General features: G+C 44.1%; 50 protein-coding genes, 3 tRNA genes and 2 pseudogenes (1 of these 55 running past the window's edge). 10 read left to right on the plus strand and 45 right to left on the minus strand.

Annotation, left to right across the window (positions count from 1 at the left end; all coding sequences use genetic code 11):
- Positions 1–100 precede the first annotated feature (100 nt).
- From AC3WTP_RS17875 to AC3WTP_RS17890, 4 genes are all read right to left on the minus strand, one after another.
- Complete coding sequence (locus AC3WTP_RS17875) at positions 101–1,084, minus strand: alpha/beta fold hydrolase (RefSeq protein WP_492395999.1); 984 nt, start codon at positions 1,082–1,084, stop codon at positions 101–103.
- Positions 1,081–1,647, minus strand: a complete 567-nt coding sequence (locus AC3WTP_RS17880) for a MarR family winged helix-turn-helix transcriptional regulator (protein WP_492396000.1) — start codon at positions 1,645–1,647, stop codon at positions 1,081–1,083. The genes AC3WTP_RS17875 and AC3WTP_RS17880 overlap by 4 nt, the downstream gene beginning before the upstream one ends.
- Before the next feature lie 198 nt (positions 1,648–1,845).
- The gene (locus AC3WTP_RS17885; protein ID WP_492396001.1) at positions 1,846–2,526 is read right to left on the minus strand and encodes a formylglycine-generating enzyme family protein; all 681 of its coding nucleotides are present in this window, start codon (positions 2,524–2,526) and stop codon (positions 1,846–1,848) included.
- Between the two features lie 75 nt (positions 2,527–2,601).
- A complete protein-coding gene (locus AC3WTP_RS17890; RefSeq protein WP_492396002.1) occupies positions 2,602–3,231 on the minus strand; it encodes a hypothetical protein in 630 nt (209 codons plus the stop codon).
- A gap of 228 nt (positions 3,232–3,459) precedes the next feature.
- On the opposite strand from AC3WTP_RS17890, the gene AC3WTP_RS17895 reads away from it, so the two are divergent.
- A complete protein-coding gene (locus tag AC3WTP_RS17895) occupies positions 3,460–3,855 on the plus strand; it encodes an STAS/SEC14 domain-containing protein (RefSeq protein WP_492396003.1) in 396 nt (131 codons plus the stop codon).
- 162 nt (positions 3,856–4,017) lie between these two features.
- On the opposite strand, the gene corA is transcribed toward AC3WTP_RS17895, so the two are convergent.
- On the minus strand, positions 4,018–4,968 hold the full coding sequence (corA, locus tag AC3WTP_RS17900; RefSeq protein WP_492396004.1) for a magnesium/cobalt transporter CorA: 951 nt from the start codon (positions 4,966–4,968) through the stop codon (positions 4,018–4,020).
- A 182-nt stretch (positions 4,969–5,150) separates the two neighbouring features.
- Between corA and AC3WTP_RS17905 the strand changes: the two genes are divergently transcribed.
- The 3 genes from AC3WTP_RS17905 to AC3WTP_RS17915 all read left to right on the plus strand — a co-directional run bounded on the left by AC3WTP_RS17905 (position 5,151) and on the right by AC3WTP_RS17915 (position 8,137).
- A complete protein-coding gene (locus AC3WTP_RS17905; protein WP_492396005.1) occupies positions 5,151–5,927 on the plus strand; it encodes a helix-turn-helix domain-containing protein in 777 nt (258 codons plus the stop codon).
- Positions 5,927–6,562 (plus strand): GNAT family N-acetyltransferase, encoded by a 636-nt coding sequence (locus AC3WTP_RS17910; protein ID WP_492396006.1) that lies wholly within the window; start codon positions 5,927–5,929, stop codon positions 6,560–6,562. Before AC3WTP_RS17905 ends, AC3WTP_RS17910 begins: the two co-directional genes overlap by 1 nt.
- A 111-nt stretch (positions 6,563–6,673) precedes the next feature.
- Positions 6,674–8,137 (plus strand): MFS transporter, encoded by a 1,464-nt coding sequence (locus AC3WTP_RS17915; protein ID WP_492396007.1) that lies wholly within the window; start codon positions 6,674–6,676, stop codon positions 8,135–8,137.
- Between the two features lie 277 nt (positions 8,138–8,414).
- On the opposite strand, the gene AC3WTP_RS17920 is transcribed toward AC3WTP_RS17915, so the two are convergent.
- Positions 8,415–9,539, minus strand: a complete 1,125-nt coding sequence (locus tag AC3WTP_RS17920; RefSeq protein WP_492396008.1) for a tyrosine-type recombinase/integrase — start codon at positions 9,537–9,539, stop codon at positions 8,415–8,417.
- Positions 9,540–10,041: 502 nt separating this feature from the next.
- On the minus strand, positions 10,042–11,652 hold the full coding sequence (locus tag AC3WTP_RS17925) for a copper amine oxidase N-terminal domain-containing protein (RefSeq protein ID WP_492396009.1): 1,611 nt from the start codon (positions 11,650–11,652) through the stop codon (positions 10,042–10,044).
- Positions 11,653–11,760: 108 nt separating this feature from the next.
- Between AC3WTP_RS17925 and AC3WTP_RS17930 the strand changes: the two genes are divergently transcribed.
- Positions 11,761–12,102 (plus strand): helix-turn-helix domain-containing protein, encoded by a 342-nt coding sequence (locus tag AC3WTP_RS17930; protein WP_492396010.1) that lies wholly within the window; start codon positions 11,761–11,763, stop codon positions 12,100–12,102.
- Positions 12,103–12,325: 223 nt separating this feature from the next.
- Here the strand turns inward: AC3WTP_RS17930 and AC3WTP_RS17935 are convergent.
- From AC3WTP_RS17935 to AC3WTP_RS17945, 3 genes and pseudogenes are all read right to left on the minus strand, one after another.
- A pseudogene (locus AC3WTP_RS17935) lies at positions 12,326–12,532 on the minus strand (JAB domain-containing protein); the annotation flags it as partial.
- Positions 12,533–12,590: 58 nt separating this feature from the next.
- Positions 12,591–14,915: an ABC transporter permease gene (locus AC3WTP_RS17940; protein WP_492396084.1), complete on the minus strand. Its 2,325-nt coding sequence runs from the start codon at positions 14,913–14,915 to the stop codon at positions 12,591–12,593.
- A gap of 2 nt (positions 14,916–14,917) precedes the next feature.
- Complete coding sequence (locus tag AC3WTP_RS17945) at positions 14,918–15,622, minus strand: ABC transporter ATP-binding protein (RefSeq protein WP_492396011.1); 705 nt, start codon at positions 15,620–15,622, stop codon at positions 14,918–14,920.
- 431 nt (positions 15,623–16,053) lie between these two features.
- On the opposite strand from AC3WTP_RS17945, the gene AC3WTP_RS17950 reads away from it, so the two are divergent.
- Complete coding sequence (locus AC3WTP_RS17950) at positions 16,054–16,320, plus strand: translation initiation factor 2 (RefSeq protein WP_492396012.1); 267 nt, start codon at positions 16,054–16,056, stop codon at positions 16,318–16,320.
- Between the two features lie 565 nt (positions 16,321–16,885).
- On the opposite strand, the gene AC3WTP_RS17955 is transcribed toward AC3WTP_RS17950, so the two are convergent.
- The 7 genes from AC3WTP_RS17955 to AC3WTP_RS17985 all read right to left on the minus strand — a co-directional run bounded on the left by AC3WTP_RS17955 (position 16,886) and on the right by AC3WTP_RS17985 (position 28,027).
- On the minus strand, positions 16,886–18,175 hold the full coding sequence (locus tag AC3WTP_RS17955; RefSeq protein ID WP_492396013.1) for a galactokinase: 1,290 nt from the start codon (positions 18,173–18,175) through the stop codon (positions 16,886–16,888).
- A gap of 110 nt (positions 18,176–18,285) precedes the next feature.
- Positions 18,286–21,324 carry a beta-galactosidase, LacZ type gene (lacZ, locus tag AC3WTP_RS17960; protein ID WP_492396014.1) on the minus strand — a complete coding sequence of 1,013 codons (3,039 nt, stop codon included), beginning with the start codon at positions 21,322–21,324 and terminating at the stop codon, positions 18,286–18,288.
- A 39-nt stretch (positions 21,325–21,363) separates the two neighbouring features.
- The gene (locus AC3WTP_RS17965; RefSeq protein ID WP_492396015.1) at positions 21,364–22,188 is read right to left on the minus strand and encodes a carbohydrate ABC transporter permease; all 825 of its coding nucleotides are present in this window, start codon (positions 22,186–22,188) and stop codon (positions 21,364–21,366) included.
- A complete protein-coding gene (locus AC3WTP_RS17970; RefSeq protein ID WP_492396016.1) occupies positions 22,175–23,077 on the minus strand; it encodes a carbohydrate ABC transporter permease in 903 nt (300 codons plus the stop codon). The genes AC3WTP_RS17965 and AC3WTP_RS17970 overlap by 14 nt, the downstream gene beginning before the upstream one ends.
- Before the next feature lie 78 nt (positions 23,078–23,155).
- Positions 23,156–24,463 (minus strand): ABC transporter substrate-binding protein, encoded by a 1,308-nt coding sequence (locus AC3WTP_RS17975; protein WP_492396017.1) that lies wholly within the window; start codon positions 24,461–24,463, stop codon positions 23,156–23,158.
- A gap of 198 nt (positions 24,464–24,661) precedes the next feature.
- On the minus strand, positions 24,662–26,449 hold the full coding sequence (locus tag AC3WTP_RS17980; RefSeq protein ID WP_492396018.1) for a sensor histidine kinase: 1,788 nt from the start codon (positions 26,447–26,449) through the stop codon (positions 24,662–24,664).
- A gap of 15 nt (positions 26,450–26,464) precedes the next feature.
- The gene (locus AC3WTP_RS17985) at positions 26,465–28,027 is read right to left on the minus strand and encodes a response regulator (protein WP_492396019.1); all 1,563 of its coding nucleotides are present in this window, start codon (positions 28,025–28,027) and stop codon (positions 26,465–26,467) included.
- Between the two features lie 333 nt (positions 28,028–28,360).
- On the opposite strand from AC3WTP_RS17985, the gene AC3WTP_RS17990 reads away from it, so the two are divergent.
- Positions 28,361–29,410: a right-handed parallel beta-helix repeat-containing protein gene (locus AC3WTP_RS17990; protein ID WP_492396020.1), complete on the plus strand. Its 1,050-nt coding sequence runs from the start codon at positions 28,361–28,363 to the stop codon at positions 29,408–29,410.
- A 5-nt stretch (positions 29,411–29,415) separates the two neighbouring features.
- Positions 29,416–29,604 carry a hypothetical protein gene (locus AC3WTP_RS17995; protein ID WP_492396021.1) on the plus strand — a complete coding sequence of 63 codons (189 nt, stop codon included), beginning with the start codon at positions 29,416–29,418 and terminating at the stop codon, positions 29,602–29,604.
- A gap of 133 nt (positions 29,605–29,737) precedes the next feature.
- Here the strand turns inward: AC3WTP_RS17995 and AC3WTP_RS18000 are convergent, their stop codons facing one another.
- The 12 genes from AC3WTP_RS18000 to AC3WTP_RS18055 form a co-directional block, all read right to left on the minus strand.
- A complete protein-coding gene (locus tag AC3WTP_RS18000; protein ID WP_492396022.1) occupies positions 29,738–30,676 on the minus strand; it encodes an SDR family NAD(P)-dependent oxidoreductase in 939 nt (312 codons plus the stop codon).
- A gap of 852 nt (positions 30,677–31,528) precedes the next feature.
- Positions 31,529–31,723: a hypothetical protein gene (locus AC3WTP_RS18005; RefSeq protein ID WP_492396023.1), complete on the minus strand. Its 195-nt coding sequence runs from the start codon at positions 31,721–31,723 to the stop codon at positions 31,529–31,531.
- A 66-nt stretch (positions 31,724–31,789) separates the two neighbouring features.
- Complete coding sequence (locus tag AC3WTP_RS18010; RefSeq protein WP_492396024.1) at positions 31,790–32,755, minus strand: ABC transporter ATP-binding protein; 966 nt, start codon at positions 32,753–32,755, stop codon at positions 31,790–31,792.
- Positions 32,748–33,731: an ABC transporter ATP-binding protein gene (locus AC3WTP_RS18015; protein ID WP_492396085.1), complete on the minus strand. Its 984-nt coding sequence runs from the start codon at positions 33,729–33,731 to the stop codon at positions 32,748–32,750. The genes AC3WTP_RS18010 and AC3WTP_RS18015 overlap by 8 nt, the downstream gene beginning before the upstream one ends.
- A gap of 10 nt (positions 33,732–33,741) precedes the next feature.
- Positions 33,742–34,662 (minus strand): oligopeptide ABC transporter permease, encoded by a 921-nt coding sequence (gene opp4C / locus AC3WTP_RS18020; RefSeq protein ID WP_492396086.1) that lies wholly within the window; start codon positions 34,660–34,662, stop codon positions 33,742–33,744.
- 16 nt (positions 34,663–34,678) lie between these two features.
- Positions 34,679–35,632 (minus strand): ABC transporter permease, encoded by a 954-nt coding sequence (locus tag AC3WTP_RS18025; protein ID WP_492396025.1) that lies wholly within the window; start codon positions 35,630–35,632, stop codon positions 34,679–34,681.
- A 59-nt stretch (positions 35,633–35,691) separates the two neighbouring features.
- Positions 35,692–37,422: an ABC transporter substrate-binding protein gene (locus AC3WTP_RS18030; protein WP_492396026.1), complete on the minus strand. Its 1,731-nt coding sequence runs from the start codon at positions 37,420–37,422 to the stop codon at positions 35,692–35,694.
- Between the two features lie 236 nt (positions 37,423–37,658).
- Positions 37,659–38,582, minus strand: coding sequence for an ArsR/SmtB family transcription factor (locus tag AC3WTP_RS18035; RefSeq protein ID WP_492396027.1), 924 nt, complete (start codon positions 38,580–38,582; stop codon positions 37,659–37,661).
- A gap of 350 nt (positions 38,583–38,932) precedes the next feature.
- Positions 38,933–39,241, minus strand: a complete 309-nt coding sequence (locus AC3WTP_RS18040; RefSeq protein ID WP_492396028.1) for an L-rhamnose mutarotase — start codon at positions 39,239–39,241, stop codon at positions 38,933–38,935.
- A 92-nt stretch (positions 39,242–39,333) separates the two neighbouring features.
- Positions 39,334–41,262 (minus strand): DUF8034 domain-containing protein, encoded by a 1,929-nt coding sequence (locus tag AC3WTP_RS18045; RefSeq protein ID WP_492396029.1) that lies wholly within the window; start codon positions 41,260–41,262, stop codon positions 39,334–39,336.
- A 197-nt stretch (positions 41,263–41,459) separates the two neighbouring features.
- On the minus strand, positions 41,460–41,648 hold the full coding sequence (locus tag AC3WTP_RS18050; RefSeq protein WP_492396030.1) for a hypothetical protein: 189 nt from the start codon (positions 41,646–41,648) through the stop codon (positions 41,460–41,462).
- Complete coding sequence (locus tag AC3WTP_RS18055) at positions 41,626–42,390, minus strand: SDR family NAD(P)-dependent oxidoreductase (RefSeq protein WP_492396031.1); 765 nt, start codon at positions 42,388–42,390, stop codon at positions 41,626–41,628. The genes AC3WTP_RS18050 and AC3WTP_RS18055 overlap by 23 nt, the downstream gene beginning before the upstream one ends.
- Positions 42,391–42,843: 453 nt before the next feature.
- Here AC3WTP_RS18055 and AC3WTP_RS18060 point away from each other — a divergent pair.
- Positions 42,844–43,178 (plus strand): annotated as a pseudogene (locus AC3WTP_RS18060) (transposase); the annotation flags it as partial.
- 328 nt (positions 43,179–43,506) lie between these two features.
- Here the strand turns inward: AC3WTP_RS18060 and AC3WTP_RS18065 are convergent.
- The 5 genes from AC3WTP_RS18065 to nrdR form a co-directional block, all read right to left on the minus strand.
- Positions 43,507–43,582, minus strand: a tRNA-Ala gene (locus AC3WTP_RS18065).
- Positions 43,583–43,623: 41 nt separating this feature from the next.
- On the minus strand, positions 43,624–44,562 hold the full coding sequence (locus AC3WTP_RS18070; protein ID WP_492396032.1) for an SDR family NAD(P)-dependent oxidoreductase: 939 nt from the start codon (positions 44,560–44,562) through the stop codon (positions 43,624–43,626).
- A gap of 113 nt (positions 44,563–44,675) precedes the next feature.
- A tRNA-Lys gene (locus AC3WTP_RS18075) sits at positions 44,676–44,751 on the minus strand.
- 22 nt (positions 44,752–44,773) lie between these two features.
- A tRNA-Ala gene (locus AC3WTP_RS18080) sits at positions 44,774–44,849 on the minus strand.
- 1,013 nt (positions 44,850–45,862) lie between these two features.
- Positions 45,863–46,342, minus strand: a complete 480-nt coding sequence (gene nrdR / locus AC3WTP_RS18085) for a transcriptional regulator NrdR (protein ID WP_458566840.1) — start codon at positions 46,340–46,342, stop codon at positions 45,863–45,865.
- Between the two features lie 159 nt (positions 46,343–46,501).
- Here nrdR and AC3WTP_RS18090 point away from each other — a divergent pair, with 159 nt between their 5' ends.
- A complete protein-coding gene (locus tag AC3WTP_RS18090; RefSeq protein WP_458566841.1) occupies positions 46,502–46,720 on the plus strand; it encodes an alpha/beta-type small acid-soluble spore protein in 219 nt (72 codons plus the stop codon).
- Between the two features lie 51 nt (positions 46,721–46,771).
- Here the strand turns inward: AC3WTP_RS18090 and AC3WTP_RS18095 are convergent, their stop codons facing one another.
- The 11 genes from AC3WTP_RS18095 to AC3WTP_RS18145 form a co-directional block, all read right to left on the minus strand.
- Positions 46,772–47,338 carry a lytic transglycosylase domain-containing protein gene (locus tag AC3WTP_RS18095; RefSeq protein ID WP_492396033.1) on the minus strand — a complete coding sequence of 189 codons (567 nt, stop codon included), beginning with the start codon at positions 47,336–47,338 and terminating at the stop codon, positions 46,772–46,774.
- An 8-nt stretch (positions 47,339–47,346) separates the two neighbouring features.
- Positions 47,347–47,955 carry a dephospho-CoA kinase gene (coaE, locus tag AC3WTP_RS18100; protein ID WP_492396034.1) on the minus strand — a complete coding sequence of 203 codons (609 nt, stop codon included), beginning with the start codon at positions 47,953–47,955 and terminating at the stop codon, positions 47,347–47,349.
- Between the two features lie 19 nt (positions 47,956–47,974).
- On the minus strand, positions 47,975–48,655 hold the full coding sequence (ytaF, locus tag AC3WTP_RS18105) for a sporulation membrane protein YtaF (protein ID WP_492396035.1): 681 nt from the start codon (positions 48,653–48,655) through the stop codon (positions 47,975–47,977).
- Positions 48,656–48,753: 98 nt separating this feature from the next.
- Entirely contained in the window at positions 48,754–49,584 is an 831-nt protein-coding gene (gene mutM, locus AC3WTP_RS18110; RefSeq protein ID WP_492396036.1) for a DNA-formamidopyrimidine glycosylase, read from the minus strand.
- An 83-nt stretch (positions 49,585–49,667) separates the two neighbouring features.
- The gene (gene polA, locus AC3WTP_RS18115) at positions 49,668–52,340 is read right to left on the minus strand and encodes a DNA polymerase I (RefSeq protein WP_492396037.1); all 2,673 of its coding nucleotides are present in this window, start codon (positions 52,338–52,340) and stop codon (positions 49,668–49,670) included.
- 127 nt (positions 52,341–52,467) lie between these two features.
- Positions 52,468–53,127 carry a phosphate signaling complex protein PhoU gene (phoU, locus tag AC3WTP_RS18120; RefSeq protein ID WP_492396038.1) on the minus strand — a complete coding sequence of 220 codons (660 nt, stop codon included), beginning with the start codon at positions 53,125–53,127 and terminating at the stop codon, positions 52,468–52,470.
- A 64-nt stretch (positions 53,128–53,191) separates the two neighbouring features.
- Entirely contained in the window at positions 53,192–53,965 is a 774-nt protein-coding gene (pstB, locus tag AC3WTP_RS18125) for a phosphate ABC transporter ATP-binding protein PstB (protein ID WP_492396039.1), read from the minus strand.
- Positions 53,966–53,977: 12 nt separating this feature from the next.
- Positions 53,978–54,853 carry a phosphate ABC transporter permease PstA gene (gene pstA / locus AC3WTP_RS18130; protein WP_492396040.1) on the minus strand — a complete coding sequence of 292 codons (876 nt, stop codon included), beginning with the start codon at positions 54,851–54,853 and terminating at the stop codon, positions 53,978–53,980.
- A 3-nt stretch (positions 54,854–54,856) separates the two neighbouring features.
- On the minus strand, positions 54,857–55,783 hold the full coding sequence (gene pstC / locus AC3WTP_RS18135) for a phosphate ABC transporter permease subunit PstC (RefSeq protein WP_492396041.1): 927 nt from the start codon (positions 55,781–55,783) through the stop codon (positions 54,857–54,859).
- Between the two features lie 144 nt (positions 55,784–55,927).
- On the minus strand, positions 55,928–56,929 hold the full coding sequence (locus tag AC3WTP_RS18140; RefSeq protein ID WP_492396042.1) for a PstS family phosphate ABC transporter substrate-binding protein: 1,002 nt from the start codon (positions 56,927–56,929) through the stop codon (positions 55,928–55,930).
- Between the two features lie 107 nt (positions 56,930–57,036).
- Positions 57,037–57,671: the 3' portion of a methyl-accepting chemotaxis protein gene (locus AC3WTP_RS18145; protein ID WP_492396043.1), read on the minus strand. 553 nt of this gene lie beyond the right edge of the window; 635 of the gene's 1,188 nt are visible here — the last part of the coding sequence; its start codon lies off the right edge, out of view; the stop codon is at positions 57,037–57,039.

Here is a 57,671-nt window from a genome sequence, read left to right on the forward strand (position 1 = left end):
CCCTGTTCAATACAGAGATCATCTTCTTCAATCTGCCTAGACTTTTTTAGAAGGTCCTTTACAAGGGGTACAGTTTAACAGGTAGTCGCCCTTTTTCATCTTAAGAGGTCAGAGATGGAATCAGTTCTTCTCTCTTGTTAATTTCCTGCAATGCATCAAAGAACAGATCGGGCTGTTCCATCATGGTCATATGTCCGGCATCGGGAATCGTGAATATCCCTTTACTTGGAGCTTTGATCTCTTCAAAGTATTGTTGCGCGATGACATAAGGGGCCTGCCAATCATTCCCGCCCAATATGTAATAGATGGGCACTTTATATTCTGCTGGTTCCGTACGGAGGTTAAAATCGCCTAAATATTCATGCAGCTTGGCATTGGCCTTGAAGATCTTCATAAATGCGATAATATCCGAAAACTTGAAGATAGGGCTCTTGAAAACGGTTATCCATATCGCAAGATCGATTTTCATAGCCAATTTGTATTTCCCTTGAAGCTGTCTGACCTTTTCGCACTTTTTCAAAAATTCTCGGTTAAATACGATTCTATTTCCGGGATATTCACCTATTGCCTCCAGCTTTTCCAAGGATTTTTTATCACCGGATTGTTCGATCATTTCCTTAACTTTGTTGTATCCGACTTGCTCATTTTCCAGCATATTGACAACCTGCGCAGCGCCTATATAATAAGCTACCTCATCAGGATGCTTTCTGATAAACACAGAACCTAAGACACTTCCCCACGAATGACCAAGGATAACGATCTTTTGCTTGTTGTATCTCTTCTTCAAGTATTGGATGACTTCAAATAAATCCTGCAGCAGCAAATCAATCGTAGGGAGCTTATCTGGATTCTTCGTCAATGTCTTCCCCGTTCCGCGCTGGTCCCAATGAACAACGGTGTAGATCTCCTCCCATTTTTCCTGGAATGCTCTTGTGAATAAAGATTCAGCTGAGCCGGGTCCTCCGTGCAAGAACAGCATCACGGGATTAGCACTGCTCGTTCCTAAGTGAAATAGATATTGACTGATACCATTGATGGGAACATATTCTTCAAGACAGATGAGTCGATTCAATTTATTCTTCATCTTTCGCCCGCCCCATATTTCGATTGGTTTCTTCGTCTTTCAAACTCTTTCATCACTCTTGTTTGCAGTTCATTTTGATTCTCAACCGGCTCTAGTCTGCCTTCAGCTTCAAACCCATCCTGATCTTCACCGTCAAAACGGTACATTTTCTTCAAAAGGTACCACATCTGTTCTAGTTCCTTTGCTGAGAATTCCGCGAATAGATCAGTCAATAAATAGATACCATTTTCGGTGGATTCCAACATGAGTTGTGTTCCCGATTCTGTGATGTTGACATTGACCGCGCGTTTGTCCTTCTGACTGGGAGTAATGAGAATGTACCCTTTCTTCTCCAATATCGTGATGATTTGCTTGACGCTTTGTTTGGTGGTGCCCAGTTTTCTTCCAATGTTGTTGAGCGTGGTTTCATCTTCCGGCAAATGTGCAATGGCCAGCATCGCCATGTACTGCCTGGATGTCAGACTCTTTAAGTAGGCATCACCCTTAATCTGAATCTTATTGGCAAGTGAGAACAAAGTGGCATAAGTCTGCTGCATCAAAAATAATTCATTGTGAATGTCCATAGATTTTCGGTGTCACCTCATCATTTAGACATTATATTGTCTAAATAAAGGATAACAATGGAAATAACTAAAGTCAATATACTGTCTATTTATTAAAAATTGAAAGCAGCCTTATGGTCGTCATTTCTATAAAAAGAAAAAAACACGCCCTGTCTTGGCGTGTTTAACGTTTGTGTATGGTGAAATCGATTCGCTACCCTACAGTGACCTAGCCAGACGAAAACCGAGATCATCAATTCGAAAGGTAGGGTGACTGCGGCGACGGCACGTCGCCCCGCAGCCTCTAGCCTCTTCCGCCCAGCTGCCACCGCGGAATATTCTATAGGAGCCGTATACATTCGTATCGTATATATCCCAACACCACTCCCATACATTTCCTAACATATCATAGAGACCCCACGCATTCGGCAGCTTTTTACCTACCTCATGTACCGTACCTTCAGCGTTTCCATGATACCAAGCTATTTCATCAATCTCGCCGTACTGATATCCACCTGCTCCTGCTTTACATGCATGCTGCCATTCCGCTTCTGTAGGAAGACGATAACCATCCGCGTCCCAGTCACAGTCGACACGCTCACCATCATCACTTATCGTGTAACATTCCGTTAGACCCGAGTGCTGAGAAAGCAAATTACAAAAGAGAATGGCATCATTCCACGAGACATCCACAACTGGGACCTGTGGTTCGTCATTAGATCCAACTGTCTCTTGCATGATCGAGCTATATAACGCTCTCGTAACAGGAACCGGTGCAAGCCAAAAAGAATTCACCTGGACCGTCCACGTCTTCTTTATACGATCGTCCCTTAAGTTAACTTCACCTGCAGGAATGTTCACCATTGGATACTCAGCATGACTACCCAGTGCGTTTGACATCTATCGTCCTCCTGTTCTAACTCTTCGAGGAATTTTAATAGAATAAATCAAAAAACGGCATCTCTGCCGTTTTTATCAATCGTCTAGTCCTTGTTCTTCCCGAAGTTTATATAACCCTTGAAGAATCAATTCGGAAGGATCCCGGTTCAACAGGAAATGCATCATCAAAAGATGGACAGGAATTGCGCAGGTGTTATTTCCTTCACTGATCGCTGGAAATCCAGCCTCGAACACTGGACCATGCTCTTCATTCCACTCCAAACGGGCCAAAGCTTGCCCTTGGAACTCCTCTTGGACCGCCGCCATACATCGCGGGACGAGTACTTGATCAATAAGAGCTTTGGCTTCATCTTTGTTCTCCGGAGATTTAGGCAGCAACTTACCACCTTCGGTCTTCATTAAGTCAACATAGAAGGATGCCATCCATTCTTCCGGCTTATCGCTCGACTGAAACTTATTGACCAATTCACGAAGGAAAAATCCGCAGACATATCCGTCATTCGCATCATCTTTCACATGAAAAATAAAAAGAGGGCCGTAAACTTCGTGCTTCACCACCTGTGCTTGAACATCATTGTAGTATGTTCTCAAAGCAACGAGGCCATTATGATGTACAGCGTTAATCAGTTCAGCCCATTTCTCTGCTGAAGCGGTTTCATCATTGCTGTTGTTCGACGTTTCATTGTTCATGGTTTCATTCGTCATTTTATTCACCCATTATTCATCATATCATTCATCGACTTGAAGCGTCTAGACTTACGATTAGTTCAGATATATTACTATAAGTGAGCTTTCAAAGCTAATGAATGTATCTGTGCACCAGATTCGCATCATTTATATGTGATAACATAACTTGTTTTTTAAATTTAATGGCTTAGAATATAGTTGATTGGTAAAAAAGAATAAAAATGTAATCATGAGGAGGAGTTCGTGTTGCGCTTAAAGAAATCCCCCGGAGGTTCGTTATTCCCGTATTATTACAAAGGTGGAGAACTACACTGCCTGAAGTATGGAAGTTTTCACTCAAATTCAGATGCTTTATTTGCATTAATGAAAGAAGAAGAGCAATTTATTTTTGGAACAAACCGTCGGTTGAATATTTGGGTGGATTTTTACGAAACGAACTTATCCGATTTGGTCATGATCAAATTTGTAGAGAATATTCAACATTTACACAATCACATGAATAGACTCGCCATTGTAGGTCTTTCGTTTTGGGATAGGTGGCGGTTGCGTCAAATGATTAAGAAAATGATCCATCCATTTCCGGAATGGATTCAATATTTCAGTGACCCAGAGGCGGCCAAAACTTGGCTTATTAATGATTGAGTCTTATGACAGAATTTCAATATGAGCTTCGAGAAATGGAATAAACGAAAGTATGTCCCGTAGGGGGAACGCCCGCTAATAATGCCCGTTCGAGACTATATTATCTAATTTAACTCAATTCGCATTCAAACGAAGCTAAACAACCAGTCGCCGATTGATTTATTATTTGAACCAACCTTTTCGCCATAAAAAGAATAACATTCCTGATCCAAGGATAACCATAACCCCTAATACACCGAAATATCCCCAACGCCAAGTAAGCTCTGGCATATTCTCGAAGTTCATCCCATAGATGCTCGCAATGAAGGTTAATGGTATAAAAAACGAAGTCATGACGGTTAATGTTTTCATGATGGTATTCATTCTATTTGAATTAATTGCTATGTAGCTGTCGCGCATATCAGCTGTCATTTCTCGATTGGATTCAATCATTTCGAAAAGTCTCACCAAATGATCGTGAATATCAGTAAAATAGGCTAATTGATCTTTTATTCCATGGATTTTATCCATACTTATAACTCGATATAGAAGGTCTCGCATTGGTAAAACCGTCTTTCTTAATTTATGCAAGCTCGAGCGAATTTCGAAGACACGATCCATTAACTCTTGAATGCTTTCGTCTTTGACATTGTCTTCGATTTCGTTTAATTGATCTTCTATTTGATACAAACTAGGAAAGTAATTATCCACTAATTTATCCATGATTAAATAGGCAGCAAAGATAGGCCCTTTCTCGGATTCATTGTTCTGTTCAATAATGCGTTGCCAAGCTTCATCAACTTCTGTGGATTTTTTAAGATGGACGGAAACAATAAAATTTTGGCCAATAAACATATCTACTTCTTCGGCATTTAACGTTTTCTGATCTAAAGCATGTACAACAAAAAAGTGGACATCTTCGTAATGATCCAATTTCGGGCGTTGCAATAAGTGTAGACAATCTTCTATTGCCAGTGGATGAAAGTGGAAATGTGATTCCAGCAACTTCATTTCCTCTTCAGTAGGTGTATCAAAATCAACCCAGAACCATTTGATATTCTTATCATCTAGATCTGCTATGGAATGACCCTGAATGACTGTTAAATCATCAGTTACAGCAATTGTTCGAAGCAAAGTAACAACACCTCTCTAGGCAGGAAATCCCAATTCAGGTTATTGTGCAGCACTGCCTGTTTGTTTATACGCTCATTATACATCAGCTTTCATTGATTCCCGCAATATTTAATCTTGACCTTAGGTCTGACCTAAGGTTTATGCTTAGAATATCAAATTCACATAAGCAAGGAGTATTTCTAATGAATGATTACATTACCATTAGTGAGCTTTCAAGACTTATGAATGTATCTGTGCACCAGATACGCTATTTCGAAGAGAAAGAGATTCTATTTCCATCTTACACAGATACCAATCAATACCGTATGTACGGCATCAGTGAAATCTATCAATTGGCTCAGATCTTGATGCTCCGCAAGCTGAACGTACCTGTCAGTACGATTAAAGAATGTATAACTTCCTATTCCACTACTGATTATCAACAATTGTTGAGTAAATCGCTAGGCGAGATCAATGCTGAAATAGACCGGCTTAAGTTACTACAGCAGTTTATTCAGAAAGTACTGAACGAGCATGATGAATTGGATAACCTGAACAATGATTATCACATCAAGTATATGGATACCAGGTATCTGAAGCAATGGATTGAATTTGGTGAACATGAAACGTTGAATGCCCGAAATCTATACAGTCAAAGGTACCAGACGCCTCATTTATTCGAAACCGATCTGCATTACGTATACAATTCCAAACGAGCTGCCTTATGCTTTGAGACCGATCAACCGACAGATATCATCCTACAGAAGGGAAACTATCTCTGTAAACCATTTATAGTGATAGAAAATCAGGATCTTGAGCATGAAATTCGACAACTTGAACAATATGTAACACAACATCAGTACAAGCAGTCGGGGGCAATTATCATCATTGAAAAATCTTATCTTTCCATGTTCAGCAATAACGAGCTGCACTATGAAATACAGGTTAACATCAATCAGGTCGCGGAAGGTGATACCTAATGAATCTGAACCCGATCACAATCGTTCCTTACCAAGAACATGACCATGAGGATGTGTGCAAACTAATCGTAGATTCATTTCAAGGAAAATTCCATTCCCTTGTCAAACTGAATGACCATGATATCTCTAAGCTATTAGCTGGCATATGGAAGGACGATGTTAATAAACAGGTGGTGGCCAAAGTAAACGGAGAAGTTGTCGGTACTCTCAGCTTGAAATGGAAAGGCAATCATTCCACAGACAGAACGACTGATCAGATCCACTTTGCACAGCTATTTAAGCAGTTTGGATATGTTCATGTATGTAAATTTATTGTAGGGCTTCAATTCTTGAACTATAAACCAAGGGAATATGAGTGTTATATTGAGCATTTGGCAGTTCGTTCAACTCATCGCAGTAAAGGAATTGGCAGACAGCTGCTGCTGTGGGCACAACATTTTGCTAGTTGTCACACCGAATTCACCCACTTATCGCTGCATGTCTCAAATAAGAACAAACGGGCGATTAACTTGTACAATCAGATGGCATTTGACATTGAAAAGTCCAGCTATAATGGCGTTAGGCATCTAGTCTTCAAGGAGCCCGTTTGGCATTACATGACACAGAGAACCAGGAGTGGCATCCATGATGAATAGTAGAATTTTCGGATTTATGTAATTTTCACTTCAATCGAACATATTTATATTTCCTGATAAAATGTTAGAATAAAGTAGTCAGTTCACAAGATAAGTCAGGAGCATATTAAATTGCGGATACATCCAATCTACTTATTGCGGATCACAGGTCTGTTAGATGGTATATCATTACTTGTATTACTTAGCATCGCTATGCCCTTGAAGTATATATGGGGGATAGACGAAGCCGTAACGATTGCAGGAAGCGTTCACGGCGGGATATTCTGTTTATATGCGCTAGCTATAGTTTATACTGCTATTCGAGTCAAGTGGAGCCCACTATGGTCTGCTGCAGCACTAATCGCAGCGTTTATACCATTTGGAAACTTTGTGCTTGATAGGAAACTGAAGAAGGCGCAAGCCAAGTATAGTGTAAGGCAGTTGAACAATGTCTTGCTCGTTTACAGTATCGTGTTCTTTTCCTTCTTTGATTTATTCTCACAGTTACCGATCATGAGTACATTTGCGACTTCAGTCGGTGCAAGCTCATTTATAGTCGGCTTTGTCATTGGACTATATTCGTTATCCAATACGGTCGGTAATATTATTTCCGGTATTATGACGGATAAAGTTGGACCATTCAAGATGCTAATGGTCGGATTGCTCTTATCAAGCAGCGCTCTGCTGCTTTATCAGTTCGTAGAGCAACCCTTGTTCTTGATTATCGTTCGAATCATACATGGCTTTGTAGCTGGTTTAATTGTTCCGGCCGCTTTTACATTCTCAGCGAACACCACCGTAAATGATCAGCAAGGAAAAAAAGTGGCCTTTACCGGTACATTTGTAGGTCTGGCTGCTATAATCGGCCCTGCTTTCAGTGGAATTATGGCAAGTAAGATTTCCGTACCATTCGTCTTTAACTGCGTAGCTGCAATGGGCTTTATACTTACGATCCTATCTGCCATCTTTCTTCGCAAGTATAAGATATCCAAGAAACCGAAAGACACAAGTGTCAATCAATCATTCGGCTCGATCTTCAATGCAGGTGTTTTAAAGGCTTATGGCGGCGCCTTTTTCTTAATGTTCTCACAAGGCGTAATTGCCTATTTATTGCCCTTGCATGTTCAAGCGCTTGGTTATGATTCGAGATTAAGCGGTACCTTAATGAGCACTTTTGGAATTATAGCTGTTCTCATATTCGTGCTTCCTACTAATCGTATCTTCGATCGGGTTGCCTCATTCAAAACAATGGCCATTGGAATCGCATTAATGGGAATAAGTCAGCTGTTGATAAGCCAATCCACGACGACATTAGCTCTTTATATCGTGTTAGGTCTATATGGTGTAGGCTTTGCCTTCTTGTTCCCATCTATTAATACGATGCTCATTAAAGCTACGCCTTCGGAGCTGCGCGGGAAAGCTTATGGTTACTTCTACGCCTTCTTCTCTCTAGGCGTTGTTGCCGGATCTTCCGTGTTAGGCTGGCTCCCCTTCAACATCACCGAAGGGTTTATTTTCACAGGTATCATTCTACTGCTGTTTGCTGCTTTCGTAGTCTTCAGCGAGCGAAGAGATGTCGCTTTGAATCACTCATGAGGAGCAACGAAGCCTATTATACATGAAAACTTCAGAAGTAGATTCAGTCTGTGCTTTCTCGTTTTAGCACAGACTGAACCCCTGAGCGCAGCGCTGGCAGCGAAGAGGTTAGGGGTTCGATCCCCCTTGGCTCCATCATAATAAAACCTTGTAGCATCGGGATTTCCCGGTGTTTTTTGTTTTTTCTGAAACGTTTTTTTGGGATGAACTTGGTGCGTTGTCACAATTATGGTCACTAAACAATCTGAATTAGGCTTGTTGCCGCTGTTTTGACGATTCAGGACATGGTTTTGAATAACATATCACCGTATCGTTGTGCAGTTTCTTGATGAATACTTGGGAGTACATGACTGTATGTGTCCAAGGTAATCCTAATATCGGAGTGACCCAATATTTCTTTAACGATCTTCGGATTGATACCTTCTTTAAGCATCAGCGTTGCTGCAGTATGACGGAGATCATGGAAACGAATCTTTGGTACCTCTGCCGCTTTTATCAGATTGTAGAATGTGCGGAAAATATTCCTTGGCAGGGTAGGCGTTCCGTTAGAGGTACATCCCACCAAGTCCAAATCCTTGTACTTTGTGGGATCATGGGCAAGTTTCTCTTGTTTAAGTGCTCGATGATGTTTCTTTAGTTCAGTGGCTATCTTATGGGCAATAGAAATCGTTCTAGTACTTGATTTCGTTTTGGTATCAGAAGCAAGGTACTTACCATCATGACTTAAGGTTTGTCGTACAGTTACAGCAGAGGCATCGAAATCGACATCCTTCCAACGTCGTCCTAATATTTCGCTTTGTCTCATTCCGGTAGTAAGGGCCAGTAGGAATGCGATATACAACCTATTTCCTCTCGCATGTTGAAGGTATTTGGTAGTCTCGTCCAGAGTCCAAACTTGCATCTCTTTTCGGGTTACTTTCGGTGTCTCGGCATCTTTAACCGGATTATGTAGAATGTACTTTCGTCTAACAGCCGCGTCGAATGAGCTTTTTAGAATCTTATGGATGTCCAGTAAGGTTCGCTCAGATAATTTCTTTTCTTTTGAAAGTTTGATGTAGAACTTCTCAATCATGCTCGTACTAAGTTTTCTTAATTCTAATTCTCCAAATTCTGTGATGATGTGGAGTTCGACATGCTTTGTATAAGTCTGGAGAGTAACTCGTCTTAGCTTTACGGATTTACTTTGCAGCCATTCTTTCATGAACTCGGAACAGGTAATCTTGGACGGTTTAATGTACATTCGCTGATCGACCTCCTGCATGATTTTACGCATTTCTTGCTTGGCTTCCTTCTCGGTACGGAAGCCTCTTCGCTTGATCTGAATCCGTTTACCGTAATCATATTTTCCGGCATCAACAACAAAGTAATATGTGCCTCTTGCTTCATCTTTTTTCACATTCATCTTCTTCGCCTCCGTAGTTTTGTTCAACAAAAAAAGAGCCAAGGAAATGAACACTTAGCTCTATCTGATAAAATGTTTTGAAGATAAGATTTTGTTCAATTAGAGAATAGGATTTGCTGATAAAAGGCAGAGAGTAAGTCCGTCAAGGCCGCGTAGCGTTCATTTTAGCCTTGATGGGCGATTTCCTTTCACCAACACTATTGTATTGCTCAGTAATCCATTGCTGGGCCTGCCTAACGGCGAGTGCAAGGGTGCAGGGAACAGCGTTCCTTGCGTTTCCCCTCAGGGGACGGAAGAGGGTGGCTGTCTGATTTGACCATGGTTATTAGCTAATCGAGATTGAACTTAGTGTGATACAGCCGCAGTCATGTGGCTTATGAGACGCTTGTAGATACAAAATAGACAGCAAAAGAGCTGTAATCCACTATCTGGACTACAGCTCTCCGTACAAAGCATTCTGATTAATCGTAGAGCATCTTTTGTTATGGAATCTCGTGCGGTATTATTTCAAAGCGTCTTTAAGATACTGTTTGAAAAGCGATTCGCTAAACGGTACTTCTTTCTCAGCTTCGAAGTCATACATCATAATAGTAGAATCATCTTCGCTAACATAGCATTCAGCGAATAATACGGGGCGACTTGCACCTGTGTATGCAACTGCAAACGTAAAATAGGTTTTGCCCTTAATCGTTATTGTGTCATAGGAATCAATGTTAGGCGTTTTACCATATGACTTCATGATGGGGGCTACTTTAGCAGTGATGATTTCCATTGCCTTATCTTCCGTAATCTTTTTCGATCCGGCAGGTTTCGGACCCACAGGCTTCATAGTTCCATCAACGTAGCGGATAAAGAGTTCTCCGGTATATTTGTCAACTAGATACAAGTAATCATAAGCCATATACTCAGTTGACGCTTGGAAGCTGTAATACTTCTCAGAATCAATGCTATCAATCTTGGTCGCCTTTATCTTTACCTTGCTACCTTCATAGTTGCGAACAATCGCTAACGCTTCGCTTTCAGTCAGCATTTTCTTCGGATTGTCCAAGACGATCCACGATGGATCAAATCTATAACCTGTAGACATAGTGTAACGTATTTCAATTCCGGCAACTTTATTGGTCGCTTTGTTTACTACAAAAGTTAAATAGGCATGTGAATACTCAATAAATCCATTGCCTAAATCTTTCTCCGAGTCTGAATGCATATAAAAGAACTGTACAGCTCTATAGGAATCTCCTACACGGAATCCATTTGAAGTTCCCACTTTGCTGATGTCAATTGATACAACTTCCACATTGTCTTTGGTTGTATCTAAGCGATGATAAATGAAAATTTGGGGCGAATCGGATGGATATCCAACTTTGTAGTATTTATATCGTTTCGAAGCGTCCCATCCGAGAAAGACTTGATTTGCATCGGGATATTTTTTGCCGAGTTCACTTAAAAATTCGAATGATTCTGACCGATCAAGATACCAATCAGTTCCATTGAATTTAAAACTCAGTTCTTCAGGCTCCAACCCTCTTACTCCGACGAAACTTGTATTTACAAAGAGAGTATTTGTCTCATCACCCAAAATATAAATTACATCAGGTTGATTACCTAAGATAATTAAACCATCCTTGTAACCAACACTCATTTTCAGTAAGTCTTCTGCAAGTTTTCTAAGCGGAATCATTGTCCTTCCGTTCAGAGTTTGAGCCGGCACTTCCATTTTGATCTTTTTGTTGTCTACGGTCATACTGTCAGAATTGAGTTTCAATACAGCTTTTGAATTGCCGTACTTAATCGTGATCTGAGACGTAGCATTATCCCATAACACTTCAGCCCCTAAGCTTTCAGAAATAAACCTAACAGGCACTAATGTGTTTCCCTTAACTACAGTAGGAGCAACATCAAGATTTGTGATATCAATTGGCATTTTAATGCCATTCACGAACGCATAGGAAGTATCCACATGTAACGCGATTACATTCTTCATTAAGCTCATCATGAGTTCGTCATCTTTAAATACTTCTTCCTTAGCTTGCGGGATTGGTGCTGCCAAGGCTGGTACTGACCAAACACACATAAATAATCCAATTACTAATAAACACATTAGTTTTCTCATGAATTTTCTCCTGTTTTTTAGAGTGACATAAATGTTCATAATAATTCTTGAGATCTGTTAAGAAGATGTCCTTTTTCCTCTACATTCGGGGAAGAAGGGAGTGGTTACATGGATTACAAATTGATAGGTAATAAAGTTCGGGAAGAACGCTTGAAATACGGACTTACTCTGGAAAAGCTTGCAGAATTGGTAGGTATTTCCAACTCTTACATGGGCTTGATTGAGCTTGGAGAACGGATTCTCTCGGTAGAGACACTTGTGAAACTCTCAGTTGCTCTTGGAGTGTCTACAGATTCGTTGTTACAGGAAACGATGAACATTATCGAAAAAGACACCTTTGTGATACAGTTCGCCCAATTAACCAATCAGCTTGAATCAAAGCAGAAGATGATTATTATGGACGTAATTCTTGCCATGCTACCTCATTTTAAGCAGAACGCTGATAAGTAGGATTCGAATGTGAGATTTAATGAACACTACTTCATTCGACAAATTCCTTCATTGTCCTTGTATAAAAGTGATAATTTAGTAAAAAGGTTTTATATGAATTAGGATCAAAAGCCTTTTACATGGAGTAGCGGAATGATGAGTCTTCTGACCTTTGCCACGAAGCCTGAGTTCATACCGCTAGTGTCTCCATGTCATTAACACTACTAAAGTGGCAGAATATCGATTACATGTGGCCAAGCTCCTTCAAACTACAAAATCTTTCCTGACCAACGACCATATGATCGAGCACCTCGATACAAATGATTTCGCCTGCTTGAACCAATCGCTTCGTTAGCTGTATATCTTCCGAAGATGGTGTCGGATCACCTGATGGATGATTATGAATGCAAATAATCGACGCTGCTGCACGTTTAATAGCTGATCTAAAGACCTATAACTCACTTCGGTCTCCAACCCGCTCTATAGCGCAGTCTTTTTCTCTACTCCAATTATTCAATACTCTTTAATGATTCAATCATATTGATCTTGGTTACTTTTCTTCGAAGTAATAAGTTAGAGAGGATGGTAAGTAAGTATGCAAGAATAACAGAGAACAGCAATATAAAAATACTTAATTGATCTGGGATTTGCTGATGGGAACTCGACAGTGCCTTTACAACCATTCCATACATATAGCCACCTATCGGTAAGGCCACAATTACCGCAAATGTGGTTAGACTGATGTTTTCAAAAAATATAAGTCTGTTTATTTTATATTTTTGATAGCCTAATACCTTAAGTGTTGCAAGCTCGCGATTTCTTTCATATATGTTAATGGAAGATATCGTATAGATGGCGCCAAAGGAAAGCACGACCGCACAAATGATAAACATGATAAAGATAAAACTATTTTGCTTCAGTATATATTGGGCCGATTCCTTTAAATCATTCTTATCTGCGATTGTATCTACCTGTTGATCTTGTTCGAAGAAATTACGAACACTTGCAAGGTCTGTGGCGCTGCTGGCCTCCACTAAAAGCGAGGTTGGATTGTACTTGATGCCAAAGCTCTCTAGATACGCTGGTGTGCAATAAAATGACGGATTCGAATACTGTGTAGATATGTGTAAAACCTTCATATCGACCGTTTTATTAGCAAACTCTGGCGCGGTGAACTTGATTTGGATAATATCGCCTTCTGCAATCTGATAGTTGTCGGCATACGATTTGGGTACCAGCACACCACTGTCTTCCAAAGCAAGCCGATTGTCATTTTCCTCGAAGAAATGAATGAGATTGTTTTCTTTCTTCGTAACAACTAGCGTTGCATTTTTGTTATCATCACCTTTGATGAGATCCACGGGAAAGGTGGATAAATCATAACTGCTTTTAATGCCGGTGGGTAGATGTAACGTATCCATAGATGTTCCGGTCTTGTAATCAACTCTTAAATCATAGGTATTCACCTCTTCAATCTGGTCAGCTACTTTTTGCAAAGCCATTTGAGTACCAAAAGCAGTAATCAATAAAACCGTGCTCGCCACAACTCCAACAGAGCTCGCTAACGCTTTTGATTTATTTAAAAATATATTCCTCAAAATGAGCTTGTAGCTGTAGGAAAGATGACTCCAAATACCCGGAATTCTTTCGATTAGCAGCTTCTTCATCTTCTTAGGCGGTTTCGGACGCATCGCCTGAGCTGCACGTTCTTGTAGAATGGCTCTGCCACTCAAGTAACAAGACAGGATTCCAAACGCACTCGAGAAAAGGATGGGTAGAATCACAGAGGTTAAGGATAAGGAGAAGATGATGTCAGGCAGTGAGTAGGCTTTTGCATTCGACGCTTTTACTAATGGAATAAATACACTAAAGGCAAGGACACAACCTAGAATGGAGCCTATGATCCCTACCAGCACGGGGTAACCCATGTAATGAAGCATTATGTTTCTGTTTTTTACACCCAACGCCTTCATGATGCCTACTTGATTTCGTTGAGAATCAATGATCCGCGACATGGTAAGGAATAGAATGATCGCTTCAATCATGAAGAGAAGCAACGGGATAACCCTGCTCATCAATTTATTATTATGGATCGTTTGTTGCAGTTGAGAATAACTGAACGTCCGCTCTTTACTCATTTGGTTTACATAGGAGAGTTCTTTAGATTGTGCCTCAATGGTTTGGCCTAATTGGTCAATATCGTACCCTTCCTCAGCATCAATCAAGATTTCATTAAAGTACAAGCCGCCTGCGATTTGAGGTATGGCCGCTTCCGTCATATAAGCTACACCGTAGGTTTTATGGTCTTGGATTTCGTTCTTTTTGGCATGTTCCACATTCTCACCCAAGCCGCTAATGGTGAACGTCACATTTTTCTCACTCACACTTAACTGAATGGGATCACCGACTTGGTACTGATGCTCCTTGGCATAATGGGAATCTAGCAAGATTTCATCCTTTTGTGACGGAATCCTTCCCTCAATCAGCGTAGGCGTATTGATTTCATTGTTTGCAGGGATCGAATGTATCTTTAAAGAAGCTTTCATATCTTCAAATGCTTGCGTCGCATCTAGGGTATACCGTCCTTCGATTTTGTTTATTCCTTGGAATCGGCTTAACCCCGCCACGTCCTGCTTGGAGATTTGACTGTAATAGACATTTAAGTCGCTTAGATTATGCTCTTTAAAATAATCCTTCGTATAAGCGCTAAGATTATCGCTTAATGTGACCAGCCCCGCATAGAAAAAAGCGCCCACTGCGATAACCAACACAAAGGCGATAAATTGTCCGATCGACTGTTTGATATCCCTTAACAATTTTATAAATAACTTCATCATCACCACTCGATCCCTTCAACGTTCTGTTTATCGTGATTCACCGTAACGCTTTCGATCATTCCGCTCTTCACCTTGATAATCTTATCCGCCATAGGAGCAATCGCAGAGTTATGTGTGACCAAGACGACGCACTTCTTCGTCACTTTATTCAGATCTTGAAGAAGCTTTAAGACGGACTTTCCAGTAACATAATCTAAAGCTCCAGTCGGTTCATCACAGAGTAATAGCAAGGGATTCTTGGAAACAGCTCTCGCGATCGCAACGCGTTGTTGTTCTCCTCCAGAAAGCTGGGAAGGGAAGTTCCTGATGCGGTCCTTCAATCCAACCTTATACAAAACATCTTTAGCATTCAGATGGTTTTTACATACTTCAGTGGCAAATTCAACATTCTCTAGCGCGTTTAAATTCGGGATTAAGTTATAGAATTGAAATACAAAGCCAACTTTCTCCCCGCGATATTTGGTTAATTTATTTTCATTGAACTTTGTGATTTCTTGATCGCCAACAAATACATGGCCTGTAGTCGCCGTATCCATACCGCCAAGGATATTCAAAATTGTACTTTTCCCGGCACCACTAGCCCCCAAAACAACGACGAATTCTCCCTCTGATATGGAAAAATCAACACCTGCAAGAGCCTTGATCGTCACTTCTCCTATTTTGTATTCTTTCGTTACGTTTTTGAATTCGATTAGCTTTTTCATTTTCACATCTCCTCTTATCGCATTTATGGTTACCATCACTACCGCTCCAGATTTGAGTCAATTTACCATATTATTCAAGTTGATTATACGAAGGCAAGAGAAGAGAAACACCCATCAATAGTCTCCACTTCCGCTAGACCATAGTCGGGTTCAAACACAACAGCACTCCATTTCCGATATGGGTAAGGGGTCCCCGTGCGCGGGCTGATCCCCGGGTTCGCCCCTTTAGGGCTCACTACAAACAAAAAAACCACGTCCGAAGACGTGGTTTACTGCCCTGACATCTGTTCATTCATTTACAAATCCAATGATAAATCCGTCATATCCTTTACAACCGACTGTTTGGATGGCGGTAGCAATCAACCGGGGTAATTGCATATGATGCAGTTAAGGCAATTCACTTTTTTCTATGATTGTAAGGAGGATATAAAATGAGTGAAAATAAAAAAAATTCAAAGCAATCCTCTGACTCACAAGATATTCAGATCGCAAGACTTGCGTTTATTGGGGCCGCTATCGCTACATTAGGAGATGGAATATCTGCAATTGCTGCTGGTCTTCAACTAGAAGCTTTAGAAAAATCAAGTAACCAAGATTCTCAGAATCTGGATGAACAATCAAAACAGTCAGACACCATTCAAAAGCAGATAGACTATATAATAAATGAGTTAGATAAAATCAAAAAGATGATGAAATAAAAATTTCACTTTCAAAAACCCCTGATTCAATCAAGTATTGATCTAATTCCTTATCATTAGTATAGAGCTTAATCCCTTTACGATTAAAATAAGCACGAAGACAACTTCACGTTTGTGTGTACACCAAATAATAGAAGCTATCGTCTTCCTAGCCATGATCATTAGATTCGTTGGATGACTTCTCTAGGAAAGGGAGCAAATTAATCTCAGATATATACTGACTTTGAGTTTCTAAAAAATGCACCGCATCTGTGACTTCTTTGTTATTAGATTCATCCACATCATTTAAATACAGACTGTGTGTAGGGAGAACAAAGAAATTACATATTCTAGTCTCGTTTTCTCTGTTATCTGATTGTAGTACGAGATAAGCTTCATCATCAAAATAAGCTTCTTCGCACGCAGATTGTCGATCTCCTCTCCAATTTTAGCGGTACTTGTTCATGTAGACTAGCTGAATTCGAGTATTCTCGTTTTTGTGGTTTCGATATTAATACTTACCTTATGAGCATGCTGTCCGCAATTGCTGATTGAAGGATTTAAATCTCAATTACTCAGACCTTGATTACATGAAGTTATTTAAACAGATCGAACCATGTTCTCGAACATTAATGATGTAAGTAGAAGTTCCGATTGTATCCTCTATGAACTGTGTGTATTTCTGAGCATCTTCATTCGGCAGAATAGTAAGTATGACTCCCGCGAAGCCGCCGCCATGCACACGGCATGCACCCCTACCGATAGTCTTAAGAAAAGATTCAGTGATGGCCAGCGTAACCGTAATCTCTTGATGCTGAATGTCAGAATTCAGATAACAGTTTTGCAGCCATTTCCAGGATGAATTGCCTGAATCGGTAATCAGCTGCAGGAACCGATCCATATTCCCTTGAGTTAAAGCTTCCACTTGGGCTTCAACCCTTGTGTTCTCATCGAAGAAATGCAATGCTCTAAGCACAGCTCTATCACCACATTGATTTCTTAGGAAATCCAAATTGCCGTATATATCGTTTGATGTCAAGTCGCGACATACCTCTCTACCTAGCGCCTTTGCAACAGCATGCATTTCATTTGGTACGGATCCATATTCCTCTGTTAAATCGGCATGATTTCCACCGGTATTTACAATAACAAGAGAGAAACCATTCTTCTGAAAATCAAAGTTAACAGGGGTGATGATCGGCTCATGTGGATTTGCAAAATCAATAGCAATAAGTCCGCCATATGCACATGCCATTTGATCGAGCAACCCAGACGGTTTATTCCAATACTTATTCTCTACATACTGCCCGATCTTGGACATCGCTATCGCGTCTAGGGATCCTTCATTATAAAAAGTATTTAATATACTGCAAATTAGCATTTCGAACGAAGCAGACGAACTTAAACCGGAAGCCGATAATACATTGGTAGTTATATAAGCATTGAAACCACCGACAGAGTATCCAGCTTCAACAAAACCTGCTACGATTCCCCGCACAAGAGACAACGTAGCTGATTCTTCTTGATTTAGTTCAAGATTAGAAATATCAACAACAAATTTGCCCGGATAACCTTCGGAAATAAACGTAATAACCGATTCGTTAACAGGAACTGCTGCCGCAATTGTATCTAAATTGATGCTTCCGGCAAGAACTTTTCCATGGTTATGATCAGTATGGTTACCTCCAATTTCACTTCGACCAGGTGATGAGAACAAAGCAATTTCCCCATCTTCAAATTGCTCCTGAAACGACTTGACCAATGCTGAGTAACGATCAAGCTGGAGAGAAAGCTGATCTTGACCATATAAACTGGTAAGCAATGATCTAGCCTTATTTGAATTTAGCATCTCGATGGTATGTTCAATTGTCATCATAAATATTTTCCTCCTCATATGTATTGACCGATGAGAGTTCAATAAAAAAGATCGCAACCCTCAGGCTTGAAACCAGATGATAGCGATCTTTTTACGATTATTTATCAATACTACACTTTCCGAATCCAGAACTCATATGCCAGATTCTGATCGGACTTAATATGATATTCCTCATGAACCGGAGCTCCCCAGCTGTCGTCACCGCCTACGCCCATTTGGAGACCAGCTACTGTAACAACTACAACTGTGTAATGGACTTGTGGCAGCTCATATGGATGCATGGCTTGCTCTAGCTCGAATGCGGTATATGGCGAGATATTGCATTCCACTGGTGCAGATGCAGGTGCACTAATCTGAATTCCTCGTCCTACCTGATTCGTGATATTCACACGACGCACACCAGTCCGATTGCCTGACTCTTGCGGTACGATGTACGGAGATAAATTATCCGCTGCTTCATTCTGGAAAGTACACAATCTGGCACCATGACAACGATCGATGTAGTTCTCGTCAGGACCCATTGCATACCAGTCAAGCTTGTGATAATCTGCCGACAGCTTGAAGGATACTGCGAAGATCGGCATATCTGGCAGCCCTTGAACCCCATGATAGCTTGGCTTCACTTGAATGCTTCCATCACCATACACCGTATACGCCACTTGTACACGGACATCTGGATGAATGTTTACCAAGTAAGTGAACGTAATCGTTGCACGATCGGCTTCTTCCACCAAAGCGGTATCGATGCATCTTGGTTTCAGACTTGCACCATACCAAGCGCCGAGATCAAAGCCCATTACTGTACCTCGATCATTATCCGTTGTTGCTCTCCAGAATAGTGGATAAACAGGCTGTGCAATCAACTCCTGACCCGCATAATTAACTGAGGTCAAGCTTCCTGCTGCTTCGGAGAACTGGATGCTAAAGCCTTCGCCCTTCACACCGATATTAACATCGCCCTTAGCTACTCTGATGGTCCCTGTCGGCTCAGATTTAGCCTTCTCCAAAATTTGTTCGAACACGAATTGTCCAAATGCCACCTCATGTCCTGCCTCTGCCCATAACGTGCTAGACTTGAGCTTCATCGACGCATTAAAGGTATATTCCCCTTCTGTATCCGCGTATTGATTCCAATTCAACTCGATATTTCGTTCTTCTCCTGGTGCAACGATTACGTCCATCTGACCGATATATACCTGATGCCCTTCATGACATACACTGTATTCCAGTACATAACCCGCAGTATCGATAAACAAGTTCTCATTTGTAATTTTGATGCCTGCTTCATTTGGTACAAGCTTCACATTTTGATATAAGAATTTCACTTCCTGCAGCTTAGGAGACGGTTTACGATCTGCGCAAACAATACCATCAGCAACAAAATTGTAGTCTGTTGGCCGATCACCGAAATCTCCGCCATAGGCCATAAATTCATTACCGTAACGATCTTTCTTGATAATTGTTTGGTCGATAAAGTCCCAAATAAATCCGCCTTGATACATCTGATATTTCTGTTCAAGTTCCGTATACTTATGCATGCCGCCCAGTGAGTTCCCCATTGCATGGATATATTCACAGTTAATGAATGGTTTAGACGGATTATCGTTTATGTAAGCTTCGATATCCACCGGCTTCGCATACATTCGGCTTTCCATATCGCTTGTATCATTGTAGCTTCGATCATGGAAGATACCTTCGTAATGAACAAGTCGGCTCGGATCGGTCTTACGGAAATACTCTGATACGTTGTAAATAACTTCTCCACCGTACGATTCATTCCCGCATGACCAGATAATGATCGCAGGATGATTCTTGTCCCGCTCCAGCATGGATACCGCACGATCCATTACAATCGGCTGCCATTCTGGAAGATTGCCTGGGACTACCCATGATGGCTCGACAGCTCCTTGCTTCTGCCATGAACCATGTGATTCAAGGTTCATTTCATCGATCACATATAAACCATACTCATCACATAGCTCGTACCATAAGGTCTGATTCGGATAATGGGATGTACGAACCGCGTTGATATTACTCTGCTTCATCGTTTGAATGTCCCACAGCATATCCTGTTTGGTTACAGCCCGACCGCTTCTGCAGTTGAATTCATGACGATTCACGCCTTTGAACACAATTCGCTTGCCATTAATGTGCATCAATTTATCAATCATCTCAAACTTGCGGAAGCCTACTTTTTGCGGAACGACTTCAACAAGCTGACCTGCTTCATCATAAACCTGTAAGAATAACGTATACAAATACGGCTGCTCAGCACTCCATAACTCCACCTGCTCAAGCGAGAATTGAACCTGTGCTCCATCCGCAGTTATAATAGCCTCACCACTCGCAACCGCTGCCCCACTCCGATCATACAGCTCATACTCCACTTTGCCTGCTGGCTCGCCTGTCAGCTTAAGATCTGCCGAGAAGCTGGCTCCCTTATAAGCAGCATCCAGATCTGTCCGAACGAATATATCCTGAATGTGAACCTCTGGAACCGTATAGAGATATACGTCACGGAAAATACCCGAGAAGCGCCAGAAATCCTGATCCTCTAGCCAGCTTCCTGTACTACGCTGGTAAACTTCAACAGCAAGTTTATTATCACCTGCTTGTATAAATGGGGATAAATCAAATTCTGCTGGTGTAAAGCTATCCTCGCTATAACCTACAAATTGTCCATTCAGCCATACATAGAAAGCGGATTCAACACCTTGGAAAGAGATAAATACAGGGCGTTCTTGCATCAACTCAGGCAACTTAAAATGCTTCACGTAGCTGCCAACTGCATTATACTCTTCTGAAATAGCAGGCGGACGAAGCTCTTCATGACCATCCCACGGATATTGGGTATTCACATACTGTAGTGAACCGTATCCTTGCAATTGAATATGTCCGGGTACTTCAATCCCGTTCCAAGCCTCGCAGTTAAATTCCTTCGTATAAAATTCGGCCGGACGATTAGCAGGATTCACAGCGTAATTGAATTTCCATGTACCGTTAAGACTGTGCCGCATAGACATGGAAGGAAAGCATTGCGCCTCCTCCTTGCTTGTATAGTAACGATGGTCGGAGTGTGCAGGCACCCGATTCACTGCGAATACATTCAAATCACTCAGCCATGCTAATGTCGGTTTCATTTGCTCCATTTCCTTATCCCCTTACCTCTTATATTCATCAAGCAATAATTACTTAACTGAGCCCATCATTCCAGCTACAAAATGTTTCTGCATTATAAAAAAGACAGCTGCTGTTGGAATTGTAGCAATTACAATCGCCGTCATAATCACACCATAATCAGGTGCATAGCCAGCCCCTAGATTGGATATCAACAGCGGAATGGTTGTGTTCTCAGGCGTTTGCAGTACGATCAGCGGCCATAAGTAGTTGTTCCAACTAGACATGAACGTGATAATGGCAGCTGCTGCATAGGTGGTCTTCATCGTTGGCATATAGATTTTGATGAACACGCCAAACTCATTTAAACCATCCATACGGCCCGCTTCGAGCATATCCTTCGGAAACATCTTCGTGCTTTGACGGAAGAAAAAGATCAGAAAGGCAGTCGTCATAGTTGGCAAAATGACTGCAGGAAGCGTATCGATCCCGATTGCTGGGGCGACTTTCGAAATTTGGGCAAAGAAGCGGTACAACGGTATCATCAATGCTGCGAACGGGATCATCATGGACAAGAGAATAATGTTAAAGACGATATCTCTCGATTTGCTGCGGAAGATTTGAAAACCATAGCCTGCCATTGAGGCAATGAACAAAGCTAATATAGTTGTAATAACAGCAATTTTGGCGGAATTGAGCAGCGCCGTCGTCAAATCTGTTGTATTGAGCAAGTTTCTAAGGTTCTCCATAAAATGTGTACCCGGCAGTAAGCTTCCCTTCGTTACATCGACAGACTTATTCGTAGAACTAATAATCATCCATAGAAATGGAAAGATAGACACGAACGATACGAAGCTAAGGAATAGATAAGTTAAGCCGCGTTTAATTTTGTGCATCTTTATCACCTGCCACTTTGAATTGAATAATTGCTAGGATTACAATCATAAAGACAATCGAATAAGAAACAGTTGCCGCATAACCAAAGTCTGCGTTGTATTTGAAGGATAGATTATAAATGTATTGCGAGATCGACAACGTTGCATTACCAGGACCACCCTTGGTAATATTCATGACCTCATCAAATAATTGCAAGGTACCAATTGTCGAGGTAATCGATGTGAACAGAATGATCGGCTTTAACATCGGAATTGTGATGTTGAAAAACTGCCTTGGTGCATTCGCACCATCAATCCTGGCTGCTTCATATATGGATCTATCAATATTTTGCAAAGCAGATAAATAGAAAATCATATTATATCCTGTCCAACGCCATGTAATGGCGATAATAATCGTAATTTTAGCCCAGAACGGGTCGGTAAGCCACTGAATCGGATCTGCGATGAGATGCAGCTTCATCAGCAGCATATTGACTAATCCATCTGCAGCAAATAGATATTTAAAAATGATTGAATATGCTACAAGTGAAGTTACACACGGCAGGAAGATGGCCGTACGAAAAAATCCTCTTCCTTTAAGATTACTGTCATTTAGTAAAACTGAAATAAACAGTGCCAAAATGATCATTACAGGTACTTGAATGATTAAGTAGAAAAACGTATTCGATACAGCTGTAATAAATGTACTATCCGTAAACAATCGTTTGTAATTGTCGAGTCCTACAAATTGTAAGTTGGCGCCCATACCCGATTTAAACGAGAGCAGCAATGCTTCAATCATCGGATAAAAGTAAAACAGAACAATCATGGAAACTGCGATTATAATAAAGGACCATGCTGTAAGCCCTGTAGTTATGTGCAAACTAAGGCCTGATTTCTTTTCTTTCACGACACCCCAGCTCCTTCCGGTATTGAATAGGAAACCTCAGACCGTTGCTTGCCTGAGGTTTCCATCTTCATCTCTCTCTTATTTCAATTGTGCCTCAGCTTGTTTCTGAGCATCGTTGAGAACCTGATCAACATCCTTGCCCTTCAAGTAATTTTGAAGCTCAACCTTCATAATATCCTCGATAGCATAGGTGTGAATACCGTAGTTCACTTTAGGAATCGCTTTCGTCCATTCAGCAAAGTCAGCTGTAATGTTCTGTCCGCCAAAGAAGTCATCACCTGATTTATAAGCTGGTCCACTTGTTGCTGGTGTATAAGTACCGATCGCACCAATGTCAGTTAATAGCTTTTGGTAGAAGTCGACATCTGCTCCGAAAGTTTTGGCCAAGAAGTCAGCTGCCACATCTGCACCATCCATATTCATCACATACCAGGAGCTTCCGCCCAAGTTTGAAGAATTAGTAGCATTTGGATTTTTCGTTAATTTTGGTGTTGCTGCAACTGCCCATTTGCCGGATTGGGATGCTTCAGCCTTAACAGAAGGCGTAATCCAGTTTCCTTGTACAAGAGATGCTACATTGCCGCTATTAAATCCTGCAAGCATTTGACTCCAGTCGGAGTGAATCGTCATAATGCCTTCATCCATCATTTTCTTGTAGATTTCCAAGGATTCTTTTAACGCTTCATTTCCTGCCAGGTTAGGTGTTTTACCGTCTTCATTCAAGTACCAGGAGCCTGCCGACTGCATCATTACACGGAGAATACCAAGATCATTCGGATCTGTCGACATCATGAACTTTCCTGTTTTCTCCTTTACTTTCTTACCGATCTCAATGTATTTATCCCAAGTGATATTTTCCATATCTTTGGCTGTGTATCCAGCTTGCTCTAGGTAATCCGTTCTGTAATACAAGCCTGTTACACCAGAGTCGAATGGAACACCATATTGCTTGCCGTTATAGCTTGTTGGACCAATTTTGTAATCTGCAAAGTCAGAAACTTTGATTACATTGGACAAGTCATAGAACGCATCAGGATAAGACTGTAAGAAGCCTTGTGCACGATAATCCTCCATAAGAATAATATTTGGAAGACCTTTCGTTGTGCCTGAATTCAAGCCTGTATTCAGCTTCTGAATCGTATCCGGTTGTGCATATTCGATAATATTAATTTTTACATCCGGGTTGATTTTGGAATATGCTTCTGTCGCTATGTTCAGTGCAGCAATGTTGAATTTAGGATCCCATGCCCATACTGTAATTTCCTTGATTTCTTTGCCTTTATCTACGCCGCTTGCATCAGGTTTGTTAGCTGCATCCTTCGATCCCGATGAGCATCCAGCTAGAAGAAGCATACCTGCCATAATAATGCACATTAGTTTCTTCAAAATCATCTACCCCTTTTTGTGTAATATGATGTGAAGCTTATTTGTAAGCGTGTTCATCTTACGGATTAAGCTTATCATTCAGCTGAAAGGGTCCGTTAGGAATATATTTGTATGCATTTGTTCTTTCTTTATCAAATTGCAGGCGTTTACTTAGAGATTGTTTTCACATTGGTAATATTTTTGGAAACTATAAAAATATTATTGGGAATCTATAATAATAAGCGGAAGGCGTATTTTAACCTTCGTCCCTTCGCCAAGCTGACTCGAAATGGTTACGCCATACTCATCACCATATAACAGCCCAATACGACTATGGACGTTCTTTACACCAATCCCTGAAAACAGCTTCCGCTTGCCTCTCATATAAGGCAGTCCCTGATGATCAGCAGCCAGTTCCATGCCATCACCGTTATCATTGACTTCACAGATCAGTGCCTCGTCTTCTTTATGCACCATTACCTGAATCGTTCCTTCGCCCTTCCTATTGAATGCATGAAAGAACGCATTTTCAATAAAAGGTTGAATGATCAGCTTCGGCACCCGGTACTCCAAACAATCCGGCGAGATAAAATAGTACACTCGGATCCGTTCACCATATCGAACTTGATTGATATAAACATAGCTTTTGAGAATTACCATTTCTTCCTCTATACTATTCGTCTCATTAATGTTGCCGATTGCATTCTGCAGCAGAACAATAAGTGCATTAATCGTTTCTGTTGCCTTGTCCTTGCTGCCTTGCTGAACAAGAATTTTAATCGATGCAAGCGTGTTATAGAGAAAATGTGGATTTATCTGCCGTTGCAGTGCGGCTAGCTCAGCATTGCGCTGTTCTTTTTGCGTTTCAACGAGCTTGTCGACATAATCATGGATCTCATCTAGCATATAGTTATATGCATCGCCCAGTTCTCTAATCTCATAAGAGCCTTTGATCTTAACGTAATTGTCAAAATTGTTGCGAGTCGCCTTTGACATTTGCCTTACCAGCATCGTTAATGACCTTGTAATCTTCCGAGTGATTAAGAAGACGATGATCAGCGCAATAACAACAATTGCCGCTGTGATCAAGGTAACGGCATTATGATCCAGAATTTGCCCCATTGCTGCCTTTTTATCAATTACATTGACCAAATAATAGCCAAATTCCGGCATGTACTCTGCAAGCACAATACTGTCTTGATCCATAACATTCACATTTAAGCTGTCAATTTGTTCCGTTACGATTTTTTGAGCAATCTCCATTAAACTCGCATCTGTCTGCCCAATCCAATCCTCACGATTACTGGATACGACAACTCCAGAAGCATCCATGAGCGCGATATCATTACCATCACTCGTCATATTGTTATATAGCTGCTTAAAATCTCTCTCAAACATCGTCACGTACATCGTCCCATACACGGCGCCTGTCGACCTCTCCATCAATGCCTTTGTAGCAATGATCAGCGGTTTGCCACGATAGTCCGGATTCAGACTGCTGTTATAATACTGGTATATCAGCCTTTTAGGCTCTGCTTGTGCATTCATAGTTATATCATGCTTCTTCAGTTCCTGATCTGACATCGGAGGTGCTATATTGCTATTCGTCGAGTAACTTCGTCCATTCACGCCCAATATTTTTATGCCAACGCTATAAGAATCCAATACTGATCCGAACATCTTCACCTGCTGACTTATATCGTAATACATTCTCGCTGTTGTTACTGAGTCTACTTCCGGTCCAGTCAAAAAAAATTTAATAGAACCGCTTTGCTGAAGCTTGCCAGCTGTGGTAACAACAGAATAATTGAACGATTCAAAATTCATTTTCACCTGATTCACTACTTTGGAATTGGTAATTCCGAAGGTTTTCATGAATAAATCAGTAGTCATGTTGATCGTCAACCAGGAAGTTAATGTCGTGACCCCAGCAATACTGACGACCATGACGACAAATATTTTGAGAAATAGGCTGTGCCATTTCAACTTATCGTAGATGATCCGCATATTCGTATCTCTTTTCTAGTTATTATGATTACTGCGGTATTGACTTGGCGACAATTCGGTAAATTTCTTAAATACCTTACAAAAATAACTATGATCCGAAAATCCTACCATACCGCTAATCTCTGAGATCGAAGTTGCCTTATCACGAAGTAATTCTGCTGCCTTTTCAATCCGCACCCGATTCAAGTATTCTTTAAATCCTTCCTTATTATTTGCTGAAAAATAGCTGGATAAATAGGAGGGATTAAAATGAAAATGCTTCGCCATTTCAGACAACGTCAGCGGTTCTGCATAATGCTTCTGTACATAGTCCAATAATCGTTTCATATTCTGATTGCTGTGATGATCTTGACTTTCGAAAACACTCGCAGCCTCATTCAGGAAGGCTTGCAACAATTCTATGGTCCGTACCGCATACAATGCTTCATCAATGGCCTTAAAATATCGATACTTCGCCTCATCTAATTCCGTAGTATCCATTCCCATATTGGACATGATGATGGTGATATTAAAAATCATATTACTGAGAAAGGACTTGAACTCATAGACATCCGTTCGATAATAGCGGGACATCCGCTGAGCATGCTCCAGGAGATCCTGAAAAGCTTCTTGATAGCGTCCTCGTTTCAAATCCTCTGTAAGCCCGCTTAACTGGAACTTTGAATCCACCGCCTCTACATTAGGCAATTCATTGTGTACCATAATCAGACGCTCTGGAAAATAGTATTGATATTGAAACAACTTGATAATCTGCTCTTGATAGACCGAGGCCATATCGTAAACGTTCATGAAAACATCACTAATCGCCCAGCACATTTTCATATCTTTGTTCTTAAATTCATTTATCGCTTCACAAGCCATACCCGAAATTTCATGCAAGTGAACATGATTCTGGTTGATGATAAAAACAGCAATGTGAGGCTCCGGATAAACAGTATAGGGATTCATTTGTTCCTGCTGCGAATTTGCCTCCAGTTCAGTTCTAAGCTTATCTTCGATCCCTTTCCAATTAGGCTTGGCTTGTCCGGACCTCAATTGACAGCTAAGGAGAGCAAATTGGCGGTAAGGCAATGCACTCTCCAGCAGTGAAGACTCACTCTCTTCGCTCTCAAGGTCGTACCCCGTAATCGCTTTAGTAAGAACATGGTCAACCGATAGAGGATTATCTTGTCCATTCGGTTTTAACTGAAGTGTAGGAATGAGTGCAGCTGTTTTCTGCAATACACGCAGCAGTTCCTCAGACTCTAGCTTAGGTTTCAACATATAATCTACCACGCCATGCTGGAAGGTCGATTTTACATAGTCAAATTCACTGAAGCTGCTTAGCACGATCACTTCGATCTCTGGATATTGCATCTTCACCCTGCGTGTTAATTCCTGACCATCCATTACAGGCATCACAATATCAGTAATAATAATATGAGGATGCAACTGCTCGACCAGTTGCAAAGCTTCCTGTCCATTCGAGGCCTCCCCAACCAGCTGAAACCCTTCTTTTTCCCAATTGATATAGTGCTTGATCCCCTGTCTAACCAACAACTCGTCATCAACAATCAACACTTTGCATAGCTCGCTCATAAAAAGGACTCTCCCCCATCCTCTCTAAACTTGGACCTTATAAAAGCGTTTACACATAACATTATAGCAGAAGCATTAGCATATTTTTCTAGAATTCACCAAAAAGCGACAGCCTTCTCACGTGAAAGCTGCCGCTTGATAAGTTTTAAATTGTCCCTTGCCCACACTGCTAATGGCATTGCTATTGCTTTTGCTAGAAAGACAGATACTGAAAAAAGTGCTTAGTTTATAAAAATCCACTTGTAATCAAGTATAAGAGCTGTTACATGAACAACAGCTTGACCATACACTATATAGTCAAAATATTAAAAACTTAGAAAGGTGTGATTCCATTTGGGAAGTATTCTTAGAGTAGGTCCTCCTGGCACCCAGACTTACGACAGCATAACAGAAGCAGAAGCTGATGCACAACCTGGAGATGTTATTTTGGTCTTTAGAGGAACCTATAATGAAAATGTAACTGTGGATGTAAGCAACTTGGTAATAATGGCCTTTGAAGATGATGTCATCATGGATGGTCAAAATCAAGAAGATCAAGCTTTTGAGATCACTGCAGAAAATGTTACCATTTCGGGATTTATAATTCAAAACTATGCTCTATATGGAATTTTTGTAGATGATACAGGAGCCAGAATTGTAGGAAACATTATATCAAATATTATTTCAGATCATGATGATGGAGATGGTATATACATTAATGACGAGAAAAACTTAGTGTACAAAAATATGATTCACAATACTACCGGAAATGGAATAAATGTAAACTCTGGTGAATCTAACTGGATCGTAGAAAATCACATATCTAAGACATTACGTGGTATAGTCATTGATGGTGATCAGAATAATGCAGTTATCAAGAATACTTTAGTCAATAACAATGAAGGAATTTTTAGTCACTACGGAAACACTCTTATGCTGTACAACCGTATTTACAATAATGCTACAAATGGTATACAAATATTACAGGACGAGGATAGCCCAGTACTAGAAAATAATATTCATAATAATGGCACTAACGGAATTTATATCAAAGGATTTGAAAGTGCTTATCTTGAAGGAAATTGCATCCAAGACAATCAAAGCTCTGGTATCCGTATTGCGGAACTCTCTAATTTTAATGTAGTAATCAATAATACTGTTAGGGATAATAAAGCTGATGGAATTAGAGTACAAAATGATGACAATTTTGACAATACGTTCATTAGAAATACGGTATGTAACAATTATCCTTTAGACCTCAATATTCTGGAAACAGACTTTACTGCTATCGATAACCAGTGTAACAATAGCAACCCTCCTGGCATCTGTGAGAGGAAATGTACTCTAGATAATCATTGTTTTGATCCCTATAACAGATTTAGAACGTATATGAAAAGGAGGTAAAATTCATGACAAAAGTTGAAAGACTAACTGTGCAACTACTTGCAAAAGAAAAAGAGCTTGAGTTTGAGAGAAATAGGTTGAATCAATTAGAAGAAGGACAGGATAAAGAACGTCAAGGAAGATTAGTTTCCAAATTAGAAGAAAAAGCTCAACAATTAAAAGAAAAGTTGGAAGGGTTAAAAGCAAGTAACTAATTACACCCATCAAAGTTGTCCGGGTTCTTTTTTTTGTCCCCGGAATTAATTTTTTCCACCTACTATAAAGGTAAGCGTCAAACTGTACCCCCCAAGCTATACATTCCCCTTGATTACACATGTGCATCAATAGCTAACCCTTAATCAACTCGTTGCACATACTCCATATTTTCTCAACGTTATCACTATTGGTCGCATACTGAGGGTAAGTCCCCGAACCGAATAAATTTTTCAATTGCGCAATGCCTGTCTCGCTTGTGGATGGCTGTACAATCTCTCGTTTATGATTGATTAACTGCCCTGTAACATCGCGGAATTGATCGGAGGTACAGATCTGAAAGTAATTGTCCGCCATTCCAGACGGTAGAGGATTCGTAAGATTCTGAGCCATTGCAAGCACTCTCCACCATGGACTCATCTTGTTAATCGTTTCTTTGGATAATTTGACACGGTTTATCTGTAGGGCATTGACTTTAATCCCTCGATCCTTATATTGCTCCGCCATCTTGAAGGTTAAGATCAACAACGCCATTTTCGAATCACCGTACATCTTATATGCACTATATGTCCTCGAATTCCGGAATTCACCGCGCAAGTTATCGAAGTCGATTGTCCTTTTCGGATCGAAGAAATTCTTGATGTTGGTCGTGCAGGCGTTGAGCACTCTTGGATCTTGAGACAATTCTAGATGATCTGCTAGTAGATTAGTCAATAGATAGGGTCCGAATGTATTCGTAGCAAATGATAATTCGATATGTTCGGGGCTAAGTTTATACTCTTTTTCACCTTGATTTAGGTAAGCGGCATTATGGATGAGGATATCTACGTGTGGATATGCGTCTTTAACCTTAGAGCAGAAGGTACGTATAGAATTAAAAGAAGATACGTCTAGTTCTAACAGATCTACATACGCATTGTTCGATGCCTGAATGATATCTCGCTGCGCAGCTGCACTAATTCTCATATTGCGGCATGCCATGATAACTCGATATCCTTCGGTCGCAAATCTTAGAGCCGCAGCTTTACCTATCCCTGAGTTAGCTCCTGTAATGATAACGATCTTATCCTTCATACCGATCACGACCTCCAATAGGAAATTCCACACAGAAACACCTTTAGACATCCTTTATCTGCATCGCTGATGAAAGGAGATTCGGCAATGAGTTTATTTACTAAAGCTTATGAGGAATGGCTGTAAATTAACATTGCGGACGAGAAAAACCCATGAAGAAGTGAGTTAGAAGAAACCGGGTTTTGCAAACAACTCTTACTAGCCTTTGTCGGAAAATTCGTATCGACTCCTATGTCATTTGACTTGGATTGGGCTGAAGCAGAAACGCTTCGATTCGCCCGCCGATTGCTGCATCCTTTTTCAGCCCCCCCAACTGGCTAGTCACCTTCGACTCTCTGATCGTCACACTCGGCGTATCTTGCACGTATTAGTCGAACGAAATCTGTTGATGGTAACCAGCCGGAAGCAGCAATATCGAACTTATCAACTACGCTGGGAGTACAAGAAGTAAGGTGCATAAAAGGGACGCAACACTCTAACGGACACAATGACCGCTAAAGAGAGTAATTTCGGCATTTTAGAATTCTAACGAAACACAGTTACAGCTATTTCGTAAAAATGCCCCTTTTTGCAATGATTTGGAGTACTTAAGCGCTGTAGTGACCGTTACAATCTGAAAATGGCTGCTTTTAGCCAATTAACGTCCATGGTGTCCGTTAGAGTTATAGTATGACCATACTTCCAGAGGCTCGACCTCTTCATAAGCTGCGGGACCCCTATATCGCTTCCTGCGCGCAGACGAACCTGGTTCTCGCTCCCATCGGGGCTTTCAAACATACAAAAAAACACGTCCAATGGACGAGGTTTAAATTATTTAATTTGGTGGAACCAAGGGGGGATCGAACCCCTGACCTATTCGCTGCCAGCGAAGCACTCTCCCGGATTGATCAGTCTCACTGCCCGATACTGGACAGGGCGAATGATCGTTGAAACGTCATTTAATGCCGTTACGCCAATAATGACCCTCATTCGGACAATCAGAATCGACACGATCATCCATGCGGCAAACCGGATTTCCGCTCGCTCGTTTTTCAATGACATGAACATAAATGCGATGCCCGAAGAACCGTCTCCAAGAGATTCCTCTCTGGAGAACGATTATTAATTCATCGATTATACCAAATGGCATGCCACATAATGATCATGGCCGACATGACGGAACACTGGCACTTCAGCCTTGCAAATCTCCGTCACAAAAGGACAGCGAGTATGGAACTTACAACCTGATGGCGGGTTCGCCGGGCTCGGGATATCCCCTTTGAGCACGATCCTCTCCCGCTTCAGCTTCGGAATCGGAATCGGCACCGCCGAGAGCAGCGCCTTCGTGTAAGGATGCAGCGGATTGCGGAACAACTCGTCGCGCGGAGCCGTCTCCATCATCGAACCCAAATACATCACACCAACTCGTGTGCATAAATGCTCGACGACGCTTAAGTCGTGCGAGATGAACAAATAGGTAAGACCCTGCGATTCTTGGAGACCGCGGAACAAGTTAATAATCTGGGCTTGTATAGACACATCGAGCGCAGAGACCGGTTCATCGGCAATGATCAGGTCAGGGTTCAGGACAAGCGCACGTGCGATTCCGATCCGTTGCCGCTGCCCGCCGGAGAACTCGTGTGGGAACCGATCATAGTGATAGGAAGACAAACCGCAGGCTGCAAGTACTTCTTCCACGCGGTCCCGGATTTCACCCTTCTCTAATAGTCCGTGATCGAGCAGTGCTTCTCCGATTGCATCCCCCACGCGTACGCGCGGATTGAGCGAGCTATAGGGATCTTGGAAGATCAATTGCATTTGCGGACGAAGCTTCCGCAGCTCCTTCGGAGGGAGCGTGTGAAGATCCACCCCCTTGAACAGAACTTCACCGGAAGTCTTATCCGTTAGGCGCAGAATGGTGTGTCCCACGGTGCTCTTCCCGCTGCCCGACTCTCCTACGAGGCCGAACGTCTCACCTGCTCGGATCGACAGGCTGATATTATCCACTGCCTTTACATGACCAGACGTACGATTGAACAAACCGCTTGTAATCGGAAAATACTTCTTTAAATTTCTCACTTCAACGATAGGTTCAGACATGTTTAGCCGCCTCCTCGTATAACCAACACGCCACCTTCTGGCGATCTGCGATGTCTCTTAATTGCGGCTGTTTCGACTGGCATATCGACATGCACTGGCCGCAGCGATCATGGAAATAACATGATTCTGTCAGTGACAATGGATTCGGAACTTGTCCCGGAATCGAATACAACTGGTCCTGCCGCTGATTAATAATCGGCTTCGACTTCAATAAGCCTTGCGTGTACGGGTGTCTCGGATTACTGAAGAGCTCGACCACTTCGCCTTCCTCAACAATCTTGCCGGAATACATCACGATCACGTAGTCCGCCATCTCCGCTACGACCCCCAGATCATGGGTGATCAATAGAATCGACATATTCGAATGAGCTTTAATCTCGCGAAGCATATCCAGAATTTGCGCTTGAATCGTCACATCGAGCGCGGTCGTCGGTTCATCGGCAATGAGCAACTTCGGATTGCAGGAGATCGCAATGGCGATCATGATCCGTTGCAGCATCCCTCCGCTGAGTTCATGCGGATACGAATCGAAAATTTGCTCCGCTCGCGAGATCCCGACTTGTTCGATCAGCTCAATCGCACGCTTACGCGCATCTTTCTTGCTGAGTTTCAGATGCTCTATGAGCGGCTCCGTAATCTGCCCTCCGATTGGCAGCACCGGATTGAGCGAAGACATCGGCTCTTGGAATATCATTGCGATGTCGTGGCCGCGAATGGTACGCAGTTCATTTTTACTCATCTTCAGCAAATCTTCGCCTTCGAAGCCAATTCGACCGCTCACCACTTTCCCAGACGGTCCTTCGATTAGTCCCATGATCGACATCGCTGTCATGCTTTTGCCGCAGCCGGACTCACCGACGATGCAGACGGTCTCCCCTTCACGCACGCGTAAGCTTATATCGTCAATCGCCTTGACCGTACCTTCCTCGGTATAGAAATACGTACTTAAATGATCGATTTCTAGTGTATTCTTCATCATCCTTCACCTACTTCTTCTGTTTGGGATCCAGCACGTCCCGAAGCCCGTCACCGAATATATTAATGGCGATAACCGTTGAGAAAATCGCAAAACCTGGAGGAATCCAGAGCCACGGATGCTTCTCGAAGTCAATGATGCTATTCGCCGCATCAATCATATTCCCCCATGTTGCCGTAGGCGGCATAACACCAAGACCAAAGTAACTCAGCACCGACTCCGATAGAATCGCACCGCCGATATTGAGCGTTGCCACGACAATTAAGAGTGGAAATAAGTTCGGAAGCAGATGATGGAACAGCTTCCGCCGATCCCGCAGCCCAAGGACAACGGCCGCCTGCATAAATTCACGCTCCCGGAGACTTAGCATCTGCCCGCGAACAAGCCTTGCAAGACCCGGCCAACCGACGAAACTGAGCATCATCATGACGATATACATCCGGTAATCGGTCGGGATTTTCCACTCAGACAACAAGGCCCCGAGGATGAACAAGATCGGCAGACTCGGAATGGAGAGCAATAGATCCGCAATCCGCATAATCACTTGATCTACGATCCCCCGATAATAACCCGCAATCGCACCGAGCAAGCTCCCGATAAAGACCGATAGCAGCATGGATGCGAGGCCGACGGTGAGTGAGATTCGACCCGCTTGGAGCAAACGTGTCAAGACATCGCGTCCTAACATATCCGTCCCGAGCCAATGTTTGAGATTAGGCGCATTGTTCATCGCCATCACGTTAACCTTGTTGTCGGTGTATGGAGAGAAGAACGGCCCAATAAAGCACGCCGCGAACATAAATACAATAAAAATAAAGCCCGATACCGCTAATTTATTCCTGAGCAGCTTCCGCATGGACTGCTTCCATAATGAGGTTCTCACTGCAGGGAGCTTGCTGCTGCGACCTTTGACAACTTCACCTTGAACCATAGACATAGGCCCCTCCTCACAGTTTCACGCGCGGATCCGCGATGTTATATAGAATGTCAGATAAGAGCGTACCGATGACCGTGAGAACAGCGATGAACAGCGTAAATCCCATGAGCAGCGGATAATCTCTGGCACCAAAAGACTGCATGTACAGTTGTCCAATGCCTGGCCAATTGAATATTTTCTCGATAATGAGCGATCCGCCAAAGAGCCCCGGAAGCTCGAATCCGACGAGCGTAATCGCAGGCAGCAGCGCATTGCGCAGTGCATGACGGAACAGCACCTTCTTCTCGGTCATCCCTTTAGCACGGGCCGTTCGGATATAGTCCTGCTTAATAACGTCAATCATGTTACTGCGGAAATACCTAGTTAACGACCCGACGCCAAGCAGCGTCATCACGATTACCGGAAGTGCCATATGGTTTATGACTTCCTTGACATAAGCTAGGCCCGTCGCATTGCTACCTGTCGTCATCATGCCGCCTGGTGGCAGCCACTTCAAGTCGACAGCCAGTGTCTTAATCAAGAATAACCCGATGAAGAACGATGGGATCGACATCGCCGCGAAGATTCCGATCATCACCAGCGTATCGAACCAAGAGTACTGCCGGTAAGCCGAGATGACCCCAATAATAACGGCAAGCAGCCAAGTCAAGAAGGTTGAAGTAATCGCAAGCAGAAATGAATTCCAGATATATTCATTGAACAACGTCAGTACCGGCTTCTGCTGCGCTAGCGAATAACCGAAATCGCCATGCAGCGCATTTTTCATCCAGAGGAGGTACCGTTCAAATAGCGGTTTGTTCAAGCCATAAATCTCCCGCAGCTCCGCCTTGCGTTCCGCCGTCAGCTTCATATTGCTGGATACGAAGTCCCCTGGCGTTAAGGCATATAAGAAGAAGATCAGCAGCGAAGCGCCGAGTAATATCAAGACCATATAGATCAGACGTTTTGTTAAATACGTACTCATATATTTGGCTCCTTAATAGTCCATCCCCTGTCTTCGCGACAAGGGACGGAAAGGTGGTATTATTTCAAAGTCCACTCTGGCAAGCTTGCTGAGATGCCTTGCGATGGATTGATTTTGATATTCTCAATCCGGCCGTTGTACGCCAGGATCAACTTGCCGTAGCTCGTAAAGATGTATGGAGCATCTTCGTTAATGATTTGATACAGCTCTTTATAAATCGCTTTGCGCTCTTCGATATCTGTCGTTGCAAGACCTTTCGCGTAGAGCTCCTTCACTTTTGGATTGTCGTACCCTTTCACTTCGCCATCGAGGAAGGACAATACGCCATCCGAAGGATCACCCAAAATCGATGTGGAGAAGGAGACGAGATCGTAGTCACCGCTCTCGAACTTCGCAATCTGTGCATTGAAGTCCGCGAATTGCTCGGCTTCCAGCTGTACGCCAATCGCTGCATAGTTTTCTTTGGCTACCGCGATGAAGATGTCCGTTCCTTTCTTCTTGGAGCCGATGAAGTGAACGCTCAACTTCTTGCCATCTTTCTCACGGATGCCGTCTGTGCCTTCCTTCCAACCTGCTTCATCCAGCAATTGCTTCGCTTTCTCCGGATCATAGTTGTAAGGGTTAATGCCCTCTTCGGTATAAGACCATGAGCTCTGCTGCGTTGGGATGTTCGCAATAGTCGCGGCTCCTTGGTTCGAATCCACGTAAATCGTCTTCCGATCCAGTCCATAGGTTAATGCTTGACGAACAAGCTTATCCTTGAGTGCTTCATGCTCCATGTTGAACTGAAGATAGCCATAGTTGCTCGCGGTGTAGGGCTCTAGGTTCAAGAAACCGAGCTTCTGCAGACGCTCAATATTGTCCGTTGTTGCTGAGAAGTTGCCGTAATCCTGCTCGCCCGTCTCGATGAATTGGAACGCGTCGCCTTCTGTTGTTTTATAGATGAAATGTTCCGTCTTCGGCTTGCCTGCATAGTAATACTCGTTCGCTACGAAGCGTACCTCTTGACCCGGAATGAATTTCTCCAGCTTGTAAGGTCCGTTGCCGAGCGGGGTGGCATGCAAATTCTTAATGTAATCCAGTTGACCAAACTTGTAATCCTTGCCGTAGTAAGCTTTGGACAATACATCCGAACCGAGTACTTGAAGCGCCGTTGCATTCACATTCTCCAAAGTTACGGAAATCGTAAGCGGGTCGATGACTTTGATTCCTTCGATGGACGGTGCTTTGCCTTCTTTGTAAGCTTTACCGCCTTTGACATTCGTCGAGAGAATATCGTATTGGCCATCGTAGACTTTGTCATGCAGAATCGTCCATGTGAATGCGACATCATCTGCCGTCAATGGGGATCCATCGCTGAATTTCAAATCTTTGCGCAGGTGGTATGTATACGTTAATTGATCGTCCGAGATGTCCCAGCTCTCTGCAAGTCCAGGAATCGGAAGGCCTTTCTCATCCATTTTTACCAGCGAGGAGAAGAGGACCGAAGACACGTTGCCGTCATACCCACTCTGATGGAAATACGGTGTGAAAGCACCGCTTGGATCCGTTAAGCCGACGATAATCGTATCCGTACGTTTCTTCGCATTCTCTGGCAGCTTAGATAAATCCGTTGCTTTCACCAAGCTCGTAATGCCTCCGGTTGCCGGCGTTGTCTGCTCGGGGGTTGTCGCCGCAGCTTCCGTCTTGCCGCTATCTACTACAGGCGTCGAGGCTGGTGATGAGCAAGCAGACAACAAGAGTACTCCGCTAATAATGACCGTTAGTAATGAAAATAAACCCTTTCTCATAATACGTCTCCCCGTTTCTAATAAATTGAATTAAACATTGAATTCCGATCCGAAAGGTATGAATTGTTTTGATTGGTTTTATTATATGAATCAAAATGTGTTCTGTAAAGAGAGAACTTAAAAAAGGTTTTGTGTAAAGAGAATATGTCCCTTCTCCATAAAATAAAACCTGTCTAAACAAAAAACGCCTCCGGCGTCCATAAAGGACGGGAAGCGTCTGGGTGAGAAACCGTATTTTATTGCGACCTCGTGGTGATAAAACGATACAGAATTTCATCGATTTGCTGTACCGCCTTGAGCCGGAGACTATAATGTGTCGTGACTTCACCCTCGATATGGGCATGAATAAATCCTGCGCTGCGCAGCTTACCGATATGATCATGGGTAATCCCTTTGGATATTTTCATATGGCGTACAATTTCGGTAAAAGGCTGTGGACCCTGGTGCAAATACCGCAATATCTTCATTCGGCTCTTCTCGCCAATCGTACGAAGAATTCGATAATGATGCGGAGAGAGCTCCCCGGGTTCATCAATATATACCCTCGCTGCATAGTGGCATATTGTTACTTTGCCAAAGTGCCAGATCACATTTAAAGGCTGAAAATGATATTGCGGAACAAGAAGCAACTCCTCAAGCCCTGGAATCGGCGTGAACAGCATCCCATTCGTCGTATCATCGACGAAATCCTCCGGCGACAACTGCGTTAACATCTCAGTTCGCCGAGCCGCTTCGGCGTGTAGAAGGCGAAGAATTTCCGGGTCCAACTGAAGAAAATACTCTTCATTCCACGCGGTCAACAATTGCACAGCATGCGTTCGGAAGGCTTCCATCTGCGCTGGAAATTCATTTCCGTACTGCGACAGCAGTTCGTACAGCTCCCCCACGGAATGTCCTTCAATCCACGTCACGAGCTCTTTCGGAGACGTCAAGTCCGGACAGACAAGGGCCAGCAAATAGATAAATCTCCAATCGCCATTCACCTCGATGTTATCGAGCATACTTCGAAGTTCAGGCGATAATCGCTCCTGTGTTATCTCTACCCATTCCATTGAGAGATCGATTTTTTTATAGGATTTACGGCATAAATAAGTATGCAGACTGCTAATAAATTCATGCAAGGGCGTAAAACTTACGCGTAAGCGATAATCCAATGCCATACTCCTCCGCTCCTTTCCTAATATGCGTGTGCAATTTATAGTTTCTTATATATTAACAAAAACCACTTCTAATGACGTGATTCAGTTTCGTTTATGGTGGAGCCAAGGGGCTAAGTTTGTCGAAACTCCCACATCAGCATCCATGTACATTTCATTTAGCGTAAAAACTTCATTTATACCAAGTGCAAACCTAAACCATTTAGAAAACAAAAAAAAGCCTGACCTTAAAATTCAATAAGATTCAGGCTGCGATATATTCATTTTCTTGTGATTTCATGTTTTAGGACGCTTTTTTTCAATAGATTACGCAGAAAATGGTTCGGGCTTCGTCTTGCACATCCCTTGGACGATCAACGATGTAGTCGATAACACTCAGAGGCAACCTGCCATGTTTTCGAAAAGCACTCGCCGGTAAGACGATGCCACTCTTCTTCCAACAGTTGATCAACGATTCGATCGGGAAGCGCTAATGAAGAATCGGACTCAACGATCATAAACAAGACAAGCCCCTCGCGAAAAATGCGCAAAGACACGATGCCCGCCTCCCGCATATGCTTCTCGTTCCCAGCGGGAATATCGCGATGAAGTTGTTCGTACCGTTCAACTTGATCCGGATGAAGCTGCGCTACTCTGACTTCCGTTATCACGTTTACTGCCAAGTCCCCCACTCCTTTTCAATCGCTCGCTCACCATACGGGATTGGGTGTTTCCTATCTCTCCCCACCCGCCCCCATAGCCAGTCCCGAAGCCTTCATGAATCGATCCGTCCCCGAATGACTCTAACCTTCTCTTCACTCGGCCAAGGCATATCGTATGATGGAGCATGGACATACCGTTCCATGGTAAGCCGCAAGACGATACCGGTTCCCGATGGCAACGATACGTGAAGCCATTTCCCCTCGATCGGGAGCGTTCCAGTCACTTGACCGGAAGCATCGACGATTTCTCCAGCGATAAACTGATGTTCTCCGAATACGCCAGCTTGCACGACTAGCTCCCGATCATCGAAAAGACTTGTGTTGAACAAATGTACCGTTACCGAATCCGGCGTGAGCTTCTCCACCAAGGCAGATACTCCTGGGGGCAATCCCGGTTGCCTCTCGGCTGCGTCGAAATAGCGCACGCGACCATGTTGCAGACCGCCATGCGAGATATGCATTGGCCCGCCCAGCGTTAATTGTACGAGCCCTTCGAAATAGAGAGGACACATCTCCTGCCATATATGAATAGCGGAATAAATGCCTTCGTTGAAATGTTCGGTCCAACCGTGCGGATCGCCTTCCGGTGCACGCATCTTGGCGAGCTGATTGCCGATCAATTCGTAATTGGCGCTCAGAATTCGCTGCGGGTAATCCGGATTCAGTCCGCGGATGTACTGGTACCACGGCTGCGTATTACCGATGTAGTGTTTCGTTTCCCTACCAGTCTTCGGGTCTTTGCCGGAGAATGCGGGCACGATTACTTCGTTCCAATCATGGTCTTTGGGAATGCGTTCGATGCGTTCCAAGTCTTCATCAGCCATCGACGTCATCCATAAATAGATCGGGTATCTCGACTGCGCCTCACGGTAATCCGTCCAGCCGCTATCGAAATGCTTATACGGGACGACCTGCTTCCCTTCATACTCTTTGCGCAGCTCCCAATTGCGATCAAGCTGCTCCCTTGCCAGATCGAGCCCGTTCATGTCTCCGGACAGTAATACCGTGTTCATGCACGCATTCGTGATCGGCTCGATGATCGTCATAAAACCATGCGGCCAGCGCCAACCGTAGTAGCCTCCCCACCATTTGCCGTCGTTGTATTCCCCGATCTGTCCGGACAGTCCGACATTGTCGGGAATGATGCCGCCGTTTAACCGCGCCCTTTCCTTCCACACCTCTACGTATTCGATCACCCATTTTTTCATGCTTTCATCTCCGGAAAACATGAAGGCGTGCGTAATCAAACTCGTCGCGTTCAAATTCAGCGGCACGTCGCCGCGGTTCATCCGATCGTTCATCATCTCGATCAAGTGTTTGTACACTACATCATTGGACCAGGCACACTTGCCGCTCTCGAAATTCACACTGGGAATATCTTCGTACGGAGCCAAATAATCGTCGAGGATGCCTCGGTGCGTACTCCAATCTTCTTCCGTCACTACAAAGCGGGGGCCGCGGCTGCCAGTCAGCGGCGACCGAATCAGCTTAAGCTCTTTATCATAGTTCGGCGCATCCGGATCGTCTCCAGTGTACATGGCCGCGAAGTTTTTCGCTCGCTGGCGGTCTTTAAGCGTGGCTGGTCCCGCCAACCCGAGGAAATACAAATACAAATATCCTTCGCCATGATGCATCCAGTCGTAATAAGCGTCGAATTCCCGGTGCACTTGTCCGTATTCCGTCCACTGCCAAGTGATGCCATCCCATATTCTGCGGGACACCTCGTGCAGTTCGCTGCTCCCCCCCAGTACATAAAGCAGGGCCAAGTTCATAAACCCTTCATAGGGATCGTCGGATCCATCCATACCCGGCCATTGCTCGAACCAAATCAACGAGCCGTCGGGATGAGTATACCGTTCGACGAACTCTTTAGCCGCCTTGTTCAACGTTTCAAAAAGCTGTTGCTCCTGCAAAGCCCACTGCGGAGTAACCATCCGTTCCGAGGCGTGGACATGCGCAAGCGATAGATGAGATAAAGTCATTGTGCCGTTCTCCTTCCTGTTTCCCACTATTCGTTAACCTCTTAACCGAAATGTCGTTAGCTCTGCGTTCATGCTATGGCTGTTGCGAAATCCCTGCTCGGGGGACGTCCAGTTTTGCCTCCATGTCACGAAGTAACGAAACTCATAGAAGCCGCCCAGCGACGCCTTGAAATTCGTTTCCCAATAATTCGTCATCGTCAGGAATACAACGGGTGATTCCAATCGTCGCCTTGCTGCCTGCTCAACAGTTGGGCTTCATGCGCGAGCGGTCCGGTCTGGATCAGCGCCGTGTCGGGAATGTCAATCACGATGCCTTCGCCTGGTGTTGTTCGTTCTTCTCTCTTTAGGTATCCTTCATTTGGATTAACCGAGCTGAAAGCCACCATGCAACGGAATAAGCGCCCCGTTGACCCATGAAGCCTTCTCGCTGCATAAATACAAAGCCGCATCCGCCACCTGCTGCGGCGATCCCACATCCGCCCTTAGTTTCTCGGATTCGGCAACCTTTTCGGCCTCGGCGGGATCTTTAATCAACTGTTTAAACCATTCGTTTAGCAATGGCGTCGCAATGCCCGCCGGAAGCAAGGCGTTGCAGCGAATGCCGGTATCATTCAAATCGAGCGCTAGTCCTGTCGTCAGATGATTGAGCGCGGCCTTGAGCGAGTCGTAAACGAAATTTCCAGCGATATTTTTCTGGCTGTTTAACGAGCTGATGTTGACGATCGAACCGCGCGTTTCCTTCAAATACGGCAGAGCCTTCTGAATTAGAAAAAATCCAGACTTTACGTTAACCGCGAAGAGGCGGTCCCAGTCCTCATGCTTGACTGCTTCGATCGGCTTGTTGCACACCAGGGCAGCGTTGTTGATGATGATATCGATTCTGCCCCATGTCTTGACGGTCTGCTCTACGATCATATCCGGCGCGGAAGGTAGGAGCTGGTCCGCTTGCACTAAGAACGCCGTGCCTCCATCTCGCTCTATCCCCTCGACGACCTGTCGCAACTTCTCCACATCCCGTCCGCATACGACGACGCGTGCGCCTTCTTTCGCCAAGGACTCGGCGATCGCCTTGCCAATTCCGCTTCCAGCCCCCGTTACGATCGCAACTTTATTCAAAAATTCAGCCATTTCCACCATCTCCTACTCTCCACTATACAAATTCATCCAAAAGTCTATACAACAAAAAATACATTCCTATAGAAAACCTCTATTCAAATCACCCATAAATGACCCGGGTTCCTTATAAAAGTACATACTCTGAACACATGCAGCGCGACTCAATGATCTTGTTGCTTGTGCGGCGAGTCATCGATTGATAGGAGCGCTCCATCTCTGCCACCTGGCGCTAGCTCATTCACATAGTGATATGTATGGTCAAATGTCCACTATGTATTCAGATTTAGTGTGTATATCCGTCCTCCATTACCAAATACACTTACATGTGGGAATTGGTCCTGAAAGATATCGATATTATGCTTTACCTTCTTCAATGCATCTTCTATTCGAATCAGCTACACTTAGTTGGACAGTAAAATTAAGGGCTAGTAGAAATAGTACAAAACTACAAGGAGCGGATCTACTATGCCAAGACAAAGACGTACATTTACAGATGATTTTAAGAGACAGATGGTTCAGTTATTCGAGAATGGAAAATCTAGAGCTACTATTGTTGAAGAATACGAATTGAGTCCCTCTGCATTAGAACGTTGGATCAAACAATACCAACAGTCAGGATCTTTCTCAGAGAAAGATAATCGTTCTGCAGAAGAGAATGAACTCATTGCGTTACGAAAAGAAAATCAACGTCTTAAGATGGAAAACGATATTTTAAAGCAAGTAGCGCTGATCATAGGACGAAAGTAAGTGTCATCAAGCGAAATCGTGGCAAATACTCGGTATCAGCAATGTGCAACGTTTATACCTCTCATTTTCTCTCATATTCTAGGTATTTCATTCTAGAGATACTTCTTCATTTGTCCTACTTTTCCCTTTAATTTCTTTTTATATTTCGACAAAAATAGTTTATTTATACTAATGAGCTTTATTAAAGCTAAAGAGTATAAATAATATACATGATAACCTGCGACAGCTCTATACTTAGACGCCGTGCTCCTACATTTGAAGTATGTTCTCCGAAGCTAACTCTTTCACTTCCTTCGCGCGGACTGAACCCCAGGGTTCGCCCCCTAGGGGCTCTACCACAACAAAAAAAACCACGTCCGATGACGTGGTTAAAATTCGTTTTGGTGGAACCAAGGGGGATCGAACCCCTGACCTCTTTGCTGCCAGCGAAGCGCTCTCCCAGCTGAGCTATGGCCCCCAAGCTATAGATTCCCTTCGATTGCACATGTGCATCAATAGCTAACCCTTAATCAACTCGTTGCACATACTCCATATTTTCTCAACATTATCACTATTGGTCACATACTGAGGGTAAGTCCCCGAACCAAATATATTTTTCAATTGCGTAATGCCTATCTCGCTTGTGGATGGCTGTACAATCTCTCGTTTATGATTGATTAATTGCCCTGTAATATTGCGGAATTGATCTGAGGTGCAGATCTGAAAGTAATTGTCCGCCATTCCAGACGGTAGAGGATTCGTAAGATTCTGAGCCATAGCAAGCACTCTCCACCATGGACTCATCTTGTTAATCGTTTCTTTGGATAATTTGACACGGTTTATCTGCAGAGCATTGACTTTAATCCCTCGATCCTTATATTGCTCCGCCATCTTGAAGGTTAAGATCAACAACGCCATTTTCGAATCACCGTACATCTTATAGGCGCTATAAGGCCTCGAATTGCGAGATTCACCGCGCAAGTTATCGAAGTCGATTGTCCTTTTCGGATCGAAGAAATTCTTGATGTTGGTCGTGCAGGCGTTGAGTACTCTTGGATCTTGAGACAGTTCTAGATGATCTGCTAGTAGATTAGTCAATAGATAGGGTCCTAATGTATTCGTAGCAAAAGATAATTCGATATGTTCGGGGCTAAGTTTATACTCTTTTTCACCGTGATTTAAGTAAGCGGCATTATGGATGAGGATGTCTACGTGTGGATATGCGTCTTTAACCTTAGAGCAGAAGGTACGGATAGAATCAAAAGAAGATACGTCCAGTTCTAACAGATCTACATACGTATTGTTCGATGCCTGAATGATATCTCGCTGCGCAGCCGCACTAATTCTCATATTGCGGCATGCCATGATAACTCGATATCCTTCGATCGCAAATCTTAGAGCCGCAGCTTTACCTATCCCTGAGTTAGCTCCTGTAATGATAACGATCTTATCCTTCATACCGATCACGACCTCCAATAGGAAATTTCACCAGAAACACCTTTAGACATCCTTCATCTGCATCTCATCAGATAACAAAAAAAACGGCATTTCTGCCGTCTCTAAGTTCGATATGGTGGATTGTCAGGGACTCGAACCCTGGACCACATGATTAAGAGTCACGTGCTCTACCAACTGAGCTAACGATCCATGATGTAAGGTAGAGAATGATTGGTGGAACCAAGGGGGATCGAACCCCTGACCTCTTCGCTGCCAGCGAAGCGCTCTCCCAGCTGAGCTATGGCCCCATACGATAAGTATTCATTACAAGATTATACTGTTCGTAAACTGCCTTACTAGTATAGCACCATCTTAAAATGAACACAAGAAAAAATTGACTTAATGATATCTTACCCCTTGCAGCAAGCCAATGAACAACATAAAAGCCCTCCAGTGGGAGAGCCTTGATTCATAAGGAAATGGGCGGTTGGCTTATTACTTGGAAGAAAGGCGCGTGCCTATGAGCGTTGCAATGCACTTTAACTCATTTTCCAATTTAGAAATGTGATCTGATCTTGCCTATTCAGTTGTGCTTGCCGTTATACTCACTTGCCAGAAGATTAGTTAGAACTTAAAGTTACAGTCCCTCTTCTTGAAGTTGTATAACTATTTGAAGCCTCCCGCCCTTTTCTTGCTCTCGCAGAAGCCTTGCTTCTAATTAACTTCGCCTCTTCTGCTCAACTTTATAATACTACTTTATGTAAGCGTTTGCAACAATCAATTGTAAAATTAACCAGATAATCATTTCCGTCCTTCAATGTACATTTCCCACCCACAACTTCAAATAAATAAGCCCTCCATCAGGAGAGCTTTAATGATAAAGATATTGGGCGGTTGGCTTCATTGCTTGAATGAAAGGCACGTGCTTAAGAGTGTTGCTCTTGCACTTCAACTTATAACCCATTCACTTCGATATGCTACTGCTTGCGGATGCAATACTGCTCACTGCTATACTTTACTTCAAGAAGTTCTGTTCTACAACCTGAATTATAGATCTCCTTCCTGTTCTCGTATAACTTCTATAAGCCTACCGCCCGTATCTTGCTTCTACAGAAGATGTGCTGGTTAGTACTTTCACGTCTTCTGCTTGAATTCATTATAGCACTCTGATTAAGCGTTTACAACACCAGCCACACAAATATCACTTCTTCCCCTTACCCTTAAATACGCTCCGACGACTCGCGATATCAGCCCTACCTATGATCAGCAAAAGAAGCCAACCCGCAGCCCTTCCCAGGCAGCAGACAAGCTTCTTGCATCATTATTGCTTATTCATATCGGATAGAGGATGCTTGGACAACAGCCCAGTCAATTCCTTCATAAACATGTTAATGTCTTTAAACTGACGGTACACCGATGCAAAACGGACATACGCCACTTCATCCACAGGATACAGCTGCTCCATCACTAATTCCCCAATATTTCGGCTCTCAACTTCCGCTTGCGCAGTTGTTCTCAATTGCCTCTCTACCTCAGACACAATTGCTTCAAGCCTCTCCACAGATACCGGACGCTTCTCACAGGCGCGAATTAGACCGCGCAGCAGCTTCTCACGGCTGAACTCTTCTCTGCTTCCGTCCTTCTTTATCACGATAAGAGGTGTTTCCTCCACCATCTCAAACGTCGTAAATCGTCGGCTGCACTCTTCACATTCACGACGGCGACGGATGGATTTGTTATCATTGGCTGGCCTTGAATCAAGAACCTTTGTGCCAAAGTGGTCGCAATATGGGCATTTCATCGCGGGTGTCCTCCTTTCATAAACATATATACGGTTACTTCTTGCATGTACACGCAGTCAATCCAATACTATTCGCCAATAAATCCCAGACCTTACCTGTAATGAACTTCGAAACTTTGCGCAAAATACAATTACAAACGGCAAGGAGGTGAATAGATTATGAGCCAGAACCGTTCCAGCAACAACTTGGTTGTTCCTCAAGCAACTGGCGCACTCGAGCAAATGAAGTTCGAGATCGCACAAGAACTCGGTATTGCTATCCCACAAGATGGCTACTATGGAAACATGGCGACACGTGATACAGGATCGATCGGTGGTTACATCACAAAACGTCTTGTTCAAATGGCAGAACAACAACTTGCAGGTCAATACAAATAAAGTTTCCGGATAGCAGCGGACTAAGCGGCGAAAGCTGCTTGTCCGTTGCTTCTATCCATAGGCTTTCTTATATTTATCATAATAATGGAACACACGTTGGACATACAACCGGGTTTCGTTAAATGGTATTTGTTGACTTGCCGTTTCCAGCCGCCCATCCCAGACATCGTCACGAAGCCATTGGCTTACATTGCCTGGTCCCGCGTTATAGGCTGCGACAGCAGCGATCCAGTTATTATCGAATTGTTTGATTAATGAATTCAGGTACCACGTTCCAAGCATGATATTAGGCTCAGCTTCGTACTTCAGCTGCTCTAACGTCCACTGCTCCTTCATCTTCATCTGCCCCATAATCCAGGTTGCGGTGTCAGGCATTAGCTGCATCATCCCTATCGCACCTTTTCTTGACTCCTGTCCAGGTTTATAGTTCGACTCTACCCGTATGACAGATGCGACTAACAATGGATCAACCTGATAGGCTTCCGCCTTCTCCCTGATCGTATCCTCATATGGGATTGGATACATCCACTGCCCCAGCCATTCCGATTGCACAAAGAGGACAAATAATAATCCCACGAGCAGCACAAGCAAATACCGCTTACGCAGTAATTTATTCATTACATTGCTCATAACTGTACCTTTTCATTCTTCAGACGTCTAATCAAATGCTTCACCTGCTGGCGAGTTATTTCTAACTCCGTCTCATTCTGAATGACATAATCCGCTTTAGCACGTTTCTCTTCAATATCCATCTGTGCGTTGAGACGCTGTTCTGCTTGCTCTGCTGTTAATCCATCCCGCTCCATTAGTCGTTTCAACTGAATAGCACGCGGTACGTATACGACGATCACGGCATCGAACATGCCTTCCATCCCGGACTCATACAGCAGCGGAATATCTGCAATGACCAGCTTGTCCGGCTGTTCAACTGCATACTGATCCATCAATTCAAGCATCCTCTTGCGAATAGCAGGATGTGTGATCTGCTCTAAAGCTTTACGCTCTTGTTCATCTCGAAATACGACTTCTCCCAGCCGCTTCCGATTAAGTGATCCATCCTGGAGCAGCATGTCCTCACCGAATCGCTCTGCAATGAGTGCCAGGGCCGGACTGCCAGGAAGCACGATCTCCCTGGCAATCTGATCCGCATCAATGAGGAGCGCGCCTTCACGCACGAACATGGCAGACACCGTACTCTTTCCGGAAGCGATTCCTCCGGTCAATCCGAGCTTCATCGTCTCACCTCATCTAAGCTTACAGCAGTTTCAGAATACCCATTAACATAAGAACACAACCTGGAAGAAAGGATAGTCTCCTCATCCAGCTCCATTTCGTCGCAACCACCGCTCCAAGCTGGAGACCCAGCTTAAGAAATGTACCGCTGAATATAGCAATGAACAAGGCCGTCCACAGAGGCGGATAGCCGATCATTGCCGCGCCTATGCCAGCTCCGAAGGCATCTAATGAAAGCGCCGCTCCAAGCCATGCCGCTTCGGAAGCGCTGATCGTTCCTGAACGGTCGATATCAGCGGCAGCTGGCGTTCGCAGAATCTGAACAATAATTCCTAATCGTCTCAATTGAACTTGAAGCACTGGCGTCGGATCAGTCTCAACTGCGGAGTGAGCGGCCTCAGCTGCATGGCCTTCCTCCAACTCTCCAGCATTCGACGATCGCACGAACTGAACAATAGCCAGCAGCCCGATTCCGATCAAGATCAGCGCCCCGCATCTGCTAGCGAAAGCAGGCGATATCCATGTCATCAACCAGCTTCCAACCTGCATGGATAAGTACAGGACAAGTCCTGAACAGAACGCAATAACAAGAACGGATATCCACGGCAATCTCAGACGGCGAATTCCATAGGTCAACCCGACACCAAAGCTGTCCAGACTTAACGCAAACGCCAACACAACCATCGATGCAATCGGAATCATCTACTCCATTCCCCTCCCACATGAATCCTGACAGCACACTTTCAAGACTCATTAGATGTCGTTATCATATGGGCGGATCGGAAAATAGGTGCATCTGATTACGGTCTAGGCTGACATATCGGACAAGTATGCGTGCCGCGGCCTCCAACTACTGTCTTCTCAATCATACTTCCGCAGGATTCACATGGCTGATTCTGACGCCCGTATACCTGCAGCTGGTGCTGAAACATCCCCATCTCGCCTTGTCCATTCACATAAGACTTGATGGATGAGCCTCCAACCTCTACGGCTTCCTGTAAAGTTGACCGAATAGCATCATACAGCTTGTCAACCTGCTCTTCCGTTAACTGATCAGCAGGTGTCAAGGGATGAATGCCTGAACGAAACAACGCTTCATCTACATATATATTGCCAAGTCCCACAATAATATGCTGATTGAGCAATACGGGCTTAATGAAGCTTCGGCGTTTCTTCAACGCTTCTCGAAGCTTCTCCTTCGTAAAGTCAGCCCCAAGCGGCTCAATTCCGAGCTTGTTAAGCGGCGGCAGCACCAGCTCATCGCCAGGCTCGAACAGATGCATCGTGCCGAATTGGCGAACATCCTTATATCTCAGCTCTGTACCATCTTCAAAATGAAAAATAACATGTGTATGCTTCTCTACTGGCTCGTCCGCAGCATAGACACCATAGCGTCCTTCCATTCGCAGATGGGATACGAGCACGAGTCCATCTAGCATAATCATCAAAAACTTGCCGCGCCGCTCCACTTGTTCAATCGTATGTCCTTCGAGAGCGGCACAGAATGATTCTATTTCAGCCGGACGCTGAATGATTCGCGGCAGCGTGACAGTGACGCGCTCAATTCGCTTGCCCGCTACTAACGTATTCAGCGTTCGTTTCACGGTTTCTACTTCCGGCAATTCCGGCATGCTTGTTCACCTCAACATCCACTATTAACTCTTGCTGTCCATTATAACGTATTGCCGCAATGGATGGGCGGATTGGTTGAATATTACTTCGCCTCGTACCAGTTCGTGCCAACACTCACATCCGCTTTGAGCGGAACAGCCAGCGTGAGCGCCTGCTCCATCACTTCCGGCACGAGCCGCTTCATCTGTTCTACTTCATCCGCAGGGACCTCAAACACCAATTCATCGTGTACCTGCAGCAGCATACGGCTCTTCAAGTTCAGTTCCTTCAGCTTCGCATCCATTTTCACCATGGCAAGCTTGATTATATCCGCTGCTGTGCCTTGAATCGGCGTGTTCATCGCCGTACGTTCGGCGAAGGAACGCAGATTGAAGTTGGACGCCGTGATCTCCGGCAAGTAGCGTCTGCGCTCGAGCAGCGTCTTGACGAAGCCGTCGTGACGCGCCTGCTTCACGATATCGTCCATAAACTTCCGCACCCCTTGGAACGCGGCAAAGTACTGCTCGATAAACTGCGCCGCATCCTTGCGCGTAATGTTCAGGTTCTGCGACAAGCCATAATCGCTGATTCCATAAACGATACCGAAGTTGACGGCCTTCGCTTGGCGGCGCATGTTGCTGTCTACCTGAGAAGCCTCCACACCGAATACGTCCATCGCCGTCTTCGTATGGATGTCCATATCGTGCAGGAACGCTTCCTTCAGATTCGTATCATCCGAGATATGAGCAAGCACGCGCAGCTCGATCTGGGAATAGTCAGCCGCTACGATGCTCCAATCTGCTTCAGTCGGAACGAATGCCTGTCGAATCAGACGACCTTCTTCCAAGCGAATCGGAATATTCTGCAGATTCGGAAATTGCGAGCTTAAACGGCCGGTCGCCGCAATCGTTTGTCTATAATAAGTATGGATTCGCCCTGTATCCTTGCGAATCTCCTTCAGTAAGCCTTCAATATAGGTAGACTGCAGCTTCGACATCGTGCGGTAATGGAGAATGAGCGGAATAATGTCATGATACGGCTCCAGCTTCTCCAGCACTTCAGCATCAGTCGAATATCCAGTCTTCGTTTTCTTGACTACCGGCAACCCGAGCTTATCGAATAGAATCTCGCCCAATTGCTTCGGTGAGCCGATGTTGAATTCAGTTCCTGCCAGCTCATAGATACGGGTCATCGTCTGCTCGATCTGCGCGGAGTACTGCTCACCGAGCTTCTCTAAGCTGGAAGCATCCACCCGAATGCCCGTCTTCTCCATGTGCGCCAGAATAGCAGACAGCGGTAGCTCGAGCTCATAGTACAGCTTGCTCATCTCGAAGCGCTCTAGATCGTGCTTCATCAGCGGAAGCAGCTGCTTCAACGTATGAGCTTTACGCGCAGCGTGACGCGCGACGACGGCGGGCTCCGGCACACGGAACTTAGCTCCCTTGCCATATACATCTTCGTCCGATTGCAGAGCAGGAAGCTCATATTTAGCGGCTAGCGATTGCACCGTCGCATTCGCATCGCTTGGATCAAGCACATAAGCAGCCAGCTGCACGTCAAAATGTGTACCCTCGTACGTGATACCCATCCAGTGTAGAATAAGCTCTGTTCCATGCAGATCAAAGCCAACTTTACGAATCCCAGAATCTCCGAACCATTCTCGAACCGGCTTAGCCTGATCGCTTAGTAACACATCTTGATCTATATAATAATAAGACTGTTCCGAAGCGAGAACGACTCCGATAAAGTCCGCTGTATGCGGGTTCTCACCATGCGACTCCAGCACGACCGTATCCAGATTAGGCAGCTCCTCTAACAATTGTGCCAGATTATCCTGCGTCACAAGAACAGGCTCAATCTCAAGCATAAGAGAAGCTTCCTCCTGTACGCCTTCACTCGAACCTGTGGACTTGTCCGCAAGCTTCTCGAATCGTTCCACGACCGACTTGAATTCGAGCCTGCGCAGCATCGGCAGCGCCGTGTCGGTCTGAATACCGTGGAACGCCATCTGCTCTCGCTCCACTTCGATCGGAACCTCACGGTAGATCGTCGCCAGCTGCTTGCTCATGCGGGCATCATCGGCATGATTCTGGATGTTCTCCTTCATCTTGCCCTTCAGTTCCTCCACATGCTCCAATACGCTTTCAACTGATCCGTACTGGTGCAGCAGCTTAAGCGCCGTCTTCTCGCCAACACCTGGAACACCCGGGATGTTGTCGGAGGTATCCCCCATTAAGCCCTTCAGATCAATGATCTGGAGCGGCTTCAGCTGGTATTTCTCTTCGATCGCCGCAGGGTCGTACTTCTCGATCTCGGTCACGCCCTTGCGTGTCAATACGACCGTAACGTTATCTGATGCTAATTGGAGCATGTCCTTATCTCCAGACACGACGAGCATCGGCTTGCCTTCCTCATCCGCCATGCGCGTCAATGTGCCGATAATATCATCCGCTTCATAGCCGCTCAATTCGAACTGTGCAATACCGACAGCTTGCAGCATCTCCTTCATGAGCGGAAACTGCTCGGACAGCTCTGAAGGCGTCTTCGAGCGACCGCCCTTATAATCCTTATAATCACCATGGCGGAACGTAATCTTTCCCGCATCGAATGCGACGAGGATATGCGTCGGCTTCTCTTCTTCCAACAGCTTCAACAGCATAGTGGTGAATCCGTAAACAGCATTTGTATGTAAACCTTGGGAGTTGGTCAGCGGCGGCATCGCATAGAATGCGCGGTTCGCAATACTATTACCGTCGATAACGATCCATTTTTCCATATATACAAGCACCTCAATCCATTCTCTTGTACTTCATGATAGCATAGCCCACCCCTATTGTGAAAATCTCCGTACACAAAAAATCCGAACAGCACTGCGGCTATCCGGATTCTTAACGCAATATCGATTAACTGTTTAGGTCAGGTCTTTCATTCGTTACTAAGTATACGACGCTCTCGCCAATATTCGTCGCATGGTCTGCGATTCGCTCGATGTAGCGGCCGACAAAAGTCAGGTTCATCGCCTGTGAAGCATTATGCGGATTCTCTACGACATAAGTCAGCAATTCGCGGAAGATTTGTCCGTACAATTGGTCAACGAGGTCATCATCTTTCGCCATCTTATAAGCAAGATCAACATTTTCCGTCGTGTAGGCTTTGATGGACTCTTGGACCATCTTCTGCACAATTTCCGCCATCCGCGGTATATCAATGAGCGGCTTCATCAACGGCTGACCGTTCATGCGCACAACCACCTTGGAGATATCGATAGACAAATCCCCCATACGCTCCAGATCATTTGAGATACGGAATGCTACTATAATGCGTCGCAGGTCCTTCGCTACAGGCTGCTGTTTCAGGATCAGGCGTGAGCCGATATCCATAATTTTATTTTCCAACTCATTGAGCTCCACGTCTTCCGCAATAATCACTTTCGCGCGCTCAACATCGCCTGTCTTCAAGCAATCGATGGACTCGGATAGAGCTCGTTCTACTCGCACACCCATCTCTTCAAGCAGTTCTTTCAATTCATCCAAACCCAAGTCAAACTCTTTACGTCTAATCACAGTACACACTCTCTCCCCTCAAGGTTCTGGCACTATTGAGTATGAGACAATTCGGTTCATCGGGTTATCCGAATCGTCCTGTAATGTAGTCCTCTGTTCGCTTGTCACGCGGATTGGAGAACAGAGACTCTGTTTCTTGATATTCTACAACTTCACCGTTAAGGAAGAATACCGTCTGATCCGATACACGCGCTGCCTGCTGCATATTGTGCGTTACCATAACAATTGTATACTTATCCTTCAATTCTTGCACTAACTCTTCGATCTTTAAGGTCGAGATCGGGTCAAGCGCGGAGGTCGCTTCGTCCATGAGCAATACTTCGGGGTTAACCGCTAAAGCGCGAGCAATACATAGACGCTGCTGTTGACCGCCGGACAGACCGAACGCGGAACGCTTCAGGAAGTCCTTTACCTCATCCCACAATACCGCTTGGCGCAAGCTTTGCTCCACGATCTCGTCAAGAGTTGCCTTATTGCGGATACCGTGCAGGCGAGGTCCGTACGCTACATTATCGTAGATCGACTTCGGAAATGGATTCGCTTGCTGGAATACCATCCCTACCTTCTTCCGCAATGTTTCGACGTCAACCTCGTTGCTGTATATATCCGTTCCACCTATAGCTACAAGACCGTCGATTCGTGTTCCGATGATCATATCATTCATGCGGTTCAACGTGCGAAGCAAAGTCGATTTACCACAGCCTGAGGGGCCGATAAAGGCGGTGACCGCCTTCTCCGGGATCGTCAGCTTCACGTTCTTCAGCGCGTGATACGTACCGTAGTATAGGTTTAGATTTTCGATATTTATTAATGTATTAGTGGCGGTAGCAGTAGACATACGCTCGTCTCCTTATATGTTTTTCTGGTATTTATTACGAATGATAATCGCTGAAATATTCATTAGGACAAGGAATACCAACAGGACAATAATACCGGCCGCCGCCAACTCCTGGAACGCAAGCTGCGGACGAGATACCCAGTTAAAGATCTGGATCGGCATAACGGTAAATTGGTCCATAATGCTTTCGGGCAAGAATGCCACGAACGTCAGCGCACCAATCATAACAAGCGGCGCAGTTTCACCGATCGCACGGGAGAGAGCCAAGATCACACCTGTCAATATACCGGAAATAGATGATGGCAGCACTGAACGCGATACCGTCTGCCATTTGGTAGCACCTAACGCAAAGGACGCATCGCGTCTTGATCTCGGAACCGCGCGAATCGCTTCCTGAGACGATACGATAATAATCGGCAGTACGAGCAGCGTCATCGTGAGTGACCCGGACAACAGGCTGCGGCCAAAACCGAATGTGCGAACGAAGATCGTTAAGCCCAAGATGCCATATACGATAGAAGGGACACCTGCCAATGTACCGATATTCAATTGAATGAAGCGTGTCAATGCATTTTTCTTCGCATATTCTTCTAAATAAATGGCCGCTCCGACCCCGAGCACGAACGACAGCGGAGCCATGATCAGCACCATATAGATCGAGCCGACGATGGCCGATTTCATCCCAGCCTTAGAAGCAATTCGCGAAGGATAGTTCGTGAATAATTCTATATCCAGCCGAGATAAGCCATCCATCATAATATCGATCAGAAGCGCCATCAGTGCGATTATACCAATTGAAGTCGCTACGATGAAGGTAAGGTGCAGCACCAGATCTATCTTGCGCCGATTGCTAATTTGTTTGCGATTCGCATCTTGAAATATAGACATGTGCTAGTACTCCTCCCTGAACCGTCTTGCGACATACTGAGCCAATATGTTCAGCAGGAACGTGATGATGAACAGCAGCATCCCAACTGCGTATATCGTACCGTATTCAATAGAACCATGCGGTATATCGCCCATGCTGACCTGTACAATATAACCCGTCATCGTTTGGATACTTTCCAATGGATTAAGTGTCAGGTTCGGAGTTGAACCAGCCGCTACCGCAACGATCATCGTTTCGCCAATTGCACGCGAGAAAGCCAACACGACGGAAGATACAATACCAGAGAATGCTGCCGGCACAACGATCTTCAATGCTACTTCAAAGCGTGTCGCGCCTAATGCATAGGCTCCATGACGCAAGGATTTAGGTACTGCAGACATCGCATCTTCACTTAGTGACGAGATCATCGGAATAATCATAATACCCATAACAAGACCCGCACTGAGCGCGTTAAATACCCCCATAGACGGGAATATCTCTTTCAAGAGCGGTGTTACAAAAGTTAGCGCGAAGTAACCATATACGATAGTTGGGATTCCTGCTAACACTTCTAACACAGGCTTGACGATCTTGCGCACGCGTGTAGGCGCATATTCACTCAGATAGATAGCGCTCGCCAAACCAATTGGCACCGCCACGATAATGGAGATGATGGTAACGAGAAACGTGCCGCTCAACAACGGCAGAATACCGAATGATTTCGGCTCAATGATTGGACTCCATGTCGTACCAAACAGAAATTCTCCGATAGGAACTACCTTGAAGAAGTTAATCGTTTCTGTTAATAAGGTGTACACGATGCCGATCGTCGTCAAGATGGAGATGGCTGCGCACATAAACAGCAGGACAGGAATCACTTTATCCGACAGATGTGTTCGCGAGTTCTTAAACGACATCTTGCCGTCCTTCTGTGTTGTTTGATCATGCATAGATGGTACCTCACTTTGCATCTTTTACAATTCGTTAACATTATATTGATGAAAATGTGATGTCCCATTCAGTGGATTACCATCGAGACATCACATCTTCGTTTTGTATGATGCTGAAGCGTTAACCGCGCTTCGTCCGCACGATTACTGGATCAATTTCAATTGCTCATCATATTTCTCTTGTGGAAGTGCTACATAACCTACATCTTGAAGCACGCTGCCTACATTTGTGAGGTAGAATTCAACAAATGCTTTTACTTCAGGCTTTTCAAGATACGCTTTATTTACATAGACGTATAGCGGACGGGACAGTGGCGAGTAGCTGTTGTCCTTGATTGTATCGAAGGATGGCGATACAGTTGCCGTACCATTGTCGATTGGAACGAGCTTCAACTTATCTTTGTTCTCTTCATAGAAGTTATAGCCGAAGTATCCAATCGATGTCTTGTCGCCTGCTACACCTTGAACAATTGCGTTTGTATCGGAAGCAAATGAGATTTGCGTGTCATTGCGCATTTCTTTGGCTTTGCCGTTAATTTCTTCTGTGAAGTATTCGAATGTACCATGGTCAGCGCCAGGAGAGTAGATCTTGATCTCTTCTGCAGGCCATCCTGCGCGAACGTCCGCCCATGTCTTCACTGTCGAGCCAGGACCGTAGATCTTATTCAACTCTTCAAGTGTAAGCTTATCTACAAAGTCATTATCCTTGTTTACCACGACGGTTAGGCCGTCATAAGCAACTTCAAGCTCCAATACATCAATTCCGTTTGCTTTTGCTGCTGCTAATTCTTCTTCTTTAATTGGACGGGATGCGTTGGACATCGCTGTCTCACCTTTTGTGAAACGCTTGAATCCTCCGCCTGTTCCGGAAGTACCTACCGAAACGCGAACATCTTTATTTGCGATGCTGAATTCTTCAGCCATTGCTTCTGTAATCGGGAACACGGTGCTTGAACCATCGATATCAATTGTACCAGACAATTTTTCTTCAGCTGCTGTTCCTGCATTTCCTGTACCTGCGGAACTCTCAGCTCCTGGAGTTTTGCCTGCTGCTGCATCTTCTTTTTTCTCTCCGCAAGCTGTCATTACAACGGTTAGCGCTGTAACAAGCGCAAGCATCATGATTCGTTTTCCCCACTTTTTCAAGTGAATTCACTCCCTTTTATAATTTCCTAGTTGACTGGTGTTTCTTGCTCTTTACAATTACAAGTTTATATCTCGTTTGTTAACGCTGTTTGTTCGGTTTGTAAACTCTATGTAAATTTTTCAGAGCGTTCCGAACGATTTTTCAGCTGCTGATGTGCTTCCTCGGCTGTTGTCGACATGCGCGACACGGTCTGATCCATATCAGCCATTCGTTCGCGATTGTCGGATATGGTGCGGAACAGCTGGTCAAATTGGTTCAGAGCTGTATCCAAGCCGTTAAATGCCGAGCTCGCTTCCTTAGCACACCATTCGCTGCCCTCTACCGTGTTCGCTAGTGATTCATACATCAACTTCAGTGTATCTTCAATCTGATCTGTTGCAGACTTGGTCAGCTTCGCAAGCTGACCTACTTCACTCGCTACGACCTGAAACCCTCGACCATACTCGCCAGCGCGAGCGGCCTCGATAGACGCGTTTAGTGCCAGCATGCGGCATTTATCGGACCAGCCGCGAATCACACTGACCGCATTGGCTACAGCAAGCGTATGCTCTCTCAATTCAAGTGTCCGATCCTTTTGTGACTCAATCTGCTTTACGACGTTGCCAAACGACAGGGACATTTGATCGAGTGCTTGCTTTCCTTTAAGCCTCTCCTCACTCATCTTGTCAGCATGTGCATAGCCTTCTGCCGCAGCGGATTGAACAAGTCCTGCTTCCTCGCGGATCGCGCTTAACGCGGACA

This window comes from Paenibacillus sp. EB106-04-04-XG159 (genome assembly GCF_058791835.1).

Bases quoted from the DNA above. Each gene is read 5' to 3' on its own strand.
- AC3WTP_RS18015 (WP_492396085.1), bottom strand. From the start codon at position 33,731: ATGAAGAATACACTAGAAATCGATCATTTAAGTACGTATTTCTATACC.
- AC3WTP_RS17940 (WP_492396084.1), bottom strand. From the start codon at position 14,915: ATGAAGTTATTTATAAAATTGTTAAGGGATATCAAACAGTCGATCGGA.
- opp4C (WP_492396086.1), bottom strand. From the start codon at position 34,662: ATGGTTCAAGGTGAAGTTGTCAAAGGTCGCAGCAGCAAGCTCCCTGCA.
- AC3WTP_RS17945 (WP_492396011.1), bottom strand. From the start codon at position 15,622: ATGAAAAAGCTAATCGAATTCAAAAACGTAACGAAAGAATACAAAATA.
- AC3WTP_RS18050 (WP_492396030.1), bottom strand. From the start codon at position 41,648: ATGGTGGCTTTCAGCTCGGTTAATCCAAATGAAGGATACCTAAAGAGA.
- AC3WTP_RS18005 (WP_492396023.1), bottom strand. From the start codon at position 31,723: ATGTTCATGTCATTGAAAAACGAGCGAGCGGAAATCCGGTTTGCCGCA.
- AC3WTP_RS17880 (WP_492396000.1), bottom strand. From the start codon at position 1,647: ATGGACATTCACAATGAATTATTTTTGATGCAGCAGACTTATGCCACT.
- AC3WTP_RS17925 (WP_492396009.1), bottom strand. From the start codon at position 11,652: ATGAGAAAACTAATGTGTTTATTAGTAATTGGATTATTTATGTGTGTT.
- AC3WTP_RS18070 (WP_492396032.1), bottom strand. From the start codon at position 44,562: ATGAAGGATAAGATCGTTATCATTACAGGAGCTAACTCAGGGATAGGT.
- nrdR (WP_458566840.1), bottom strand. From the start codon at position 46,342: ATGAAATGCCCATATTGCGACCACTTTGGCACAAAGGTTCTTGATTCA.
- ytaF (WP_492396035.1), bottom strand. From the start codon at position 48,655: ATGATTCCGATTGCATCGATGGTTGTGTTGGCGTTTGCGTTAAGTCTG.
- AC3WTP_RS17995 (WP_492396021.1), top strand. From the start codon at position 29,416: ATGACAAAAGTTGAAAGACTAACTGTGCAACTACTTGCAAAAGAAAAA.
- polA (WP_492396037.1), bottom strand. From the start codon at position 52,340: ATGGAAAAATGGATCGTTATCGACGGTAATAGTATTGCGAACCGCGCA.
- AC3WTP_RS18090 (WP_458566841.1), top strand. From the start codon at position 46,502: ATGAGCCAGAACCGTTCCAGCAACAACTTGGTTGTTCCTCAAGCAACT.
- AC3WTP_RS17920 (WP_492396008.1), bottom strand. From the start codon at position 9,539: ATGAATGTGAAAAAAGATGAAGCAAGAGGCACATATTACTTTGTTGTT.
- AC3WTP_RS17930 (WP_492396010.1), top strand. From the start codon at position 11,761: ATGGATTACAAATTGATAGGTAATAAAGTTCGGGAAGAACGCTTGAAA.
- AC3WTP_RS17965 (WP_492396015.1), bottom strand. From the start codon at position 22,188: ATGCACAAAATTAAACGCGGCTTAACTTATCTATTCCTTAGCTTCGTA.
- AC3WTP_RS17905 (WP_492396005.1), top strand. From the start codon at position 5,151: ATGAATGATTACATTACCATTAGTGAGCTTTCAAGACTTATGAATGTA.
- AC3WTP_RS17875 (WP_492395999.1), bottom strand. From the start codon at position 1,084: ATGAAGAATAAATTGAATCGACTCATCTGTCTTGAAGAATATGTTCCC.
- AC3WTP_RS18055 (WP_492396031.1), bottom strand. From the start codon at position 42,390: ATGGCTGAATTTTTGAATAAAGTTGCGATCGTAACGGGGGCTGGAAGC.
- AC3WTP_RS17980 (WP_492396018.1), bottom strand. From the start codon at position 26,449: ATGCGGATCATCTACGATAAGTTGAAATGGCACAGCCTATTTCTCAAA.
- AC3WTP_RS18045 (WP_492396029.1), bottom strand. From the start codon at position 41,262: ATGACTTTATCTCATCTATCGCTTGCGCATGTCCACGCCTCGGAACGG.
- AC3WTP_RS18095 (WP_492396033.1), bottom strand. From the start codon at position 47,338: ATGAATAAATTACTGCGTAAGCGGTATTTGCTTGTGCTGCTCGTGGGA.
- AC3WTP_RS17985 (WP_492396019.1), bottom strand. From the start codon at position 28,027: ATGAGCGAGCTATGCAAAGTGTTGATTGTTGATGACGAGTTGTTGGTT.
- AC3WTP_RS18035 (WP_492396027.1), bottom strand. From the start codon at position 38,582: ATGGCATTGGATTATCGCTTACGCGTAAGTTTTACGCCCTTGCATGAA.
- coaE (WP_492396034.1), bottom strand. From the start codon at position 47,955: ATGAAGCTCGGATTGACCGGAGGAATCGCTTCCGGAAAGAGTACGGTG.
- mutM (WP_492396036.1), bottom strand. From the start codon at position 49,584: ATGCCGGAATTGCCGGAAGTAGAAACCGTGAAACGAACGCTGAATACG.
- pstB (WP_492396039.1), bottom strand. From the start codon at position 53,965: ATGTCTACTGCTACCGCCACTAATACATTAATAAATATCGAAAATCTA.
- pstC (WP_492396041.1), bottom strand. From the start codon at position 55,783: ATGCATGATCAAACAACACAGAAGGACGGCAAGATGTCGTTTAAGAAC.
- AC3WTP_RS17950 (WP_492396012.1), top strand. From the start codon at position 16,054: ATGAGTGAAAATAAAAAAAATTCAAAGCAATCCTCTGACTCACAAGAT.
- AC3WTP_RS18025 (WP_492396025.1), bottom strand. From the start codon at position 35,632: ATGAGTACGTATTTAACAAAACGTCTGATCTATATGGTCTTGATATTA.
- AC3WTP_RS17910 (WP_492396006.1), top strand. From the start codon at position 5,927: ATGAATCTGAACCCGATCACAATCGTTCCTTACCAAGAACATGACCAT.
- AC3WTP_RS18010 (WP_492396024.1), bottom strand. From the start codon at position 32,755: ATGTCTGAACCTATCGTTGAAGTGAGAAATTTAAAGAAGTATTTTCCG.
- AC3WTP_RS17885 (WP_492396001.1), bottom strand. From the start codon at position 2,526: ATGTCAAACGCACTGGGTAGTCATGCTGAGTATCCAATGGTGAACATT.
- AC3WTP_RS17890 (WP_492396002.1), bottom strand. From the start codon at position 3,231: ATGACGAATGAAACCATGAACAATGAAACGTCGAACAACAGCAATGAT.
- lacZ (WP_492396014.1), bottom strand. From the start codon at position 21,324: ATGGAGCAAATGAAACCGACATTAGCATGGCTGAGTGATTTGAATGTA.
- AC3WTP_RS17955 (WP_492396013.1), bottom strand. From the start codon at position 18,175: ATGATGACAATTGAACATACCATCGAGATGCTAAATTCAAATAAGGCT.
- pstA (WP_492396040.1), bottom strand. From the start codon at position 54,853: ATGTCTATATTTCAAGATGCGAATCGCAAACAAATTAGCAATCGGCGC.
- AC3WTP_RS18030 (WP_492396026.1), bottom strand. From the start codon at position 37,422: ATGAGAAAGGGTTTATTTTCATTACTAACGGTCATTATTAGCGGAGTA.
- AC3WTP_RS18000 (WP_492396022.1), bottom strand. From the start codon at position 30,676: ATGAAGGATAAGATCGTTATCATTACAGGAGCTAACTCAGGGATAGGT.